The 57,671-nt window shown below is 41.1% G+C and carries 47 protein-coding genes, 1 tRNA gene and 1 pseudogene (2 of these 49 cut by a window edge); 27 read left to right on the top strand and 22 right to left on the bottom strand.

Going from position 1 to position 57,671, the window contains the following annotated elements; genetic code table 11:
- From FXW07_RS14790 to FXW07_RS14755, 8 genes are all read left to right on the top strand, one after another.
- Window positions 1-1,110, top strand: the 3' portion of a protein-coding gene (locus FXW07_RS14790) for a toll/interleukin-1 receptor domain-containing protein (protein ID WP_229396082.1). It extends 114 nt beyond the left edge of the window; the window shows 1,110 of its 1,224 coding nt (coding positions 115-1,224); the start codon falls outside the window, past its left edge; it ends in the stop codon at window positions 1,108-1,110.
- A 330-nt stretch (window positions 1,111-1,440) separates the two neighbouring features.
- Window positions 1,441-2,013, top strand: a complete 573-nt coding sequence (gene hpt / locus FXW07_RS14785) for a hypoxanthine/guanine phosphoribosyltransferase (protein ID WP_229396081.1) — start codon at window positions 1,441-1,443, stop codon at window positions 2,011-2,013.
- Window positions 1,994-3,001 (top strand): diphthamide biosynthesis enzyme Dph2, encoded by a 1,008-nt coding sequence (gene dph2 / locus FXW07_RS14780; RefSeq protein ID WP_229396080.1) that lies wholly within the window; start codon window positions 1,994-1,996, stop codon window positions 2,999-3,001. The genes hpt and dph2 overlap by 20 nt, the downstream gene beginning before the upstream one ends.
- A gap of 184 nt (window positions 3,002-3,185) precedes the next feature.
- A complete protein-coding gene (locus tag FXW07_RS14775; protein ID WP_229396079.1) occupies window positions 3,186-3,779 on the top strand; it encodes an METTL5 family protein in 594 nt (197 codons plus the stop codon).
- Window positions 3,780-4,085: 306 nt separating this feature from the next.
- Window positions 4,086-5,045: an exosome complex RNA-binding protein Csl4 gene (locus FXW07_RS14770; protein WP_229396078.1), complete on the top strand. Its 960-nt coding sequence runs from the start codon at window positions 4,086-4,088 to the stop codon at window positions 5,043-5,045.
- A gap of 110 nt (window positions 5,046-5,155) precedes the next feature.
- Complete coding sequence (locus FXW07_RS14765; protein WP_048121813.1) at window positions 5,156-5,434, top strand: DNA-directed RNA polymerase subunit L; 279 nt, start codon at window positions 5,156-5,158, stop codon at window positions 5,432-5,434.
- Window positions 5,435-5,967: 533 nt separating this feature from the next.
- Window positions 5,968-7,128, top strand: a complete 1,161-nt coding sequence (gene pscS, locus FXW07_RS14760; protein WP_229396077.1) for an O-phospho-L-seryl-tRNA:Cys-tRNA synthase — start codon at window positions 5,968-5,970, stop codon at window positions 7,126-7,128.
- Window positions 7,129-7,543: 415 nt separating this feature from the next.
- A complete protein-coding gene (locus tag FXW07_RS14755; protein WP_048121821.1) occupies window positions 7,544-7,909 on the top strand; it encodes a hypothetical protein in 366 nt (121 codons plus the stop codon).
- Between the two features lie 231 nt (window positions 7,910-8,140).
- On the opposite strand, the gene lysA is transcribed toward FXW07_RS14755, so the two are convergent.
- The 4 genes from lysA to FXW07_RS14740 all read right to left on the bottom strand — a co-directional run bounded on the left by lysA (window position 8,141) and on the right by FXW07_RS14740 (window position 12,086).
- The gene (lysA, locus tag FXW07_RS14750) at window positions 8,141-9,403 is read right to left on the bottom strand and encodes a diaminopimelate decarboxylase (RefSeq protein ID WP_229396076.1); all 1,263 of its coding nucleotides are present in this window, start codon (window positions 9,401-9,403) and stop codon (window positions 8,141-8,143) included.
- Between the two features lie 533 nt (window positions 9,404-9,936).
- Window positions 9,937-11,691 (bottom strand): DNA polymerase/3'-5' exonuclease PolX, encoded by a 1,755-nt coding sequence (gene polX, locus FXW07_RS14745; protein WP_229396075.1) that lies wholly within the window; start codon window positions 11,689-11,691, stop codon window positions 9,937-9,939.
- Entirely contained in the window at window positions 11,669-11,797 is a 129-nt protein-coding gene (locus FXW07_RS19380; RefSeq protein ID WP_255679091.1) for a hypothetical protein, read from the bottom strand. The genes polX and FXW07_RS19380 overlap by 23 nt, the downstream gene beginning before the upstream one ends.
- Before the next feature lie 7 nt (window positions 11,798-11,804).
- Entirely contained in the window at window positions 11,805-12,086 is a 282-nt protein-coding gene (locus FXW07_RS14740; RefSeq protein WP_255679098.1) for a hypothetical protein, read from the bottom strand.
- Between the two features lie 312 nt (window positions 12,087-12,398).
- On the opposite strand from FXW07_RS14740, the gene FXW07_RS14735 reads away from it, so the two are divergent.
- Window positions 12,399-12,470 (top strand) — tRNA-Gly (locus FXW07_RS14735).
- 97 nt (window positions 12,471-12,567) lie between these two features.
- Here the strand turns inward: FXW07_RS14735 and FXW07_RS14730 are convergent.
- Together FXW07_RS14730 and FXW07_RS14725 are read right to left on the bottom strand one after the other, a co-directional pair.
- Window positions 12,568-12,736: pseudogene (locus FXW07_RS14730) on the bottom strand (IS4 family transposase); the annotation flags it as partial.
- Between the two features lie 446 nt (window positions 12,737-13,182).
- Window positions 13,183-14,664 carry an NAD(P)/FAD-dependent oxidoreductase gene (locus FXW07_RS14725; protein ID WP_229396074.1) on the bottom strand — a complete coding sequence of 494 codons (1,482 nt, stop codon included), beginning with the start codon at window positions 14,662-14,664 and terminating at the stop codon, window positions 13,183-13,185.
- Between the two features lie 895 nt (window positions 14,665-15,559).
- Here FXW07_RS14725 and FXW07_RS14720 point away from each other — a divergent pair.
- Window positions 15,560-18,313: a NosD domain-containing protein gene (locus FXW07_RS14720; RefSeq protein WP_229396073.1), complete on the top strand. Its 2,754-nt coding sequence runs from the start codon at window positions 15,560-15,562 to the stop codon at window positions 18,311-18,313.
- A 250-nt stretch (window positions 18,314-18,563) separates the two neighbouring features.
- Here the strand turns inward: FXW07_RS14720 and FXW07_RS14715 are convergent, their stop codons facing one another.
- The 4 genes from FXW07_RS14715 to FXW07_RS14700 form a co-directional block, all read right to left on the bottom strand.
- A complete protein-coding gene (locus FXW07_RS14715; RefSeq protein WP_229396072.1) occupies window positions 18,564-21,302 on the bottom strand; it encodes a DEAD/DEAH box helicase in 2,739 nt (912 codons plus the stop codon).
- Between the two features lie 81 nt (window positions 21,303-21,383).
- Window positions 21,384-21,665, bottom strand: a complete 282-nt coding sequence (locus tag FXW07_RS14710) for a hypothetical protein (RefSeq protein WP_229396071.1) — start codon at window positions 21,663-21,665, stop codon at window positions 21,384-21,386.
- Window positions 21,666-21,738: 73 nt separating this feature from the next.
- A complete protein-coding gene (locus FXW07_RS14705; RefSeq protein ID WP_229396070.1) occupies window positions 21,739-23,586 on the bottom strand; it encodes a DUF2207 domain-containing protein in 1,848 nt (615 codons plus the stop codon).
- 502 nt (window positions 23,587-24,088) lie between these two features.
- Window positions 24,089-25,306, bottom strand: a complete 1,218-nt coding sequence (locus tag FXW07_RS14700; protein ID WP_255679089.1) for a serine/threonine-protein kinase RIO2 — start codon at window positions 25,304-25,306, stop codon at window positions 24,089-24,091.
- A 412-nt stretch (window positions 25,307-25,718) separates the two neighbouring features.
- Between FXW07_RS14700 and FXW07_RS14695 the strand changes: the two genes are divergently transcribed.
- A complete protein-coding gene (locus tag FXW07_RS14695; RefSeq protein ID WP_048121850.1) occupies window positions 25,719-25,931 on the top strand; it encodes a hypothetical protein in 213 nt (70 codons plus the stop codon).
- A 318-nt stretch (window positions 25,932-26,249) separates the two neighbouring features.
- On the opposite strand, the gene FXW07_RS14690 is transcribed toward FXW07_RS14695, so the two are convergent.
- Complete coding sequence (locus FXW07_RS14690) at window positions 26,250-26,648, bottom strand: transcriptional regulator protein (RefSeq protein ID WP_048121852.1); 399 nt, start codon at window positions 26,646-26,648, stop codon at window positions 26,250-26,252.
- An 800-nt stretch (window positions 26,649-27,448) separates the two neighbouring features.
- Here FXW07_RS14690 and FXW07_RS14685 point away from each other — a divergent pair.
- Entirely contained in the window at window positions 27,449-27,742 is a 294-nt protein-coding gene (locus FXW07_RS14685; RefSeq protein WP_048121854.1) for a hypothetical protein, read from the top strand.
- 824 nt (window positions 27,743-28,566) lie between these two features.
- Here FXW07_RS14685 and FXW07_RS14680 read toward each other — a convergent pair.
- From FXW07_RS14680 to hypC, 9 genes are all read right to left on the bottom strand, one after another.
- Window positions 28,567-29,601: a hypothetical protein gene (locus FXW07_RS14680; RefSeq protein WP_229396069.1), complete on the bottom strand. Its 1,035-nt coding sequence runs from the start codon at window positions 29,599-29,601 to the stop codon at window positions 28,567-28,569.
- 617 nt (window positions 29,602-30,218) lie between these two features.
- A complete protein-coding gene (locus FXW07_RS14675) occupies window positions 30,219-30,644 on the bottom strand; it encodes a hypothetical protein (protein WP_229396068.1) in 426 nt (141 codons plus the stop codon).
- A gap of 231 nt (window positions 30,645-30,875) precedes the next feature.
- On the bottom strand, window positions 30,876-31,403 hold the full coding sequence (locus FXW07_RS14670) for a gamma carbonic anhydrase family protein (RefSeq protein WP_229396067.1): 528 nt from the start codon (window positions 31,401-31,403) through the stop codon (window positions 30,876-30,878).
- Window positions 31,404-31,720: 317 nt separating this feature from the next.
- Window positions 31,721-32,068: a hypothetical protein gene (locus FXW07_RS14665; protein WP_229396066.1), complete on the bottom strand. Its 348-nt coding sequence runs from the start codon at window positions 32,066-32,068 to the stop codon at window positions 31,721-31,723.
- A 547-nt stretch (window positions 32,069-32,615) separates the two neighbouring features.
- Window positions 32,616-33,659: a hydrogenase expression/formation protein HypE gene (gene hypE / locus FXW07_RS14660; protein WP_048121869.1), complete on the bottom strand. Its 1,044-nt coding sequence runs from the start codon at window positions 33,657-33,659 to the stop codon at window positions 32,616-32,618.
- A gap of 180 nt (window positions 33,660-33,839) precedes the next feature.
- Complete coding sequence (gene hypB, locus FXW07_RS14655) at window positions 33,840-34,502, bottom strand: hydrogenase nickel incorporation protein HypB (RefSeq protein ID WP_048124072.1); 663 nt, start codon at window positions 34,500-34,502, stop codon at window positions 33,840-33,842.
- Window positions 34,503-34,554: 52 nt separating this feature from the next.
- Window positions 34,555-34,956: a hydrogenase maturation nickel metallochaperone HypA gene (gene hypA / locus FXW07_RS14650; protein ID WP_048121873.1), complete on the bottom strand. Its 402-nt coding sequence runs from the start codon at window positions 34,954-34,956 to the stop codon at window positions 34,555-34,557.
- Window positions 34,949-36,067: a hydrogenase formation protein HypD gene (gene hypD / locus FXW07_RS14645; RefSeq protein WP_229396065.1), complete on the bottom strand. Its 1,119-nt coding sequence runs from the start codon at window positions 36,065-36,067 to the stop codon at window positions 34,949-34,951. The genes hypA and hypD overlap by 8 nt, the downstream gene beginning before the upstream one ends.
- A 19-nt stretch (window positions 36,068-36,086) precedes the next feature.
- The gene (gene hypC, locus FXW07_RS14640; RefSeq protein ID WP_048121877.1) at window positions 36,087-36,347 is read right to left on the bottom strand and encodes a HypC/HybG/HupF family hydrogenase formation chaperone; all 261 of its coding nucleotides are present in this window, start codon (window positions 36,345-36,347) and stop codon (window positions 36,087-36,089) included.
- 1,260 nt (window positions 36,348-37,607) lie between these two features.
- Here hypC and FXW07_RS14635 point away from each other — a divergent pair.
- The 4 genes from FXW07_RS14635 to FXW07_RS14620 all read left to right on the top strand — a co-directional run bounded on the left by FXW07_RS14635 (window position 37,608) and on the right by FXW07_RS14620 (window position 41,909).
- A complete protein-coding gene (locus tag FXW07_RS14635) occupies window positions 37,608-38,759 on the top strand; it encodes a hydrogenase small subunit (protein WP_229396064.1) in 1,152 nt (383 codons plus the stop codon).
- Window positions 38,760-38,766: 7 nt separating this feature from the next.
- A complete protein-coding gene (locus FXW07_RS14630) occupies window positions 38,767-40,542 on the top strand; it encodes a nickel-dependent hydrogenase large subunit (RefSeq protein WP_229396063.1) in 1,776 nt (591 codons plus the stop codon).
- 25 nt (window positions 40,543-40,567) lie between these two features.
- Complete coding sequence (locus FXW07_RS14625; protein ID WP_048121880.1) at window positions 40,568-41,332, top strand: cytochrome b; 765 nt, start codon at window positions 40,568-40,570, stop codon at window positions 41,330-41,332.
- Between the two features lie 91 nt (window positions 41,333-41,423).
- Window positions 41,424-41,909, top strand: coding sequence for a hydrogenase maturation protease (locus FXW07_RS14620; protein ID WP_229396062.1), 486 nt, complete (start codon window positions 41,424-41,426; stop codon window positions 41,907-41,909).
- A gap of 363 nt (window positions 41,910-42,272) precedes the next feature.
- Here the strand turns inward: FXW07_RS14620 and FXW07_RS14615 are convergent, their stop codons facing one another.
- Window positions 42,273-43,193 (bottom strand): peptidoglycan-binding protein, encoded by a 921-nt coding sequence (locus FXW07_RS14615; RefSeq protein ID WP_229396061.1) that lies wholly within the window; start codon window positions 43,191-43,193, stop codon window positions 42,273-42,275.
- 298 nt (window positions 43,194-43,491) lie between these two features.
- Here FXW07_RS14615 and FXW07_RS14610 point away from each other — a divergent pair, with 298 nt between their 5' ends.
- The 4 genes from FXW07_RS14610 to cgi121 all read left to right on the top strand — a co-directional run bounded on the left by FXW07_RS14610 (window position 43,492) and on the right by cgi121 (window position 48,375).
- A complete protein-coding gene (locus tag FXW07_RS14610) occupies window positions 43,492-44,751 on the top strand; it encodes a hydrogenase small subunit (protein WP_229396060.1) in 1,260 nt (419 codons plus the stop codon).
- Entirely contained in the window at window positions 44,751-46,556 is a 1,806-nt protein-coding gene (locus FXW07_RS14605) for a nickel-dependent hydrogenase large subunit (RefSeq protein WP_229396059.1), read from the top strand. The genes FXW07_RS14610 and FXW07_RS14605 overlap by 1 nt, the downstream gene beginning before the upstream one ends.
- 14 nt (window positions 46,557-46,570) lie before the next feature.
- Window positions 46,571-47,362, top strand: a complete 792-nt coding sequence (locus tag FXW07_RS14600) for a cytochrome B (protein ID WP_229396058.1) — start codon at window positions 46,571-46,573, stop codon at window positions 47,360-47,362.
- Window positions 47,363-47,844: 482 nt separating this feature from the next.
- The gene (gene cgi121, locus FXW07_RS14595) at window positions 47,845-48,375 is read left to right on the top strand and encodes a KEOPS complex subunit Cgi121 (protein WP_346655666.1); all 531 of its coding nucleotides are present in this window, start codon (window positions 47,845-47,847) and stop codon (window positions 48,373-48,375) included.
- A gap of 276 nt (window positions 48,376-48,651) precedes the next feature.
- Here cgi121 and FXW07_RS14590 read toward each other — a convergent pair whose 3' ends face one another.
- The gene (locus FXW07_RS14590; protein ID WP_229396057.1) at window positions 48,652-49,383 is read right to left on the bottom strand and encodes a type 1 glutamine amidotransferase; all 732 of its coding nucleotides are present in this window, start codon (window positions 49,381-49,383) and stop codon (window positions 48,652-48,654) included.
- Between the two features lie 567 nt (window positions 49,384-49,950).
- On the opposite strand from FXW07_RS14590, the gene glpX reads away from it, so the two are divergent.
- The 7 genes from glpX to FXW07_RS14555 form a co-directional block, all read left to right on the top strand.
- Entirely contained in the window at window positions 49,951-51,039 is a 1,089-nt protein-coding gene (gene glpX / locus FXW07_RS14585; RefSeq protein WP_229396084.1) for a class II fructose-bisphosphatase, read from the top strand.
- Window positions 51,040-51,329: 290 nt separating this feature from the next.
- Window positions 51,330-52,658 carry a tRNA (N(6)-L-threonylcarbamoyladenosine(37)-C(2))-methylthiotransferase gene (locus FXW07_RS14580; RefSeq protein ID WP_229396056.1) on the top strand — a complete coding sequence of 443 codons (1,329 nt, stop codon included), beginning with the start codon at window positions 51,330-51,332 and terminating at the stop codon, window positions 52,656-52,658.
- Between the two features lie 538 nt (window positions 52,659-53,196).
- Entirely contained in the window at window positions 53,197-53,661 is a 465-nt protein-coding gene (locus tag FXW07_RS14575; RefSeq protein ID WP_229396055.1) for a NifB/NifX family molybdenum-iron cluster-binding protein, read from the top strand.
- 389 nt (window positions 53,662-54,050) lie between these two features.
- Window positions 54,051-54,428, top strand: a complete 378-nt coding sequence (locus FXW07_RS14570) for a NifB/NifX family molybdenum-iron cluster-binding protein (RefSeq protein ID WP_229396054.1) — start codon at window positions 54,051-54,053, stop codon at window positions 54,426-54,428.
- 144 nt (window positions 54,429-54,572) lie between these two features.
- Window positions 54,573-55,805 (top strand): cation diffusion facilitator family transporter, encoded by a 1,233-nt coding sequence (locus FXW07_RS14565; RefSeq protein WP_229396053.1) that lies wholly within the window; start codon window positions 54,573-54,575, stop codon window positions 55,803-55,805.
- A gap of 102 nt (window positions 55,806-55,907) precedes the next feature.
- A complete protein-coding gene (locus tag FXW07_RS14560; RefSeq protein ID WP_229396052.1) occupies window positions 55,908-56,777 on the top strand; it encodes an ATP-binding protein in 870 nt (289 codons plus the stop codon).
- A protein-coding gene (locus FXW07_RS14555; RefSeq protein ID WP_229396051.1) for an ATP-binding protein crosses the window boundary here: on the top strand, window positions 56,774-57,671 show its 5' portion. Its footprint extends 35 nt past the window's final position; 898 of the gene's 933 nt are visible here — the first part of the coding sequence; the start codon lies at window positions 56,774-56,776; its stop codon lies beyond the right edge, outside the window. The genes FXW07_RS14560 and FXW07_RS14555 overlap by 4 nt, the downstream gene beginning before the upstream one ends.

Genomic DNA, 57,671 nt, shown 5'->3' with positions numbered 1-57,671 from the left:
GACTTAGCACTGCGAGAACGGATTAAAGGGAAGGACTATTTAGTTTTCCCTTCACAATGCACTACTGGTTTATCCTTTCCTGGCGGTGGTTCCTTTGCCGTAACATTTAATATAGCTGGTCCAGTTCGAAGCATTTACGCAACCTTAATAGCGCAACTTGCTCACTACGAGGGCTTTAAAAGACGACAGTTTTACCAAGATGCTGCAACTTATCAGACAGAGGGCGGGCAGCATTGTTATGTGCAACTCTTCGCTCCAGCGACAGAAGCAACTGAACTTCAGCTATCTTTCGACGACGACACTCCTATAGACGTGCGACAGGGTTTCATCGAGTTTGTCTCCAATCATTTGGAATCGAAAATGGAACCTAACCCGGTTATACGTCGATATGCTTATTTTTGCGCGAACAAGGAATGTCGAAATCCTTTTGAGGATCGAGTGGTTAAAAAAAGACTAGAAGCCCATCAAAAGGATCTCGTTTGTCCTATATGTGAGGTAAGGACCCCACTAGTGGACCTGCTTGCTCCACCTACAGCTGCGGCAGAAATTGTGGCGGAACAGATTAACAACAACGCCACAGATGGCCGCCAGCGGCTAACGGCTGCATGGGTGATCAAGGCAAAAAAGCAGATGGGGAAATATGATGTATTTCTTAGTCACAATTCCAAAGATAAGGCAGAAGTTGAGAAAATTGCCAAACGATTACTCGCTGTTGGACTACGCCCGTGGCTGGACAAATGGGACCTTGCTCCAGGAGATACAATTTCAGATGCATTGGAACAAGCCGTTAAGACTATCCCTTGCGCTGTATTATGCTTTGGTCCAGCGGACGTAGGTAATTGGCATAAAATGGAAATCTTAGCCTTCGTGGAAGCATGGGCCAAAAAAGAAGCTCGTATGATTCCATTGGTTTTGCCTGGTGTTGACAATCCTCCAGAATTGCCTCTTTTTGTTCGCCAGACGCTCTGGGTGGATATGCGTGACTGGCAAAGCAAAGATGACGACGGCTTTTATCGGTTAGTCTGTGGAATTATAGGGCGTCCGCCAGGTGACTCGCCATTGAAAAGCTTTGGCGCTCGCCAAGTCTTTGAGTGGCAGGGGAGCTGTTGATCTGTGTTACCACATTTGTGGAAGGATCTCAATGTAATAATATCCATCCCAAGCAGCTATCAGGTTCGGCCATATCTTGCTAGGTGCTGCCGAAGCTTGTAGCCTTATCCTCTTATAAAATGAGTTGGAGCAAAATCTAGAAACCTCGTGCTATATCATCCCAAAACTATATCAACCGCCCTTGCTCTTCCCTAAAGTAAATCTATCTAACTCCCCATTTCCGCGTTTTTAAAATGCCACAGGAACAGTTCACTTAAAGCACGATAGAATAATATTCTCTGGAATACTACTTACAGGAAATATCGCAACAGCCAAAAAAGAGTTAATACCATGCTTGAAAAATTGAAAACCTCACTAATTAATTCTCCTGTGATCAAGCGAGGAGAATACAATTACTTTATCCATCCAATCTCTGATGGTGTACCGTCCATAGACCCCCATATGGTTGAAGAGATCGCCGAATATATTCTTCAGATTACCGACATCAAAAAAGTTGATACTATTCTTACCATAGAGGCCATGGGTATTCCTGTAGCAAATGCCCTTTCTCTGAAAACGGGAATTCCTTTGACCATTGTTCGAAAGCGGCCTTATTTCCTTGAAGGAGAAGTGGAACTTTCTCAGAGTACAGGGTATTCGAAAGGAGCTCTCTACATAAACGGGCTCAAGAAAGGGGACAGAGTAATTATCGTGGACGACGTCATCAGTACTGGCGGAACGCTGATAGCACTCGTAAAAGCCCTGAAAACTATGGGTGTAGAGATTCTGGACGTGATTTCCGTTATCGGTCGAGGAAACGGCTATTTGCAATTAAGGGAGCTCGGGGTTGAACCCAAGATTCTCGTTACGATCGACGTGAGCGAGAAAGGTGTGGAGATCAAGAATGTCTTTGGGAACGAGTAATGCGTTTGACCTAAGGCCTGACTATATTATCAATGTAATAAATAAACTGGGCGCAAAAATCGTAGGTTTCCAGTTTCCTGAGGGGCTCAAAAGAAAAGGTCCAGAACTAGCAAAAAAAGTTGAAGAAGCCACCGGAGCTGAGATTATCATCTCTGGAGACCCATGTTTCGGGGCATGCGACCTTGATAAGACTTTGCTTGAGCAGGTTGATATCCTTTTTCACTTCGGGCATGCCGAGCTTGAGGATACAAAATTTTCCGAAAAGATCTATTTCATAGAAACACGTTCCGCAGTTGACATCCGGCCGGTTGTTGAAAAGGCTGTTCCTGAACTTAAGGGGCAGGTTATAGGGCTGATTACTACCGTCCAGCATGTCCATAAGCTCCCTGAAGCTTGCGCGGTCCTGAAGGCAAATGGAAAGACCTGCGTAATCGGGAAAGGAGACTCCAGGCTAGCATATCCGGGCCAGGTACTTGGCTGCAATTTTTCGACAGCAAGGAACGAGGTATGTGATGAATATCTATATATTGGAAGTGGAGATTTCCATCCTTTAGGTGTAGCTCTTTCTACAAAGAAGCGAGTCCTTGCAGCCGACCCCTTTTCCGGGGAAGTTCGCGAGGTGGACTCTTCAAGAATCCTCCGCCAGCGAAGCGCGGTAATTGCAAAATCACTGGATGCAAAGGTTTTTGGGATAATCGTATCGAGCAAAAACGGGCAGGAAAGAATGGAGCTGGCTTTCTCTTTGAAAGCGCTTGCGAAAAAGCACGGAAAAGAGGCACACCTGATCCTGATTGATCTCGTCACTCCGGATCAGCTTCTTCAATTCAAAGTAGATGCTTTCGTGAATACTGCCTGCCCAAGGCTTGCAATCGATGAAGTTGGGCGTTTTCCCTCCCCAATGCTTACGCCTCAGGAATTTGAGATAGTGCTTGGAGAGCGGGAATGGGAAAAACTTGTGCTTGATGAAATTACCGAGGAGCCGGTATAACTTTTTAAATGCTGGTTATGTCCAGGTAATAAGTTAAGGTCCAGGTAATAGTTAAGGTCAAGATAATAGTTAAAGTCCAGGCAATAAGTTAAGGTCAAGATAATAAGTTAAGGTCGAATTATTAAACTAAAATATAGAAATGAAGAATTAAAATTAAAATGAATAGAAAATTTAAGTAGATGAAATGAAACAGAGAAAACTTGAGATACTCCTGGAAGAGTTGGAAGACTTTTCCAGTCCTGAACTTGAACTGGAGCAGTACCAGACCCCTCCTCTTTTAGCTGCGGAAATTCTTCACTTTGCTTATATGCAAGGAGATCTTGACGATTCGGTGCAGGATTTGGGCTGCGGTACTGGTATCCTTGCAATCGGGGCAAAGCTTCTGGGAGCCAGAAAAGTTGTAGGTTACGATACGGATTCAAAAGCACTTGAGACCGCAAGAAAAAATGCCCGAAAACTTGGAGTAGAAGTCGAGTTCGTATTATCAGACATTTCCGACATTAAAGAACGCGTAAAAACAACGGTTATGAACCCTCCTTTCGGGGCAAGAGTGAAAGGCAGAGACCGGCCTTTTCTTTCGTCAGCATTAAGAACAAGTGAAGTGATATATTCAATTCACAACCGCGGAAGCCTTGCTTTTATCCAAAAGTTCATTAAGCCTGCAGTCATTACACACTCCTACGTTGCGAAATTCCCTATAAAACGAACCTTCGATTTCCATAAAAAAGAACGAGAGGTTATTGAGGTTGAGATCTACAGGATTAAGATCTCCGGATAATCCAGACGCAAGTAACATTTAAAGGCATCAAACTTTATAGCTTTAGTGCAGGACTTTACCTCAAAAGGGGAGCTATTACACTGCTTATAATAAGTATGCCTGTGTATTACCAAACTATATAGTGCGTCAATAGGGCAAAAGTGACAGATAATAGGAACATGATAATTTATACCCTCTATTGAGGTTGATTATCTGTCAATTGAATGTGCCAGTATCCAATTGAATGGCTACCAGCATTCCATATTATTGATAGCTGCTGTGATTACGATTTATATCGACTACTAACGATAGTCCAAATGAGGGATCATGATTAGAATTAGAAAAAGTAAAACTACGAGAAAAAAATTGACTGGCCCGAGCGAAGGAAAGCCGGTTGCCGAAAATGTAACTCAAATTACTTCCGAAAGCAGAGACCAATTCAAAGGCCAGTCGAGAGATCAGTTTAAGGCCCAGCCCAGGGAACAGGTTAAAACTCACCCAAGGGAGCAGTCCAGAGATCAATATAAGAGCCAATCAAGAGATCACTTCAGGGGGCATCCCAGAGAACAATTTAAAGGTCAGTCCAGGACTCAGTCAAAGGACCAGTTCAGGGGAGACCAGGGCAAGAAAAGAAGGTTCCCTTACCAGAAAAAAGGCTCAAGGGAAAGATCGGATATGCCTGAACCCAGAGTTCCTTACGAAACCAAGACTCCGGAAGAAGAGCTTGAAAAAGGAGGTTTTGTGCTTCCTGGAGAGCTTGTGGGAACGACTGAAGAGTTCAAGCCCGGGGAAGGAACAACTGTGTCTGCCGGAGATATTTACTCTACAGCTACCGGAAATGTACTTATTGACAGGAAAGCCAGAGTAGTTTCGGTCAGGCCACGCACACTCACTCCGAATATTCTTAAAGTAGGAGATATTGTCTATGGAAAGATAACTGACGTGCGCGAATCCGGAGCAATGGTGGAAGTTGCAGGAATTGAAGGCAAAGAAGAAAGGGAAATTGTCAATGTGCGTTCGGGAGATATCCATGTGTCGAATGTGCGAGACTCTTATGTTAAAAGGCTTGCAGATGAGTTCAGACCTTATGATATCGTCAGGGCCAGGGTTCTCGACACTGAAAGAATACGCCTTACAACAGCTGAAGATTCCCTGGGAGTTGTAAAAGCCTACTGTTCAAACTGCAAAGGAGAACTTGTGCTTGAAGGGAAAAAGCTTAAATGCCCCGTCTGCAATATGACCGAAACTCGCAAAATCTCAACCGAGTACGGAAAAGGAATAAAATAATTTTATTCTCCTGCAGGTATGGGTTTCTGCACAGTAAATAATCAGTAAATTATCAGTAAAATCGTAAATTATCAGTAAATTATATTACTCACACTTACAGGTGGTCACCAATGGAACTGAACATTCTCTCCAAAACAGACAATGAGCTTGAAGTCGAGCTCAAAGGCGAGACACATACCCTTCTAAATATACTTAAGGATCTTCTGATTAAAGACCAGAGGGTTGAGATCGCCTTCTATGATATGAAGTACGTAAGTATCAGTGACCCGATCCTTTACATCAAAACCGATGGTACAAACCCTATTGAGGTCTTAAAGGACGCTGCTTCGAAAATAATAACTCAGTGCGACGAATTTACTGATGTCTTTAGCAAGGCAGTAAACGCCTGAAGTATCTGAAAAATGGTGCAAAACGTCTTTTTAAAGACGTTTTGCTTTCTTTTTCCGGCAAATCCGGGATCTTTCCAGCAGGGGGCTCTTGATAGTTATTAATGAGCCTTTGCTATCTTAAAATCTAAGGAGTTTTGGAATACTTTTTTATGAATCAATGCGTATCCAGAGTAAACAAGAATCTTAAACGCGAAGTAGGGTAAAAGCATTTAATTGGACGGAGTAATTTCGATTCTTTTTAGTTCAAAATAATGTCCTGAATCTGCAACTTAAAAATCATAAACTAACCTGTAACTATATTGAGGTTGATCTGTAATATATTGAGGTTAATCTGTAATATATTGAGGTTAATCTGTAATATATTGGAGGTTAATCTGTAATATATTGAGGTTAATCTGTAATATATTGAGGTTAATCTGTAACTAATATTGAGGTTAACCCGTAACTAATATTGAGATTAATCTGTAACTGATATTGAGATTAATCTGCAACTAATACTGAAGTATGAAAGATAAATTGAGGTATAAAAGAAAATGAAACTTGATGACTCATCCCTTCAGAAGTTCGGTTTTATAAAAAGAGAGACCCTTGGTAGTATAAATATCGACCCTCTTCAGACAGGCGGGCGGTTGACCGAGGCTGCAAAACAGGCTCTTGTAGAGTGGGGAGACGGATATTCTGTATGTGATTTCTGCGGAGGGGTTCTGGATCAGATAAAAAAGCCTCCAATTTATGATTTCGTACATAAGGCCCTTCCCGAGTTTCTGGGCTGTGATGAAGCAAGAGTCACAAATGGGGCACGGGAATCCAAGTTTGCTGTCATGCATTCTATTGGAAAGCCGGGAGACTGGATTGTACTCGATGGACTTGCCCATTACTCTTCATATGTTGCAGCCGAAAGAGCAGGCCTTAATATCAAAACCGTACCGCATTCAGGCAGTCCCGATTATTACCTTGACCCTGAAGGGTATGCCACAGCAATAGAAGAGGTTACAAAGGACAGTGGAAAACCGCCGGCTCTTGCACTTGTAACTTACCCGGACGGAAGTTATGGAAACCTACCTGATGCAAGAAAAATAGCATCGGTCTGCCATGAATACGACGTCCCTCTCCTTCTAAATGGTGCGTATGCCGTCGGAAGAATGCCGGTATCTGCAAAAGAATTCGGTGCAGACTTTATTGCAGGAAGCGGGCATAAATCGATGGCCGCATCCGGACCTGTCGGAGTTCTCGGGGTAAGTGAAGAGTATGCTCCTATCGTGTTCAGGAAATCCAAACATAACAAAGTAAAAGAAGTTGAGCTTCTGGGATGTACTGCAAGGGGCGCTACGGTTATGACCCTTATTGCATCTTTCCCGGATGTGGTAAAGCGTGTTAGGAACTGGGACCAGGAGGTCGAAAATGCTCGCTGGTTCTCGGCAAGGCTTGAAGAAATGGGCTTTATCCAGCGCGGGCAGAAACCCCATTCTCATGACCTTATGTTCTTCGAAGCCCCTCGCTTCTATGAAATCTCCGAGAAAGTAAAGAACGGAAGATACTTCCTCTACAAGGATCTCAAAGCACGCAATATTCACGGTATCAAGTCCGGGCTCACTAAATATTTCAAACTCAGTACTTTCGGGCTTGGAAAGGAAAAACTTGAAGCTGTAGCGGACTCCTTTGAGGATATCCTGAAAAAATATGAAGATATTTAAGGATGTTTAAGCCGGTCAACGGTCAATATATAATACTTCCGGGAAAACTCAATCAGGGTGCACGATTCTGGTTCTGAATTTCCCCTTCTCTTTTGAAGCAAATAAATTCAAAGATCCAGGATCCCGGAGAAAAGTATGCAAAAAGTGCACAAAAAATGTATATTTTTGAAATATCTGCCAAATTTATCTGCAGAGTCCAGGTACTTTTACTGAGTCCAATACCTTTTACTGAGTCCAGTACCTTTTACTGAATCCAGTACCTTTTACTGAACCCAATACCTTTACTTTTTTTACTCCACATTTTCCCTATACCTTCTTGTGCGAATTTAATACCCAGACAGTTAATCTCTCTGATGATTAAATAGCATGAGCCCTCTAATTATTATGAGAATTTAATCATTATGGGGGAGTATGCTTGGAAGATGATAGTGGAGATACGTTTAAGTACAAGCTTGGGAAGTGGGTTCTAAGCATAGATGAATGTGCTTTTATGGATCTTATGGATATTGGAAAGAAAAAGTCTATGCCTCAATATCTGATCGAGTCAATTGATAATTGGGTAAACAAAGAAGAACCACTTATAACAGATGAATTTATTTCGGAAATGTGCGACTTTATTAAAAACGAAAATGAAGTCCTTTACGACCGTTTGGTGAAGAAATGCGCACTGAAAGGAATAAGTGTAGGCGAAGGCATATTTGAATCACTGAGTCTTTTGAACTGTGGAATGATAAGTACGCAGGAGTGCAGACAGTATGGAGATGACTTTTCTGATGTGTGATATTTCTGTCTTGTATTTTCACTCTCTTGAGTAAGTTTAATTTTGTACTTCAATTTTGTACTTCAAACGTATAAGTCCTGAATACATTTCGTGTAAAAGAAAGGTAATTCAGGTGCAGCAGTAAGATTTCGCAATGAAATTTCTCTGCTATTCACCTGTCTTTAGTTTTTCAGTAAATCTTTTTTGAATCTTTTTTGGGACATTTTTTCCAATTTTTGCTGAAGAGTTTTCTTACTTGAAACCCTTCAAGGCTTCGAAATCCAGAGTTGCAAAGTAATCCTCAATAGTTTCGGCTCTCCTGATCTGCACAACACTTCCATCCGTTCTGAGAAGGAGTTCGGCAGAACGGAGCTTTCCGTTGTAATTGAAACCCATAGCATGTCCATGAGCCCCTGTGTCGTGGATTGCGAGGATATCTCCGATTTCAATATCAGGAAGCGACCTATCAATTGCGAATTTGTCATTATTCTCGCAGAGGGAGCCGGTTACATCATACTTATGGACAGGAGCCTCGTTTTCCTTTCCGAGCACTGTTATATGGTGATAGGCTCCGTAAATGCCCGGCCGCATCAGGTTGGCCATGCAGGAGTCCATCCCGACATAGTCCTTATAGGTGTGTTTGAGGTGCCGAACCTGGGTAATCAGGTAGCCATAGGGACCTGTAATTACGCGGCCGCATTCCAGGAAGACTTTAAGCGGATAAAGCCCGTTAGCTGTGATTGTGGCTTCGTAAGCTTTTTTGACACCTTTTGCCACAGCTTCGAAGGAAACAGGTTCTTGTTCAGGCCTGTAGGGGATGCCTATGCCTCCGCCGAGGTTCACAAATTCGAACTTTATGTTAAGTTCCTTTGAGATTTCAACTATAAGTTCAAAGAGGATTCTTGCGGTTTCCACAAAGTAATCAGCATTTAGTTCATTCGAAGCCACCATTGTGTGCATTCCGAACCGCTTTACTCCTCTGTCCTTGAGTATGCGGTAGCCTTCAAAAAGCTGGTCTCTCGTAAAGCCGTACTTTGCTTCTTCAGGCTTTCCTATAATGGCATTTCCTTCCTTAAGGGGGCCAGGATTATACCTGAAACAGACAATTTCAGGAAGTCCGGCATACTTTTCAAGGTAGTCAATATGGCTTATATCATCAAGGTTTATGTATGCTCCAAGCTCTTTTGCCTTCAGGAACTCTTCAGCAGGAGTATCGTTTGAGCTAAACATTATGTTTTCCCCGGCAATTCCTGCTTTTTCAGCAAGAATTAACTCCGGTAAAGAACTGCAATCCGCACCAAAGCCTTTTTCTCTCAGGATTTTAAGAATAAAGGGGTTTGGAAGGGCTTTTACAGCAAAAAATTCTTTAAAACCCGGAACCTCCCTGAAAGCTGCTTTCATTTTCTCCGCATTTTCCAGAATGGCTTTCTCATCGTATATATGAAACGGGGTGGGATACTTTTTAATTATTTCCTGAATTTTTTCTTTGGTGAAGGGAAGGTCCTTTGAAACCATATTATTACCTTTTATCAATTTTTGTTTAATGGGGTTTTGTATTCATTTGAATTTTTACTCCTTTATTAGTCTTTCTGCCCCGAGTCCCGTCACCCGAGTTACGTCACCCGAGTTACGTCACCCGAGTCCCGTCACCCGAGTCCCGTCTCGGGAGGACGGTGCCCTTTTCGCTCACTTCGTTCGCTCAAGAGGGCTGAACTAGGGCAAGAAAGGCTGTTTTCTAAATATTCTCAGGAAGGATGACTTATTCAAATTTTGTTTTGATTACGCGGCGGTGTGGTTATGACCTTTTTAATAAAAAGCTTAGCTGCAACCCTTTTGAAAAAAGGCTTGACCGAAAACCCTGACAACATTTGGGTTTGAGAACCTTATCCCCGAACCCTATCGGCGTGATCAACCGGCGCAACGGTTGTGGCACAACCCTTTTGAAAAAAGGCTTGACCGAAAAACCTGGCACCATTTTGGTTTGAGAACCTTATCCCCAAACCCTATCCGGCGTGATCGACCAACGAAACGGTTGTGGGACAAACCGGTCACTGGTTGGGTTTTTTGAAAAATTGTTTAAGCCTGGAGTAGGGGTAGGTGTTTATAACGTCTTCTTTTTCAAGCCAGCCCCGCCGCGCCTGTCCGAGGCCGTACCGCATGGAGGTTAGGTCGGAAACGGCATGGCTGTCTGTAGATATACAGAACTTTAGGCCAAAGGTCTTTGCACGCAGGATCAGCTCGTCATTAAGGTCAAGCCTTGAAGGCTGGCTGTTGATCTCCATTGCTTTTCCATTTGCAGCGGCAACTTCAAAGACCTTTTCAAAATTAACGGCATAAGCCTCTCTTTTTCCTAGCAGCCTTCCGGAGGGATGTGCAAGGATATCGAGATATTTGTTCTCCAGAGCCGTGGCAATCCTTTCAGTCATTCTCCTTTCAGGGAATGCAAAACCGGAATGTACAGCTCCTACCACAATATCGAGTTCTTTGAGAATTTCATCAGGATAGTCAAGGCTTCCATCTTTCAGGATATCGACCTCAGATCCTTTGAGGATTTTTATCCGGAATTGTTTTGAGAGTTTGTCGATTTCTTTCCATTGGGCTTTTAATTTCTCGACTTCCAGGCCGTTTGCAACCTTCTGGGAACGGGAATGATCGGTTACTGCAATATACTCATAACCAAGAGCTTCTGCTTTTTTAATCATTGTTTTTAGGCTGTCTTTTCCTTCACTGTATTCGGTGTGCATATGGAGGTCTCCCTTGAGATCACCTGCTTCTACCAGCCTGGGAAGGGAATTTCTTGCAGCGGCTTTAATTTCTCCCCGGTTTTCCCGAAGTTCGGGTGGGATATAGGCAAGACCAAGTCTTTCATAAATATCTGCTTCGCTGCTGCCTGCAATCTGTTTACCGGATTCTTTTAAATACAACCCGTATTCCGAAAGTTTATAACCTTTTTTGATGGCAACGTTTCTAAGTTCTATATTGTGCTCCTTTGAGCCCGTAAAATACTGAAGAGCTGCTCCGTAACTCTCAGGCGGGACAACTCTAAGGTCAATAGCTGTCCCTTCTCTCAAAATTACGCTGCTTTTTGTGCTGCCTTTTAAGATCACCTGTTCAACGTCCGGAAGGGAGACAAAACAATCCATTACCTTCAAAGCCTCTTCTTTTTCAGCTTCTGCCAGGATATCGATATCCCCGATTGTCTCTTTCAACCTGCGTAGTGAACCTGTGTATATTATTTTCGAGAGGTCGACTTTAGAGGTTCTGCTTTCGCACTGGGCTTTTAAAGCGGATATAACTTCATCTGCTAGTGGAAGTGCTTTTCCGAGGGCTAGCCGGGCATGGCTTTTCTCATACTGTTCAATTGCCCTTGCCAGGTTCTTTTCACTTTTTTCTCCAAATCCTTCGAGCCTCTTTAGCCTGTGGGCAATGATTGCGTTTTTAAGATCTGAAAGTGTCCTCACACCAAGGGTATCGGAAAGTTTTTTGATTTTCTTTGCCCCAAGCCCTCGAATTTCCATCAGTTCTGCGGTGCCTGAAGGGGCTTTTTCTTTAAGCTTTTCAAATTTTTCCACTTCTCCTGTTTCCAGATACTCAGCAATGTGGTTGGCAATGGACTCCCCGATGCCCGGAATTTTAGTCAGCCCGGATTTTCCTTCTCTGGCATAGATTTTTTCTATGTCTTCCCCAAGGTTTTCGATCATCTGAGCAGCTTTCCGATAAGCCCGTGGTTTCCATTCAACCTGCTGGTATTCAAGAATGTCAGCAGCTTCATAAAATAACTCAGCAATCTCTCGATTTCTCAATTGTTGCCCCCTGCCCCTTGTATTTTCGCATCCAGTTTCTTCTTTTACTACCGTCTCCTTTCTTTCCTTTTTTCACTAAATCTTCAAATGCCTTTCCTTTTTTCAATAAATCTTCAAATGCCTTTTCCTGAAGCTTCTTTTATCTCTTTTAGCTTTCCAAACACTTTATCGATTGCCAGAGATTTCCCTTCTCCCCGGTTTAACTCAAAAGCCACATTTCTAAGGTCCCCTGTCCTTGAATATCTATTTTTAACCTCTTCTTCAGAAACTCCGTATGCTCTGGAAATAGCTTTTAAAGCGAGCTTATCTCCTATTCCCAGTGCCGTATTCTCAAAGGCCGGCCCTATACTCCCGAGAAAAAAGTATGCACTGTCCTTTACTTCCTTTCCTTCCAGTCCCTATAAAAAATTAGCAATTTTCCTGACGATTTCCTTATGGGATGTTATGTTTTCAAGTTCCTCAAAAAGATCCGCAAGCTCTATGAATCGAGCCATTACCCTATCCCCGAAAAAACACTTTGAAATTTTTCTCTATACTATAATTCAATTCGCAGGTCTTTATCGCTTTGCACCCTCAAATTTCAGAAATAGAGTTTTTCCTCTTTTCCCCATGAAACAACTATCCCTGCCGTTCTTTCTTCGTTACCGAAACCTTTAATATCTAAAAGATGCATGAGGAGAATACACATCACTTCTATACATCTTCATGCGACTGTGGTTTAGTGGCTATGACCTGAGCTTCCCAAGCTTAGAACCCGGGTTCGAATCCCGGCAGTCGCATTGGAAACCATTAAAAATAAGTCTTTTTTCATTGTTCATCGGTTAAGGATTCATTTCCGTTCCCTGTTACTCTTTTTGAACCCAATTCTGTCATTTTTTATTCAAACCATTCATCTCTAAACCTTTCTCTGTTTACATGAGGACCTGATGCTTGACTTTCATGTACACTCATTATCGTTTCAAAAGTTCTTTGAATTCCACAGATATGCAGAATTACTGTCAATAAATCCTGATACATTCTCTGCAAATATTGTACTCCAACGTAACAGCTAAAAATAGGAAATGACTCATAAAATAATTTCAAAAAAATTTTAGATTATACTTTTATATGTTAAAAGTTCCAGCTTACATAACTCCATTATACTGGTAATATAATCATTAAACTAATGGAACTAAAGTTTACTATATTCCACTAACAATTATACCAGTAAAGTAACATTATACGTTAAAAATATTATATAAGATAAGCTCATGGTATAAATTGCGTCTCCATCTATCTAAACAAAACTCCACTAGCAACATCTACTCCACAAAGATCTGCGGCATACAATCAAAGGGATTAAAATTTAGATTGAGTCCTGAATTTTATTCCAAACCTCTTTTCAGACTAAGAAGCGAATTTTTTAATGTATTTCAGTAAATCCGGGCTTTCAGATGGGGACGTAATCTATCTTGAAACAAATTTTCTCTCTGTTTTTTCCTTCGCCTGAGTTCATTCTATTACTCCTTCCTTTTCTCTTTCCTTTTCTCTTTCCTTTTCTCCTTCCTCCTCTTTGACCATATTCATTATCCCCTCAGCCGCCAAAATTCCGGTAGCAGCGGCGTTGACTATGTCCCTTGAAAGCCCTGCCCCATCTCCGGCTGCAAAAAGGTTTTTGATGCTGGTTTCCATTTGCCTGTCGACTTTCAGGTGCATTGCATAGAACTTGACTTCAGGGGCGTACAGCAGGGTTGAATCGGAGGTAACACCTGGAATAATCTCATTTAAGGTTTCAAGGCCTTCGATTATATCCATGACTACCCTGTGGGGCAGCGCCATTGAAATATCGCCTGGGGTTACATCTTTGAGTGTATTTACAACAAGGTTTTTTGCAAGGCGTTCTTTTGTAGAGCGTCGGCCCCTTCTTAAATCGCCCATGCGCTGCAGAACTGGCTTTCCTCCCCCAATCGTGGTTGCAAGTTTTGCGATTGAACGGGCGTATTTTGTGGTATTTTCAATGGGTTCGGTCAGCTCGACTCGGACAAGAAAAGCAAAATTGGTATTTTCGGACTCCTCGTTTGCCAGGGAATGACCATTCGTCGCGATAAATCCTTCATATTCTTCTTTTACGACATATCCGCGCATATTTGTACAAAATGTCCTAACAAAATCATCGTAACGGCGGGTCTGAATATGGAACTTGGGGTCGCGGTTGATTTTTGTTACCGGGTCCATAACGATTGCAGGGACTTCTACCCTTACCCCAATGTCAATCCCTCCGTACCGGGCTTCAATTCCATGCTTCTCAATCATCTCCGAAACCCAGTTGCAGCCACGCCTCCCGGGAGATAAGAGCACGTAACTGGCCCGGAGTTCTCGCCCATCAGAAAGTATAATCCCTTTACATGTCTCGTCTTCAATCAGCAGATCTTCTACCTCGGTTTCAAGCAGGAAATTCACTCCTTTGTTAACAAGATCCTGTTTGAAGCGCCCTATAACTGCAGGGGCGTTATCTGAACCTATATGCCGCTGCTTTATCTCAATAAAACGAGCTCCGACCGAAGCAGCCCTGCGTTTAAGCTCTTCAATTTCCGGGCCTTCAGTCAGCAAAGCTCCCTGCGGTGCCCCAAACTTCAAAAAGACCTTATCCACTCTTTCTACTAGTCGCCAGGCTTCGGTCTGGTCGCCTGTAAGGGCTGCCAGATCTCCTCCAACATCAGGCCGCAGGTTTAAAGTTCCGTCCGAAAAAGTCCCACAGCCCCCAACCCCGCACATAATATCGCATGGTGTGCAGTGCATGCAGTATGTATGGGTTTTCATAGGACAGAAGCGTTCATCTATATCCCTGCCCATATCCACAATAAGGATTTTCAACGGCTTTACCTCCGCAAGCTCGTAAGCCGCAAACATTCCGGCAGGCCCTGCCCCTATGATTATTACATCGTAGTCTGAATTTTTCTCCTCTCTTCCAGACAGTTTATTTTCATTATCCATGGTCATCCCCCTTTTAATTTTGTAAGTATTGGAACAATCCTGAGTTTCCAGTTTCAGAAATTTCCAGTTTCAAAATTCCAATCATAAAATCCCAATCATAAAATCCCAATCATAAAATCCCAATCATAAAATCCCAATCATAAAATCCCAATCATAAAATTTCAATCTCAAATCCCAATTCAAAATTATAATCTCAAAATTTAAATTTTAAAGTTTAGAATTTTAGATAGTATATAATTTCAGACGTTTCCAACTTCAAAATTCCAATCTTGAAGTTTCCAGTTTGGACATTTCCATATGAGAAATTGAAATTCCTGAAAGTTATGACTAAATTTGAACAAAATCTGTTAAGAACCCCTTCTGTAAATCCCCAAATCTCAAACAAAGTATTTAACTAGCTCTTAAATTGCCTTTTGTGCTTTTCTTGCTCATAAAAAAATCAATTTTTATACTTGACCTGAATTAAAATTATTTCTATATACGTATAAATGTGCCGAATAAAAGGAGGCCTGAAAAATACAAACTATTACAAAGGAGGCCTGAAAAATACAAACTATTACACATGATTAAGTATTAATCAGCTATGAAACTGTCTGTATAAAAAACTTCCATTTCGTTAGAAATATAGCTTAAAACGTAATTTGAAATATCTGTATATCAGGATCAAGGTCCAGATTATAGAATTTAAGGATTAAAATAGAACAGAAATTAAATCTCGAAATTAAAAACTGTTAAAATTACATATAACTTTGCAACATACCTTATTTTTGCTGAGGAAGTAATCAAGGATATATAATAAAGAAAATAAATTCGATTAGTCCTTAAATCATATATCTTTTTTGAGGATTTGGGATCTTATTAGTATGATATTTCTGGTTTAAAGGGGGAAGTAAAGGTGTGGGTAAATAAATTCATAATCCTTTTAGTAGTTACTATCTTTTTCATGATTCTAATTCATAGCCCTGCATCTGCAAGGGAGATTCTGGTAGGTAATAGTAGTTCAGGTGCAGCTTTTCCATCTATTCAGGAAGCGGTAAACGATTCATCTCCAGGGGATATTATTCTTGTTTATCCGGGTATCTATAATGAGAGTGTGAATATAGGAATAGATAATCTGAACATTCATTCTGCTTCCGAAAAACCTGAAGATACTGTTATTCAGACTTTCAATTTGGCGGCTAACAACATAGTTGTCAGTGGATTTAGCATACACGAGAATGTTAGTTTGAGGCCTTTTTATTCATCTGGTCAGGGATTTATCGAGAACTGTATTGTCAAAAATAACCTTTTTTTAGAAAACAGTTCAGGTATCCTTCTCGATAATTGTTACAATTCTACTTTTGAAAAAAATATAATTATAGGGACCGAAGCAGGCATCAGGGGTAGTGAATGCTATAATTGTATTTTTTCTAACAATAGATTTTCCAATTCGAGTATTCACTTAGGTTCAGGAGGCAGCGAGATTAACATTACGATAATTAACAATACGTTTCTGAATGGTCAGATCGGCATCAACTACTGCAGTAGAAATAAGATTCTAAATAATACTATACAAGGCTCTGGGGATTCTCTATGTGGAATTGGTATTGTCGATTCACATGATAATATAATAGACAATAATTCAATCTCCAACTGCCTTAGCGGTATTTCTGCAGCTTTCATCTCCAGTGGTAACCAGATTACAAATAATACCCTGACCTCAAACACTGAAGGGATCATTATTGCTCATTACTCTTCAGGGGATACAATAAAAAATAACACAATTTCAAACAACGATATTGGCATATCTCTGGGGGACATTGCTCTTGTAATTGACAATAAAATTGAGAGAAATAGAAAATGTGGAATCTCTCTGGATTTATCTCCCAATGATCCTACTTCTACTGGTACCATTTTGATTTACAACAATTTTTTCAATAACACAGTTAACCTCTTCAATAATACTGAAATCGACTATCTCGAACGTGGCTTAGATGATGCTGTCTGGAACACTACAAAAACCCCGGGAAAAAATATTGTAGGAGGCCCGTACCTGGGCGGCAATTACTGGGCAAAGCCTGATGGGACTGGTTTTTCCCAAAACTGCAATGACTGGAACGAGGATGGGATTGGTGATTTACCTTATAATATCAATGGAACTGAGTATGATTATTTTCCTCTTGTATTTATATCCAAAGATAAACAGCCAGTCTTTCCTGTTGCCGACTTCAGTGTCAACGTAACTGGAGGTTATGTACCTCTTTCCGTCCTGTTTACAGATCTCTCGCAAAATGCAACATCAAGGATATGGGACTTCGATAATGACGGAATCGTGGACTCTAAAGATAAAACACCGGTTTATGTGTATCCTATGTCCGGTACATATACTGTCAATCTAACAGTAAGCAATGCAAACGGTACTTTCTCGAAACTATATCCAATAACCGCATACGATAGGCCTCGATACATTCTCAAAGAGGCTCAGATCACCACAAACAAATATAATCAGACGATGCCTGCCATTTACGGAGATAGGATTGTATATTTAGATGACCGCAATGGACCGAGATACCACGACATCTACATGTACAATCTATCTACTTCCAGAGAAACTAGAATTACAACAAATAGTTCATATCACTATAATACGGGGCCTGAAATATACGGGGACAGGATAGTCTGGCAGGAGTTTCGCAGTACCGGTAGTCCCGATGTACTGGACAGAACCGATATACATATGTATAATCTTTCCGCTTCCAAAGAAACTCAGATTACTAACAGCGGAAAAGCATTTTATCCTGACATTTACGGAGACAGAATAGTCTGGACGGATACTCGCAACGGAAATGGAGATATTTATATGTATGACCTTTCTACATCAAAAGAGACCCGAATAACCACAAACGAGTCGCATCAGGATAATCCCGCTATCTATGGGGACAAAATTGTGTGGGAGGATTCTCGCAATGGATCGAATATTTATATGTACGACCTCTCCACTTCCACGGAAACTCAAATTACTGCTGACGATTCGGATCAATACTCTCCTGATATCTGTGGAGACAAAATAGTGTGGAAGGATTCTCGCAATGGATCGAATATTTATATGTACGACCTTTCAACTTCTAAGGAGAGCAGAATCACTACCATCCAAGGCTATCCGGGATATCACGCTATCTATGGTGACAGGATAATATGGGTAGATGATCGCAGTAGAAATGGTGATATCTATATGTATAATCTCTCTACCAATGCGGAAACTCAAATTACTTCAAATAAATCATTGCAGTCAAGCCCTGCAATCTATGGTGACAGAATAGTCTGGACAGATTGGCGTAATGATTATACAGTCAATGGTTTTCCCCACACAAATTCGGATATTTATATGTGTACGGTTTCGGGAATAGAACCGTCACTAAAAATACCTGTTGCTGACTTCTTTGCGAATGTAACATCAGGAGATGTTCCCTTAAAAATATTATTTACTGATAACAGTACAGATGCACCGATGTTCTGGAACTGGAATTTTGGAGATGGAATTAAGTCAAAACATGCGTTAAACGCAACGCACACATTTACTAAACCAGGAAAGTATGATGTGAGCCTTACAGTAACGAATGAAAACGGTAGCAACACCAGGATCATACCTCAGTATATTACAGTAACCTGAAGAATGGATATCTTAGATTGAAAAATCAATCAGTAAAAGGTCAAGGCTAAGGGAAAAAATAGGAAGTAATCGATCAACTCTGAAAAAAGCTCTGAAAAATAAACTCCCACAATAATTAAAGAAATCCCTAAAGAATCCCCTAAAGAACTCCCAAAAGAACCCCAAAAAGAACTTCCATAGTAATTTTCAATGAAACGGATCCTTAGCCTTGCTGGCCAGATTTGAAAACTATCACAGAACCTTTAATTTTTTAGTTCACTTTCCTGATAATTAGCCTCTTTACAACCTTCTTCTCATCTTCTCCTCTAACAGCTTCCTTTCCTTCATTCTCTGAAACTTCAATCCAGAGCCGGAAGTTAAAATCATTGCCAGCTCCAAGGTCTCGGATGCAGATTTCAAGAGGCTTTTCCCTTTTAGGTTCTTTTTTTCCTCGGAGTTTCTGGTGAAAAGTTTTTGCGGCAGCTTTTTCGGGGGAAGGGGCAGAGATTACTCCAATCATTCCTCCATTTTCGTCCGTAGCAATGAAAGTCTTTTCTTTTTTCTCCTGCGCTTCTGGAGTTTCCTGTTTTATGGTTTCCCGCCTGAGCTGACGCCTGACCCTGCTCAGAGCATCTTCTGTACTTCTTTTTTCAGGAGCTGGTCTTGAGGCTCTAACTTCGGATAGGTGTTTTTCTTTTCTCTCAGGCGGAATATAAGGGGCTTTCCCAAGGAGTTCGTGCAGGAGCATGATTGCAGCATGTTTATCAAGGGGTTCGTTATTGTTTCCACACTTTGGGGACTGAATACAGCTTGGGCAGCCGCCTTCACAGGGACAGCTCTCGATTGCTTTTAAAGTGCCGTCAAGCACCTCTTCAATAAGGTCGTAACCCTTTTCGGCGTACCCTACACCACCCCGGTGACCGTCGTAAATGAATATCCCGCTTTTGCCTCCAAGGTCAGGATGAGACGGTGTGGAAACTCCACCTACGTCACTCCTGTCTACAAGCAGGTGAAGAGGATACATTGAAATCATCGCATGCTCTATAGCATGGATCCCGCCTGCAAAATCCAGTTTATGTTCTCCTACCAGTTCCTGCAGCCTGTCCGGAAGCTTAAGCCAGAGAGCCATTGTCTGGAGGCTAACAGGAGGCATCTCAAGAGAATGGGCGCTCATTACATCATTGCTCTGGGTCTGGATTTTCCTGTACCCTATAACCCTGTCCGTTACCTCAACTTCCCCAAGCCCGACTTCGACCTCCGATGCGTGCAAAAGCGGTTTTACAGCATAAGTCTCCTGTACAAGCACGGACGAGTCAATCATGGGTTTCGTATAATAGGTGTCATGCGTTTTTATGGCATGGATTTCCTTCTTTTCGTGGTCGATCCTGTTTATATAGTAGGATTCTCCCCTGTGCATATAAACAGCCCCAGGATGGCATTCCCTGAAGGCGAGAGTTTCCTCAATGTCTTTTTCAATAGGGAAGCGCTTTTCTCCCTCAAAAGCAAGGAGAGAGTAAGTATTATTATCAATTCCCCGAAGCGAAACGTGTTTGTAAGGAAACGGGTCCGTTGAATACTTCAGGTCATCACCTGCAAGCAGGCCTTCGGCTTCCAGAAGTTCCACCACTCTTGGATACCCTTTACCGAAGAATTTCTCATCCGATGCCCTCAGAGGAAGTTCTTTTGCGGCACAGAGCAGGTGACCTGCAAGGATATACGGATTTTTGGGGTTAAGCACAGCATTTTCACTGCTTCGTGTAAAAAAGTCGGCTGGGTTTCTCATATAATACTGGTCAAGGGCGTTTGTACCTGCTATAAGGATAACAAGGCTCTCATTTCCGCTCCTGCCTGCCCTGCCTGCCTGTTGCCTGGCACTCATTACTGTTCCCGGATAGCCGTCAAGAATACAGGCATCAAGCCCTCCTATATCTATCCCCAGTTCAAGTGCATTTGTGGAAATGACCCCTCGAATTTCCCCTGAATTCATTTTCTTTTCAATTTCTTCCCTTTCCTGGTCAAAATAGCCACTTCTGTACGAGCAGATTGCAGGAGAGAGATTTCTGCTCCTCAATAACTCCCTACAACTTCTGTACATCCTCTCAACTCCCTGCCTGGACCGGGTAAAAGCCAGAGTCTGAAGGCCTGCCTGTACAGCCTTTGAAAAAAGCGAGGAAGCTTCGGAAAAACTGCTTCTCCTCAGTGTACAACCCTTATTATTCAGATAAAGTGGCGGGTTCCAGAAAATGAATTGCTGGCTGCCCTGAAAAGAGCCGTTATTATCAACCACAACGGCTTTTCGCCCTAGAAGAGTTTCAGTATGGTCTTCCGGGTTTCCGATGGTTGCAGAACAGCAGATAAACTGCGGAGATGCTCCATAGTACTCAGCCACACGCAAAAGCCTCCTGAGCAGGTTTGCCATGTTGCTACCAATAACTCCGCGATAGTAGTGGCTTTCGTCAACAACTATGAACCTGAGATTCGAGAAAAAGCGCCTCCAGAGATGATGCCATGCAAGAAAGCTCATGTGAATCATTTCAGGATTTGTTAAGACCACGTTGGTTTGCCCTTCTCTCACCTTCCTTTTCTCGGCCTCTGAAAGGGCACCTGTATAACGGGCTATGCCTGCGCCTGATTTCAGCGCCTCTTCAAACTCCAGAAAAGACTTTAACTGGTCATTTACAAGAGCATTTAAAGGGGAGATATAAAGAGCAGTTGCTTCCGGTTCATTGAGAATAGTTTCAAAAATAGGAACCATATAAGTAAGGGACTTTCCGCTTGCAGTGGTCGTGCAGAGTACGATATCATTTCCTTCCCGGATTTTTTCTATAGCCTCAGCCTGGTGCACATACAGATCTTCGATTCCGATGCCTGAAAAGGCTGCTTTTACCTGCGGTTTAAGGGAAAGAGGAGCATACAGAGCTTCCCTTGCAGGAATTTTCTCATTATGGACGATCTGGTTTTCATAGCGGCTGGAAGCTTTTATCTGATTTAAAAAGTGAGAAATATCCATTTTTTCGGCACCGTTTTATTTTATCCGGGAAATGTTATTTTTATACTATTTTGCTTTTTTCTTTCCTACTTTCTTACTCGTTCAATGATCTGAAGTCCCCAGAAACAGAAAAAGTACAAGAAATTTTCGAGACAGATCTCTCACGCCTCTCACAGTTTTTTCTTTCACAGTTTTTTCTTTCACAGTTTTTTCTTTCACATCTTTTTCTTTCACATCTTTTTCTTTCACATCTTTTTCTTTCACATCTTTTTCTTTCACATCTTTTTCTTTCACAKCTTTTTCTTTCACAKCTTTTTCTTTCACAGCTTTTTCTTTCACAGCTTTTTCTTTCACAGCTTTTTCTTTCACAGCTTTTTCTTTCACAGCTTTTTCTGTGCATTTCCCTATGATCGGACAGTCTACTGTCCTTTTATTTAAAGTTCTTACCTGGCACCGTCTACTCCAGAGAGCCACCATCGATATTGTCTTCTTCGAGATTGTCTTCTCTATTTATATCTCTGGAACATGATGAAGAGAAGGCATTTCCACAACTGCATTCTGATCTGCTATAATTGGAACTTATGGGATAGAAGCGGCTCTCTCTTAACTGTTTAGACGGGACGATCAGAGACATATTTTGAAGCATTTCCTTTGCGATTCCGAGAGAGATAGCGTACACCAGATAAGAATCCCAGGTCTCTATTGATTCAGGAGAATGCCCTTTAAGAGCAGAAAGGTCTGTAAGATATTTTTTGAAATTATCACATCGTTTATAGTAAAGGCTTCCTTCGGGGGTCCAGCGTCCAAATATCTTTATGAACATGCCTGAGCACCTTATCATAACGAACCCAAAAATCCCAATTAAACTGGTCAGTACATTTATCTTTGAAGCCAGAGGGAACACCTTTGAAGGGAAAAATCCCGAAATCAAAATATAATAAACAATTGAAGCTATTAGAATGGTTCGGGCAAACCAATACATATATATGTTTCCTGTGAATTGAAAATATTCAGCAAATGAAGTGTGTGCTTGAACTTTTTTGTTCCAGGAAGTTAAAAATTGATAGAAACTATTTCCGCTTTGCAGTTCTTTTTCAAGTTTTTTCCAGGAGACTTTTCTTTCGGAAGCATGAGTTTTTAACAGATAAAGCACATCTTTTTCAAAATCTTCCAGCTCAGATAAGCTTCCTTCAGCCTTCGAATATATTTCATTGTTAAGAAGTTCAACTATAAAGTCTCTTGACCCGGATTCTGGTGTATGAGACAAGTTTGATTCTAGTGTATGAGATGAGTCTAATTCTGGTGTATGAGACAAGTTTGATTCTAGTGTATGAGATGAGCCTAATTCTGGTGTATGAGATAAGTTTGATTTTGGTGTATGAGATGAGTCTAATTCTGGAGTGTAGGATGAGTCTATCTCTTCAGGTTTTAAATTTCGTAAAGAGAGATATCCACGGTTAACGAGATCCATAACCGTAGCAGTAAATCCGTCTATTGTGGGAATACCCATACGCCCCATTACAATGGCATTTAACACTGCAGGTTTGGAATTATCAGGCACTTCCGCTTCAGAAATTTTTTCATAATCGATTTTTTGTTCTCTTCCATATATATAGTATATAAGTAAAGGAAAAGCCAGAACAAACAATGCAAATAAAAAAGTCTTCCTATAAAGGCTATTTAAGATCATATTTTTCTGTTGATATGCATTTTCAATCTCTACTATTTTTCCAAGTCCTCTAGCCTCATCTACCTTGACAAAACCGAAACCTGAGGATGTAATTCCTGGGAAGACTGCTCGGACCTCATGCCATTGAGTAGGAGGGATTTCGCCTGCCCTTAAATTAATGGCATTATTTTCGATATTTACTTCCTGAGTATAAGCAACCTGATGAGTCCAGTATCGAATTTCACTTTCTTTTTTCACCGGAAGCGTAATATTTCCTTTAAAACTCTTCAGAGGTTTCTCCCACTCTTCTCCCCACAGCTTATAACCCAATTCGGAGACACTCCAGATAGATTCAGCAGGTAACGCTTTGAGTTCTCTATGTATATCAATGTAGTCTCCATCAAATATGTATGAAATCGATTCCTTAACATTGGTTATCCCGCTGGCATTAACAATTATATTTGTCTCAGCTCTTTCAAGTGAATATTTTGCACTTGCTGAGGATACCAGGCAGAAAGCAAGCAGCAAAAGAAGAATCGTTTTCAGTAGAGTTGCTTTCGATAAAATTGTTGTCAATAGTGCAGAATTAAGATTCGCTTCTATGGCAGCTTCAAAAGAAGCATCTGAAAGCTCCAATTAAGTCCCCCCAACCCTGTATTATATTCTGATAATTATATAATCCAGAATATTCTTAATACTTGGGTTTGAACTTGGGTTTGAACTGGCTCGCAGATATGTATATTTTGAAAAGTATAGCTCAGGACAGAGATAAGTCCGGATAAGATACAAATCCGGATAAGATATAAACCTGGATTAGATATAAACCTGGATTAGATATAAACCTGGATTAGATATAAACCTGGATTAGATATAAACCTGGATTAGATATAAACCTGGATTAGATATAAGTCAAAAGATAAGTGCTCTATTTAAGATATAAATCCAGATAAGCGCTCTATTACAAAATATTCGTGCTTTTAACAGGTTGTATCTACTGTAATCTGTTAATTAATCCAGAAAAAACAAAGAATCAATTTCATTTTCGCCTTCTATTCCCATCTAACATGAACTTCCCTGCTTCTCACCGAGTTTAATAATGAGTCTTCATCTGATGTAATTTGATCGCGTATGAAGTAATTTATTCTTTATCTGAAGTCTCTTTTTCCGAGGCAGCTTTTTTGAAATCCTGTACTTTTCGATCTTCGGCTTCGATTTTGCCGGCTTCGATTTCTTCAGTCCCAAATTTTTCAGCCTCAAATTCTTCAGTCCCAAATTCTTCGACCTCAAATTCTTCAGCTTCGAAATTTTCGGCCTCAAATTTCTCAGCCTCAAAGTCTTCTTCCTGAAAAATATCCTCTTCAATATCCTCTTCAAAGCCTTCTTCCAGAGCTTCCTCAAGCTCCCCTTCCTCTATACCTCTGCTAGTCCCGCTTTCTGTGCCTTCTTTTATATCCTCTGTGTTTTTACCTGCCTGACGCTTAATTTCGCGGATTGTTTCATCAAGCTCCCTTTTAATTCCGTATTTTCTGAAAAAATGAGTCAGGACATTTGAAACATCCCTTTCGAGAATTTCGTCGGCGTGAGGATGTTCAGGAGTGACATACTGGGGCCAATCAATTAGCTGGACGCCATCTTCGGAAACAAAGATATTATACTCACTTAAGTCGGCGTGGATGACTCCCAGTGAATAGGTAATTTTTACCTGTTTAAGGATCTCATCGAGATACCATTCGGGGTCAATAAGTTTTGTTTTTGAAAGAAGGCTGCCTTTTGCAAGCTCCATAACTATTGCATGCCTGTTGTGGTCAAAGGGCTTCGGGATTGAGACCTCTGGATACAGAGTGGTCATGATGTCGTACTCCCGCTGGGCTGCAAGCCTGGCTGCATAGATCCAGGAAAAGTGTTCTCTTTCCCCAAGGTGCTCACGTACACGCTTTATTTGCTTGAAACTGGTCCTTCCTTCCCTGTGAAACTTGATTACAACAGGAACAGGTTCCCCAATTGCGAGCTCAGGCGGGAGGATTGCTTCATAGATAACCGATTCTTTTCCTACCCCGACTTCGTCCCCTATTGCACTGATACTCTTTCGCTTGACAAAGGCATTAAGGGCAAGGACATCGTATCCTTCAAAATAAATCTGAAAACCCTCGTAAGGCTGGGTGTTCCTGACTACAAGCTTATTTTTCACAAGTTTTTTTAGCTTGTATTCAAGCTTCTCAAAGGGCAGCCTGGTGTATTTATTCAGTTCTTCCATTGGCACCCATTCAAAATGCTTCATTCCGGTCTCAATGCCAGTCAGGATTCTGAAATCCTTTGAGTCAAGATCTTTAAAAACCCTCAGCGCTTCGTCGATCATCTTGATACTAGATATAGTCCTCGATATTTAAATAATAGGTATCATGAACCCAGTTTCGATGCTAGAGGTGTGCCAGCCGAGTATTCATCCTCTAACTTATCCTCATCCTCTAACTTATCCTCATCCTCTAATTTTTCCTCATCCTCTAATTTTTCCTCCAACTTTCATATCTGGAAGGTAAGCACACGCTCTTATCAGGCTTTAAAAAACAGGGCGAGAAAAAGGCTTTCTACCAATTATTTTGCCCAGGGATTGAAATAAAACAAAATAGCAATTTTAGAAGAGTATATAAGGGAGTTAATAAGAGATATTAGATAAATGTGGGGGACTCAAGAGAGAACCCTGACATTGAAAAACGTTTATCTTTTATCTAGGAGCTTGAAATACTATAAAAATTATTTTTGAAGGAACCATGGATAAAAAAACTGTCTTAGATAAAATAGATGAGTTATCGTTAATTTATGAAAATGGGGTTTTATCGCATCCCTACTGGTATATCCCGCCGAATAAAAGGTATTTAATTGCGATCCATGACGAACTATTTAAAGGAAAGTCAGAACTTAAACTGACATTAAATGAGGTCGCAGCCTTATTATTGACCCATAACTTAATTGAATTAGATTAAGTACAGGAAAATTTAGTTAGTAAGAGCCACTAAAACCAGGAATCGAAGGCGTATACTCCACACATCTGACCAGAAACATATACCTGAACCCATTTACAATTGCAAAGACTATTACTTGGGATAAGGACAGGCTTAAGATATCCGGTATGAAGGTCTTGATTATCAGAAGACCAGATGCACAATAAAAATGAGAAATTGAAAAGCTAAACAAAGTTACACACAAGCAAGTTGTCAATATTAAATGTTTTTCTACTCCATAATAGTGAATTCCAAAAAAGAATTGTCAACCATTATGGAGCTAACCCTGTTTGAAATCATTCACTTTGAAGAAGCAAGAGGCACTTGTTTGCTCATCACTTTCAGCTTTTTGATTGCTGATATGGTTGCTTGAGATTCTTTGTAAATCCTGTCTTCGTAAAAACTTATGATCTCTTCAACCGGGACAGCAAGAGAATAAATTTTCATCGGCCGCCCTTTTCCAGGCTTTTTTTCCGAGCGCATATTAACCCAGGAATGGTTGCACATTAACCTCATTGCAAGACTTACTTCGGGTTGCCTTAATCCGGTGCTTATTTCAATTTCCCGGGATGAAGCTTCGTCTACATTCATAAGATATGCCATGGTTGTAGCGGCATTTCGTGACATTCCAAGATTATTTAATGCTTTAATAAAAACATAGTCATTTTCGTCCAAAACTTTTACTTCAGAGTCTTTCATGATACCCTCCTGATATTTCGAGTTTATGAATAGTTTGTCAGCTATATCTTTTACAATTACTTTAAAAATTAGATAATAACTTATAAACAGTTTTAAAATATATACATTTGCACGAAAATAGTATCTTCATTGGTCATCGGTTAAGGTTTAAAATGTCATTCTTGCCACTGATTTTATAGTACTTAAATATATTCAATTTATTCAATGATGTTCCAATCTCCCCTACTCTTGAAAACACGACCGGAATATTTTCCCTTAAATTCGGCATGTCGATATCCCTCTTTTGATAATTTTTAATTATGTAGGTTTTGGAATGATGATCCCTTATTGTGTGCAGTTTTAAGGTTTACATATGATCCAAACATAATCTCTCATACTAGAACTTTAATGGAAAAATGATTCAGTGTACATATACCAGTAGAGAGTAGTAGAAAGTAGTAGAGAATAGTAGTAGAAAATAGTAGAAAGAAAATAGAAAGAAAATAGTAGAAAGTAATGGAGAGTAATAGAAAGTAGTAGAAAAGACATTTTATACGACCTTTTAATATTTCGGCTGGTACCCAAGTGTATATAACTTCTCTCAAATACGATTATTTAGAAAGCTTTAAGCTTCGAAAATACATATTTTTAATTGCTGTTTGAGGTACTGTCCCTGGAAAATCAGGATTGAAGTATCCTGGGCTGAGTTCAGGAAGATATGTCTGCATTTTTATTAATGTCATAATTGTTGCGATCATCAAATCTAAAGCCCAGTGTGACGGAGTGAATTGCCCCACTTATCGTACAAAGGAGTTACAATCATGCGTGACAAGAAACTGATCCGAGTACTTGCAGAGTATCTTGCAAAATGCACAGAAATCCACGCAAGGAACGAATCGATACCACCAGAGATCCTGGAGAAGTTTATGATCGATATCGTAAGCTGCCTGGAAGTAGGGGGAGTTGGCGATGTCGGAAAAGAGCTGGTTCCACTCAAAAAAGCACGTGCAACTATCAGGCTTGCAAGGCGCGAGTTTGAGTGGCAGTGCGACAATATAGACAACCCTGAAGACTGGGAAACCTGCCTGCGGAATGCAGTCTCAGGAAATGTATAATTTTTAAAGTTCTCCCCGAACTCCGTGGACTTTCGGGAATATTTCAGGCTTTAGCCCCTGCAAAACGAGGATTTAAAGGATCTTCACATCTTTCCGGGAACTGGCTCAGCTTAAACTCTGCAGGTTGTTTAGCAGGCATTCATGCGTTTAAAATTGTACCTGTTAACAACACGGGTCAAATATAGGTCAAAAACAGAGTCGAAAACAGGGATCAAAGACAATCCTTGAGATCCGCTAATTATGAAAAGCTGGGATAATCTAAATAAAAAGAGGTTGAAACCGGATAATTATAAAAAAGCTACAAAAATAATGTAGTGGAAGTCGTTTCCTGTGATGTCGTAATCAAGAGGAAGGTTCTCAAATCCTATCAAACAAGTAAGCGTTCGCATTTTTCAGATTTGGCTAAAGACCCCCACTAATTTTTAGCCTTGAACTTTTCATTAGTACTGGTTTCTTACTTTAAGTTACTTATTTGCCTCAGAAACTATCAGACTTATGCAATTGAACTGGGAAACAGTATTATGAAACTTCAATCAGTTTCAATCATAATCAGTTTCAATCATAATCAGTTTCAATCATAATCAGTTTCAATCATAATCAGTTTCAATCATAATCAGTTTCAATCATAATCAGTTTCAATCATAATCAGTTTCAATCATAATCAGTTTCAATCATAATTAGTTTCAATCATAATTAGTTTCAATCATAATCAGTTTCAATCATAATCAGTTTCAATCATAATCAGTTTCAATTATAATCAGTTTAATTATTATGTATATTATAGGCCTGCCAGTGTTTTATTATTCTGTTCAGGTGCTAACCCCTCAGAGTCCCGTTTTCTCTTTCCAGGATCCGGGTACATAGCGAGGCTTGTAGCTAAACTTCTCACTTCTCTTAGGAGCTTCTTTTGTTCCTTTCCAGAAGCCAGGCTCATAACGAGGTCTGTAGCTATCCTTTTTTGCATGTCCTTTCCATAACCCGGGAATGTAACGCTGTTTGTATCTCATCTTCCCTATTTTCGGATTCTGTGTTGTTCCTTTCCATGAGCCAGGAATATAACGCGGTTTGTGGTCAAATTTCTTCATTTCTGGAGTTTCTATGGTTCCTTTCCAGAATCCGGGAATGTAACGCTGTTTGTATTTCGTCTTCCCTATTTTCGGATTCTTTGTTGTCCCTTTCCATGAGCCAGGAATATAACGCGGCTTGTGGTCAAATTTCTTCATTTCTGGAGTTTTTATGTTTCCTTTCCAGAATCCGGGAATATAACGCTGTTTGTATCTGATCGTACTTATTTTAGGGTTCTCTTTTGTTCCTTTCCAGAATCCAGGTACGTATTTTGGCTTGTGAATGAATTTATCTGCTTTTTGGGCATCTGAATTTCCTCTCCAGAACCCGGGAATGTAGCGCTGTCTGTACCTGAGACTCCCTATTTTCGGATTCATTTTTGTTCCTTTCCAGTAACCGGGAATATAACGCGGCTTATGATCACCTTTTTTTGTTATTGGAGTCTCTTCAGTCCCTTTCCAGAGACCTGGAATGTAACGCTGTTTATACTTAATTTTCTCCATCTTTGGATTCTCTTTTGCCGCTTTCCATAATCCAGGTATGTATTTCGGCTTATACCCGAGCTTCTTTACCCTTGAAGTCTCTACGGATTCCTTCCATAATCCGGGTACATAACGCTGCCTGTACTTGATCTTACTTATTTGCGGATTTATTTTTGTCCCTTTCCAGGAGCCTGGGACATAATGGGATCTGGAGCTAGACTTCTCATTCATTCCTTGATTCTTCTTTACTTCGGTTTTCACTTTATTAATTTTTATTCCAGCTTCTTTGTTTAGTTCATGTTCCTTATGCATGTCACTAGCCTCTTTATTTAGTTAATATAGTTTAACTGCGAAATTAGCACATTAGCGCATAAAACATTAAACTCGTTAGATAATACACTGCTAACATATAAATAAATATTTAATAGTTTGCCAATGTGTGTTTAAATTCCTTTGTATAGTAGGCCGGTGTTTTTACATGGTTCTGCTCTATTTCAACCGTAACTCTGAACGTCTCCACTAATTGTTCTATGATGTGGAGCCATGTTTTTAAAAAAATTAAAACGTATTGATAAGTACCGACGATTTGTATTTTATCTCTAAAAAACAAATATGTTTATTGAAAAAATATAAAAAAGTAGTGTCTCGAGTAGTGTCTTGTAGTCCTCTTATATATTGAAATTCGGAGTTGAAATTCTGAGAGGGATTTCACTCCGTTATTATAAACAGCTTTGATCTTGTTTTTCAGGCAGATGGTAAGCTACTGATATCACAGGTCAAGCAATTCTACCTATAAATATGATTGCTTCGTTTTCAGATTTTTGTTTATGATATTTCCTGCAATAAGGAAGATCAGGAGAAAACACGTTTTTCTAAGCTCATTTTTTCTCTGAGCTCATTTTTTCCTCTAAGCTCGTTTTTTTCTAAGCTCATTTTTCCTCTAAGCTCATTTTTCCTCTAAGCTCATTTGCTCTCTTTTCTGCTTCTTCTTTTGTCTGGAAAATCTCATTAACGCAGTTACATTTTCTAATGTTGTGGTCGCAGTGATAAATAATATACAGAATGTCAGACAGGCTGTCAGTGGGTACATAACTTAACTCGGATATTCCTCTGCCGACACGGGTATAACTTTGCCCGTCAATCTCGAGTTCTCCTGCATCTTTCATAGGATCATATTCAAAATATATCTCGCTGTCCAGTGCTGCCTGCCACTCTTCTACAAAATAGTCAGGCTGGCCCTCAATGTAATCTTTCTCGCAGTCCGAAGTACCGGAACTTTTTACGTACTCAAGCATGCTTTCATATACATCTACCGATTTTACTTTCCCATAGTACAGGATATTTATGTTCCTCATTTCCGTTTGTCTCCATGACGAGTTCGTATATTCTTATAAATATTAAACTATTAAAAGAGAAACAGTTTTTCTTTTAGTTTAATAGGATATCTGCATTAATCATATCGAAATTTTACTTTTCTGCTCCTCTATTTCACAACTTGTTTTTACCAGCCTTTATTCATCTATCACTGCAAAGATCTGGGTAAAAATGCAAATCGTCAAATAATATATATTTTTATTCCAACGTTTTTATTTCTTTTGTATATATTTTACTTCTTCCCTGTACTCTCTGACAAACTCCACATATTCTGCAGCGTTTTCTGCTATAGTTTCAATCTCTGATTTATCAATTTCCCTCTTTACCTTCCCCGGGAATCCAATTATCAAACTGTTTTCAGGAAATTTCTTCCCTTCAGGAATCAGCGCATTTGCACCTACGATAGAATTTCTTCCTATTTCAGCCCCGTTCAATACTGTAGAGTTCATCCCTATAAGCACATTGTTTTCGATTCTGCACCCGTGAAGCACAGCTCCGTGTCCCACACTTACATCATTTCCTATCTGAACTCCATTCTCGGGGTTTGCATGAATAACCACATTATTCTGGGTACTCGTCCGGCTCCCGATTTTTATCTTATTCCTGTCCCCGCGAAGTACGGCATTAAACCATACACTTGAAAAATCCCCTATTTCGATATCCCCTATCACGTCTGCGGAATCCGCAATAAAAGCCGTCTCTGAAATTTTCGGGCTTTTGCCTTTAAAATTCATTATCATGAATGTCCCTCCGCCTTTCCAAATTCAGTTTTTCTTAGTAGAATAAATTATATCTTTTCCAATTTCAATTCATGTCATACAGGAAACTTTGCTCTTCATAAACCTCAAAAGTTTCATTCAGGCATTTTAGAAACAAAATTGCCGTAGATAACAATCATATCTTCGCCTTATATTTTATAAAAATCAGAAAACAGAAAGATTAAGTGGAAATTACTTTGTTTCAGAATAAGACTCTCTTCTTTTTCTCAATAATTACACTTCTTCAAGACCTCTTACTTTTGGGATTGTCTCAAAAGCGAATTTTACTAAATTCTTACTTAAATTGCATAACGATAAATAAGGTATGCAATCACCAGGATTGCCAAAACAGAAAGGAAATTATGCCCGGATTCCGGGTTTATACTGTGTCTACTTTCAGGATTTTTGGGCTGAAGTAAATGATCTATTATCGAAGATATTGAAGGATCTGTCAACTGCTCTTTTCTCCTGTATCTGACCATGAGTGCGAAATGAATTAATGTTATAATAAAGGCCAGGATAAAAGTTGCAATACCTTCTACTGATATGTATCCTGCAATATTCAGGGCTCCCACGACCAAAAATGATGCAAAATATACTGCAACTGAGCGCCATAGTTCCTGTTCCACAATTGGGTCTCGGTTCATATTTCGGCTTCCGTTCTATTTTCAGTAACTTTCCTGCTCGATAGATTTACCTGAGATACTTCTATAAATTGTTGTTTTTTCTCTGACTGCCTTATTCTTGAAACCTTTTCAACTTATTTTATCATTATACTACAAATTTCTATAAGGTAATTTACTTTTAAACATTATTTGATACTAGTGGCTGAGAGATATATAAAAATGTAAACCGAAAATATAGACTGAAAAGATACTGAGAACGAGAAAACGAAAAATAGAAATTGAGAAAGAGAGTATGAAAAATAGATACTCAGAACAAGAAAATGAAAAATAGAGATTGAGAAAGAGAGTATGAAAAACAGATACTCAGAACGAGAGTATGAAAAATAGATACTCAGAAAAAGAGAATGAAAAGATAAAGTGAAGTAAAAAATGAGACAAAAATGTAACACAAAAGGAAAAGGAAAAATAAAAAATGAGTCCAATTAAACGAGAGGAAACGATTGTACGTCAAAACTCAATTCCAATAGTATCTTATCATAAATCAATCTCGGCTAGGGCCTGATGATTTTTAGCATACTCTGGGAATCGGGTCTCCGGCAGGTACATCTACAAAACGCATACCACCGAAACGGTTTCTCAGGACTACTTCTTTCTTATCTGGAGTAACTTCTCCTATAACAGCTGCATCCCTGCCGTAAGGGTGCTGCCTCAGGATTGAAAGCACTTCTTCTTCAAAACCGGGTTTGACTCCGATAACTGCTTTTCCTTCATTTGCAACCTCAAGGGGATCAAGGCCCAGCATCTCACAGGCTGCGGAAACGGCTGGTTTGAAAGGAATCCAGTCTTCTTCAATCAGAATGCCTGCTCCGGATTTTGCTGCCATCTCGTTCAGGGCATTTGCAAGCCCTCCGCGGGTCGGGTCTTTCATTGCCGTGATCACGGGTTCACCCTCCGGAGTTCTGAGTTTCAGGAGGGGTTCTATGAGCTTCCAGAGTGGGGCTGAATCCGAGGCAAGGTCAGTATCAAAGTCAAAACCTTCCCTGTGAGCCATAAGCGAAATTCCGTGGTCGCCAATAGTGCCTGTGACCAGAATTTTGTCTCCCGGCCGAAGCCCTGAGTCTCTTACAGGGCTATCCGTAATCCCCAGGCCTGCAGTGTTCAGGATAATAGAATCAAGCGCAGTTTTCTCTACGGTTTTAGTGTCGCCTGTTATTATGGGTACACCAACCTCTGCGGCTGTTTTATCCATTGTTTTAATTATTTCCTCAAACTCCTTGAGTGGAAAACCTTCAGGGACTATGACTGCACAGGTAAGGGCAAGGGGCTTTGCTCCCATGACCGTAAGGTCATTGACAGTGCCTGCAACTGCAAGCCTTCCTATATTGGTATTCGGGAAAAAGGCAGGTGTAATCACGTGACTATCAGTAGTCAGTACAAGTTCGCATCCGTTGTTGAAGCTATCAAGCCTGACTGTGGACCCATCATCAAGACATTCGAGTCCAATTGAGCCTGCACTTTTATTGTGAAAGTTTTTAAGAATTATTTCTCCTATAAGTGCCTGCATAACTTCTCCGCCTGCACCGTGCTCAAGAGAAATGGTATTTGATTTCATATAAGTCTCCTTTTTTCCGCCTTTTAAACCCTTCTGGATCTTCTCAATCTAGTTTAAATCTTTTTAGTCCGAGCTTCGAGTTAATCTCTATAATCTGATTTCTAATTTTATCCTCATTAACCCTGGCTCGAATTAATTCTTTTTAACCTGGGTTCTACCTTAGTTGTTTTTAACTTTGCCTTATCTATTCTGAGCTTTTTTAACTCCCAGCTCGATAAAGCTAATCCAGGTTTCCAGGCTTTCCCAGTCATGCTTTGAAGTAAGGATAACTGGCACACTCGGATTTAAGGAAAGAATATCGTTTCGCATTTTTTCGGCATCGACATCAACAGCGTGTGCAATGTCAACTTTATTTATTACTGCAAGATTTGCAGTCTTGAATATCATGGGGTGCTTGAGGATAATATCGTCTCCCTCGGTCACGCTCACGATTACAACCCTCAGTTGTTCCCCCAGTTTGAAGTCCACAGGGCAGATAAGGTTGCCTACGTTCTCAATTAGAAGGAGATCCGTGTTACTAAGATCGATTTCATCCAGGGCTTTTTCCACCAGTTTTGCATCAAGGTGGCACTCTTTTCCGGTATTTACGGGAATGGTAGGTACATCGAGTTTTCTGAAACGGGAAGAATCCATTTCTGCGATTACGTCCCCTGCAATCACAGCTATCCTATACTTATCCTTAAGTTGCCTGATAGCTTCTTCAATCAGAGTGGTCTTTCCTGATCCGATTGCACCCATAACATTTACCGAGAAAACCTGATACTTGTCAAGTTTCTTTCTGTTTTTTTCAGCAACTTTATCATTTGCCTTGTAGACATCATGTCCCATATCAATTACATGCATTAACATAAACATCACTTGGGGAGTTATTTTTTATTTTTTACCTTTTTGAGGTTCAATCCTGGTTTTCAGTTTCGATCTCGATACTTTTAATTATCAGCTCTCTTCCACCTATAAGCTGAGCAGGCTTTCCGCAGACTGGACATTCCATAACTGCCGCATAAGCCAGAAGTTCACTTTCGAATTCACATTTTGTTCTTATCTTTTTTTCATCTATTGCTCCCGTGTATCCACATTCACATTCAAGGGAAGGCGGTATCATTTCTACAATAAAATCCGCATCTTTGGCAATACTTTCCTCTGCAAGGACTTTAAAACAGAAGTTAAGTTGTTCCGGATTAGTATGAGATAATCTTCCCATCTGAAGAGTTACGTGCTTAACTTCCGTGGCTCCGTGCTCTTTGGCAGTAGCCATTACCTGCTCGAAAATTTCACATGCAATGGATAATTCATGCAACCCTGTTGCCTCCTTCTCTTGAGTACCTGAACCAGTTATAACACATACCTTCCTGGCTTACCATACATGGGCCTGCAGGACTTTTCGGGGTACATTCTTTCCCGAAATTCGGGCATTGAGAAGGCTTTGCTTTTCCGGTAAGGATAGCTGCGCAGATACAGCGTTTTTTGTCTTTTCCTCCTGTTTTCTTTCGGACATCTTCAAGAGCAGAAGCATACAGATCTTCATACTTTTTTGCAGCGTCCTTTTCCTCAAACTCCTTTCTGAGCACAAGTCCTGAATTCTCGATTTTCCCTATGCCTCGCCACTCAGAGTCCGAGGTTTCAAACACTTCATTCATGATTTTAAGGGCAATCTGGTTTCCTTCAGGTTTTACAGCTCTCGGGTAGCCGTTATCTATTCTTGAGATTCCTTCTTCTGCCTGCAGTTGTAACAGGTTTATTCCAAGGAGAATATCTCCGGGTTCAAACCCACTTACGACAACAGGAAAGCCTTTTTCTGCAAGAGACTCAAAAGGTTTTGTGCCTATTATAGTTGCCACATGCCCGGGAGCTATAAAGGCATCAACATCTGCATCACTGGCAAGGAATTCGACTGCAGGAGGAGTTTGCTTCTGCGAGGCAAGGAGGCTGAAGTTTTCGGGGGTCTTTCTTAAAAGAGCAGCCGCATTTGCAGGAACCGTAGTTTCAAAGCCTATTCCAAAAAAGACTACCTCAAGTTCTGGCTTTTTTTCTGCAAGGGCAATTGCATCATCAATACTATAGACCATCTTTACATTTGCCCCTTCAGACTTCGCGTCCAGCAAACTTTCGGCCGAACCCGGAACACGCATCATGTCTCCAAAAGTGACAACGGTTGCCCCACTTTTTGCAAGGGCTATTGCAATATTAATATCTTCTTCAGGAGTCACACAAACAGGGCATCCGGGGCCGCTTATTACCTCAATATTATTAGGAAGGACACTCCTTAACCCATATTTTGCTATAGTCCGCTCATGAGTCCCGCAGACATGCATTATGCGAAGTGGCTTATCCAAGCTTCTGATTCTTTCCAGGAGCTTTCTTTCAAGTTCAGGAGCCGCTGGCTTTGAAGGTGAATTCCCGTTTTCCATTTTTAATCAGCGTCCGCTTTCAGGTAGATTCGCTTTCGGGTGTCTCTATCTCTTCAAGTCCCGCAATCTGTCTGAGAAGGTGCATTGTTTCTTCACTTTCTTCTTCCGAGATTTCGGCTATTGCATATCCAACATGGACAAGAAAGTGTTTCCCTATCTGGGACTCGTTAGCGCCTCCCATAAGGTCCATATTCACATCTCTGCAGATTCCGCCCATGTCAATCGTTGCAGTATTCTCGTTTACAATGGATTTTACTTTTCCAGGAATAGCTATACACATGTTTCCTCGAACCCTTTTTTTTTAAAATCCTTTAGTTTATACAAATTATTTATTAATGAGATAAATTCTTGTATTAAGGCTTTTACAAGACTTATTTTACAAGAGATATATATTTGTAATGTATTTACAAGAGATGTATATTTGTAAGGTATATATATTTACAGGTACCAAATGAGCAAAAACCCCTCCAGTTTTACTTCCTTAACTGGCTAAACAGCTTTTATCCCCTTACTTGTTTTTATTTCTCTACTGCTGCTTTTTAATGATCGCGTTTTCATTCTCCACTTGCCGCAGATAGAAAAATGGAGTTATCGTGAACAAGAACCTAATTTTAAGTTTTAAACAAATCCATTGTCAAAAATTATTTTTTGAAACTCTATGGTCCTATATTATATTCTTTTTGTTTTTTCTTTTCACTTACATAATTTAAAAATGTTTTTTGCCCTGATCTTTTACTTGCTTCAAAAACGTTTTTGAAAAGGCTCTAAAACCGCTCTATTTAAGTCGGGATGCTCAAGACATAAAAGCCATAGGTAACTGAGGCTTGAGTAGTATTATATATGTTCTAGCTTCACATAATAAGATCAGCTTCTTTAGCACTTCTTTTCCGTTTTAAGTTTCTATTGAGTGTACTTTTAAGAACACTGAAGATCAGAGTTAATAGAGATAACTCGGGATTAAAAGCTTTTCAGCTTTATAGTAAAGCAGGATTCTTTTGGCTACTTGAGAGTTAAACAGGATCAGTTGCTATATTTATTTTCTTCTTATGAAATCTCAGTTCTGGTTGAGAAAGCTCAATCTACTAAAATATCCCTTAAAAATAAGTGATTCTTTCTTTGCATTTCAAAACTTTTCTGCATTTTATCTTCTTTTTATGTGTTTTGTCATAATACAGGTAAGTTTTTAAATATGAATTGCGACTTCAGTAGTAACTTTTAACTTTTGAAATTAAATTAATTGTTTTGATCCTCTTTTCTCTTTCAAGAGGCGTTAATTCCCCATATTTATACAATAATGCCCAACGATATACATTGAGTTGTGTCATTTATATCTGAAGCTTATTATATAAGATATTGAATCATATCCCTCCAATGCAGCCAATTAATATATTTATTGGAGCGTGTAAAAAACCTTAAATACTATTCCTACATTGAAAACATTAGTGGTAAATTTATGTATGTATTTATATAATTACTGTGGACAATTATTCAAAATTTTCTTTCGGATGTATAATTTGGGTAAAATCAAGATGTGGTAGAGATGAGTACTGGAATAAAAAATCTTGTCCGTACACTGGACAGTGTGGACTTCTTAAAAATGGATCGACGCACTTTCATGAAAGCGTTAGGTGCAATGGGTGCAGCTACATTCCTTGGCACATATAAATCTGAGATTGTAAGTGCGCTTGAACTCGCAGAGACCAAGCTTCTTTGGATCCACGGTTCCGAATGTACCGGCTGTTCTGAATCGGTCTTAAATGCAGGCAATCCTGACCTTGTACAAGCACTAGAAAAGCTTAATGTCAATCTTGCTTACCATGAGACTCTTTGTGCACAGCAGGGAATTTGGAATGATGGCAAGCTTGTAAACACCTCTGAGCTTAACTCCGAAATTCTCCAGGAAGAAATTTATAAAGAAGGCAAATATATTCTGGTCGTTGAAGGCGGAATTCCAAACGGCCCGGATGGTTCAGGCCGCTACCTGGTTATTGGAAACAAGCCTTTCAAGCAGACCCTTGGAGAGGCTGCAAAGAATGCTGCAGCTGTCGTTGCAGTTGGAGCCTGTGCCTGTTGGGGAGGAATTACCAATGCAGAAAGCGATGTTGCTAAGGATACAGACTATAGAGGAGTCGCATTTTCAAAAGCTGATGCATCAAAAGGAATGCTTAAAGAACTTGGCATTGATAAGCCCGTAATCAATATTCCTGGTTGTCCTGCTCACCCTGATTGGGTACTCCTTACCCTGGGCGCAGTTATTCTTGGTAAGATTAAGATCCCAGATGACCTTTCTGCCGTTCTGGACGAGTATAACAGGCCAAAAGTCTTCTTCCCTCCAGACCATGTTGTGCATGACAACTGTCCCCGCCGTGGATACTATGACCGCGGAGAGCTTGATGAAGAGATTGGTGGGCCAGGGTGCCTGTGGAAACTTGGATGCAAAGCTCCTTACGCCCATGCAGACTGTGGAATCCGCAGGTGGAACGGTTCAGTAAGCATGTGTACTCAGGCAGGCGGCCCCTGTATTGCCTGTGTTGAGCCAGGCTTCCCAGACTCCTCAAGACCCCTGTACGTTGAACGTGAAGATGTAGGAGTTGCCGGAACAAACATTGATACAGTAGCCAAAGTTGCAGTTGGAGCAGCTGCAGTTGCAGCAGGCGTACATGCTGTTAGGAGAATGGGAAAAGGAGAGTGAGTGAAAAATGGTAAACGTTACAGTTGATCCCTTAACTAGAATTGAAGGTCACCAGCGCATATCCACTGAAGTAGGTGCTGACGGTGTTATTACCGACGCCCAGTCATCTTCTCTTATATTCAGGGGTTTTGAACGCATTCTTCAGAACCAGGATCCAAGAGATGCAGCTTTTCTTACTCAGAGAATTTGTGGTGTCTGTCCTCTTGCTCATGGATTAGCATCCACAAATGCTCTTGACGACCTTTACGGCGTAGCTGAGAGCGTTCCAAAAGATGCTCTTATGATGAGAAACATTTTCCAGGGCCTGAATATGGTTGCAAGCCATGCAACTCATATATATGTTCTCTTTGGTCCTGATCTTGCAAACCCGGCATACAAAAAGGTCCTTACAACACTTGGAGACACCGGAAACGCAGTCTGGAATGAAATGGTTGGAAGGTTTGCCCCAATCAGCTACAAGATGGATGGCGCGGCTGTACCTGTAGGGAGTTCCTATCTTGCAGCAATTCCTGAGAAGAAACGCCTTCAAGAGGCTATTGCACTCATTGCCGGTAGAATGCCCGGTCCTTCATCCCTTTATCCAGGTGGATATACCTACCCGGCTACTGTCGGAGATATAACCAAACTTTCCACTTACTATCTGCAGGTCATGGATTTCGTATCCAAACATACTCTGAAAGTTGATTTCAATACCTGGATTAAAAATACCTATCAGGCAAGCTCTCCTCAAAAAGCAGTAAGCTTTGTTACTGAACACCTGACTGACCTTTATAATAAAACATCGACTTCAAATGACTTCTCCAAAGATGCAGGTTGGGGAGATGTGGAATTCTATGCAGCTTTTGGTTCAGAACTTGTAGGAGAAAAGATTCTCGGTCTTCCAGCAAGCCTTAAACATGATACAATCGGTGGGTACAAGGACCCAGCAAAGATCTGCTTCGTTTCATATGGTGGATACTACAAGTACAAAGACGGATACGACCCGAAGAGCCCAGCAGGAGACCGTATTTTCACCTCAGGTGTGGTAACAGGAAAGCTCGAATACCAGAAATTTGATCCGGAAAAGATTACTGAGAGTACTGCTCACTCCTTCTACCAGAACAGTTCCAATGACCTCGCACCAGCAAAAGGTGAAACCGTTCCATTGACGGATCCAAATAAAATCGTTTACACAGGCGGTTCAAACAGCCAGTACAGCTGGGACAAGGCTCCGAGATATGACGGAATGGCCGGTGAAGTCGGGCCTCTTGCACGCATGCTAAATATAAAAGAGCCTCTAGTAACCGGTCTGGCTCAGGCTTTCGCTGAGAATGGTTACTCTGCAGCTAACGTTTACACCAGGATGCTGGCTCGTATGCAGGAAACTGCAATTCTCGCATATGAACTTCTCAACTGGGTAACAGTTGATTACAACCCCAACGGCAAGATTTCCGTGCCTATAGACCTTAATACAGCTAAAAACAATTCAGGAATGGGCCTGTGGGAAGCACCTCGTGGAGCTCTTGGTCACTGGGTCTCTGCTGGCAGCGATGGAAAAGTTACCAACTATCAGTGTATAGTTCCGGGTAGCTGGTTGATGTCCCCAAGAGACAGCAAAGGAATTCCTGGTCCACTTGAACAGTCTCTCATTGGTTCAAAAATCAACACAGTTGGAGATGTCGATTATACCAATCCAGTTGGCATTTTCCATATGGGAAGGTCCTACGATCCTTGCATTTCATGTGCAGTCCACACCATTGACCTGACTGGGAAAAACGCTCCAAATACACTAAGAATCCTCTAAGTATAGTACAGGGAGATGACCCACAATGAAATCTAAAGGCGACAAGCCGATGATTGTTGAGCGCTATACAGTAACTGACAGGATAGCTCATACTGTCCACGCTGTTGCAATGTTAGTGCTCATCATTACCGGGTTAAAGATCTATATGGGATGGGAATTTATGAGTTTCCATACCGCCCGCGGTCTTCACATGATAGCGGTCCCATTCCTGCTTGCAGTGAACTGGATCCTTATTCCTTACAACATCTTCTCTGAAGGTCATGGGTTTATGGGAAAGATCTCGCACTTTACGGACCATTATATTTTCGGCCCTAAGGATGCAGCTCGCTTTGGCGGTATAATTGGTAACTTCTTCAGGAAAGGCAGATATCCGGCATTCAGTATATATGATGAAACTACTGGCCACTACAAGACCAAACTTCACCCCTTAATGAAGATCCTGATCGTGCTTGAAGGTACAGCTATCTTCTTAATCGCGGTTTCAGGTGTTGTGCTTTACAAGCTCGACTGGTCACTTTTCGGCCTCCCAATAGCCTCATGGATACTGACTATAACAGGCTTTATTTCGCCGTTATTCAACCTGTCTCCTCTGGAATTCCTCAGGGTACTTCACCTGCTGATGACCTACTGGTTTGTTTTTGAACTTGTAGTTCACGTAGGTATTCTGGAATTCGATCCTCATGTCTGGAAGTACTATAAAGCTATCTTCCTGACAGGAAAAGAGGATCTGAGAGATACTCATTATTCTGAGGTTCTCCCAGCTTACTACCCTACAAAGGAAAAGCCGTGAAAATATCATAAAGAAAAATATCAAATTTAAGGTAGTACAGGCATTTTTGAAAAGCCTGTATACCTTTTTAACTGCTTTTTTGAGTGAAAATATGTCTATACTAAATGCTCCTATACGCATCCTTGGCTGCGGAAGCCCGTTAATGGGAAACGATGGTGTTGGCCTCAAAGTCATTGAGGTTCTTCAAGAATCAGAACTTAAAGACCTCAAGGATATCGATATCATGGATGCAGGGGTCTGCGGGCTTGACCTTCTAAATCTTCTCGATGACGCCAAGAAAGTCATCATAGTTGATGCAATTCTGGCTAACAGCCCTCCAGGTTCAGTACACCATATAGAAGGGAAGGAATTACTTGAAGGCGTAGAGTTTCACCCCCTGGTTTCAGTACATGACCTGACAATTACAGATGTATTGAAAATAGGAGAACAGGTCCAAGAACTTCCAGAAATTGTGGTCATTGGGATTGAAATCGGATCAATTGTCACGGAAGCTACGCTTGAAATCAGTCCAGATGTCCTTAAAGGTGTAGATAAAGCCATAAAGCTCATCAAGGAAGAGGTCTTTTCTTCACTTTAATTTTTCAACTTTTATTATTTTTGTTAGTTATTTGATTCCATTTTATTGATATTCGTTTTCTTTAATTTCTCAAATTTTATTATTGTTGTTAATTCTTTGATTTGGTTCCATTTTATTTTTATTCGTTTTTCTTACCCTGTATTCTAATTAGACTGGAAAAACAAGTTATGTTTCAAAGCCCTGGATAGAAAACTGATTTCAAAACTTTGCCGGAAAAAACTCTAAAAACGGACTGGATGTACCTCTGAAGAGAGAAGAAGTAGGTTTCCATCTCTCAGGGCAGATCCTATTTTGATATATTTTAAGGTTTATTTAAACCTTCATTTGAAGCCTTTTTACTATTAACGGCATTTTTCTCAATAGTTACTCGGATTTTCCAGGCACCCAGTTGCTATAGAGTTTCCATTCAATCAAAGAGTCTTCACTGTCGGTTTCGATGTAAAATCTCCATATAAAAGGCTCTGTTATTGCAGAGAATTCAAAATTTACAAGAGTATCAGGCAAAAGTATAGATTCTTTTGCTTCCCCTGTATTTGTTTTTATCATAATACTTGATTCCTTAACATTCAGGTTACTTACTTCGAGACGTACCGATTTTCCAGCTTCAGCTTCAAAAGAAGAACTACTCCCACTCCAGGTTCCTGCAGTATGGAATTTACGTCCCTTACTATCAACCGTAGGGGGTAGTCTGGTCATAGGTGGAGTTATGGGTCTGGTTACATGCACAGGCTTCTGGTCAAGCGGAACTGCCTGGGTTTTCAGGATTGGAGGTCCCGCTACCGGTGCTTCAGGAGGTTGTGGTATTTTAACCGCAGGAGCTCCTACTCTTGGAGCACGTGGCATCTCTACTGGCGGGACTTCAGGTGCTCTTACCGGTCCAACCGGAGATGCTCTTGGTGATCGAACCGGAGATTCCGGGAATAATGGAGCAGGAATTTCTGATACCTGCGGTTCGGTTACTGGTGAAACCGAAGGCTTCCGGGAGCCCGCGAAAAATTCCTCATCAAGACTTCCTATAGTCTCTGACCCTATTATACCATCAACTTTCAGGCCTCGTGACTCCTGGTAACTTCTAACCGCAAGTTCGGTTTCCCCGCCAAAAATACCATTGGCTCCAACTTCAGGCACTGGAAAATCCAAAAATATTAAAGCCTGTTGAACTTTCCTTACCGCAGAGCCGCTATCTCCTCTCTGGAGAACTCTTTCTTTGTCATAGCAGCCCTCCAGAACTTCATCACCTGCAAATCTCGACGACCTTAAGTCGTGACCATCCCCAATAGTCATATTCTATCCCCCATATTTGCCGCACAACTTTTCCCTGAAACATGCAGCGTTATCACTAAACATTACTAGCCTTAAAATTTCAATAAATAAAGTAGTGATATTAAAATATATAAGTTTTTAGAAAAATTATATTTATTAAATGACTTAAATTTAATTTAAACGAGCTCCTGCTATTGCAAAGTAAAGGAGTTACCTGTAACGCGAGTTATTGAAGATTTGTTAGTCTTTTATAGATATGATAGTCTTTAATATATTGGACTCTATTTTTTATATATATTTAGATATAATTATTTGTAACATGGGGGGAAGTGGAACGGATAATGACGACTTACTTGAAAAGTTTAAAAATCTCGATTTCATGAAAATGGATCGGCGGACATTTATAAAAGCTGTGGGGGTATTAGGGGCTTCACTGTTTTTGCAAACGTATAAAAACGATATAGCAAAAGCTCTTGAGTTTTCTGAAACTAAAGTTGTATGGCTTCACGGAGTAATGGATAGTGGCTGTACCATATCAATGCTGGACGGAGGATCTCCTGATATCATCGAATTCCTTCAGGAGTACAATCTCAAACTTATCTATCATGAAGTTTTAATGATGCAGCAGGGAATTTTCGTAGATGGGAAACTCGCAAATACCAGTGATCTTAATTCAGAGATTGTACTGGATGAGATCCTGGGAAGGGAAAAAGGTTATGTTCTGGTCTCCGAAGGAGCAATTTCGAACGGACCTCAAGGTTCCGGGAAATATCTCATGCTGGGAGGAAGGACCTATAAAGAGATTTACGCGAAAGCTGCTAAAAACGCTTTAGCAATTATTGCAATTGGGAATTGTGCGACTAACGGCGGGGTGAACTCTGCTAAGAGTGATATAGTTGAACTTATGGACCCCCGGGGGATTGTTTTTACTATGGAAGATGCTTCTAAGGGGATTTTAGATCTTCTTGGCATCGAAAAGCCTGTAATTAATCTTACTGGTTGCCCTACTCATCCAGACTGGGTTTTTTTGACAATAGGTGCAGTTGTTTTGGGAAAGATAAAGATACCTGATGATTTGCCTAATGTGCTGGACCACTGGAAACGTCCAAAGGTTTTCTTCCCGCCTGACCACGTTATTCATGATAATTGTTCTCGTCGCGGGTACTATGACCGTGGAGAGTTTGAGCTTACAGTAGGTGGGCCGAAGTGCCTCTGGAAACTAGGGTGCAAGGGACCCTATACCCATGCAGACTGTGCTACTCGCAACTGGAACGGCCATCTCAATTACTGTCCCCAGGCAGGCTCTCCCTGTATTGGCTGCGTCCAGCCGGGCTTCCCGGATAGTACCAGGCCTTTTTTTGTGGAAATTGAGAAGACAGGAATTGTAGGTACGAATATCACTACTATAGCGGGCGTGGCAATCGGAGGCGCGCTACTTGCTGCAGGGGCTCATGCTGTAAGGAGAACTGCCATGAAAAGACCTGAGGACGAGGAAGGCTTTGCCGAAGAAAGCACTCCAGAAGAAACCGGAGAGAAAACCAGAGAGAAAAACATAGAGGAGAACGGAGGTGAAAAATAATGGTACAGGTCACTGTTGATCCTGTTTCGAGAATTGAAGGGCACTACAGGATCAATACCGAAGTCAATGGGGAAGGCGTGATTACTGATGCACAGAGTAACGGTTTGCAGTTAAGGGGTTTTGAACGTCTCCTGCAGCGCCAGGACCCCAGGGATGCAGCACTTCTGTCCCAGAGGATCTGCGGGGTCTGTCCGGTTAGCCACGGCATAGCTGCAGCAAATGCCCTCGATGAACTTTTTGGAGTTGCAGGTGAGGTTCCCAAGAACGGTCTTTTAATGCGAAACATCCAGCAGGCTCTGAATTACATAGCCAGCCATGCAGCGCACGTCTACGTGCTCTGGGCCCCTGACCTTGCAAACCCGGCTTACCGTGACATCCTGGCAAAATACGGTGATGTTGGAAATGCAGTCTGGAAAGAACTTCAGGGGCGTTTTGCACCTTTGATTTATCAGATTGACGGTGCCAGTTATCCGGCAGGCTCATCCTATCTGGGCGCTATAGTGGAATTTCGCCGCTTGCACGAAGCCATTTCTTTAATAGCTAGCAAGATGCCCCATCCGGTTCTTCAGCATGTTGGAGGTGTAGTTTATTCTCCGACGGTTGCTGATATCGGGCAAATTTTAAGCTATGTCACGAAAACGATGGAGTTTGTTGAAGCATTTACTCTTGGGGTCTCTCCCGATACCTGGATTGAAAATACCTACAGGGCTTCTTCTCCTCAAAAGGCTGCTAATTTCGTTCTTAATCACCTGCAAGAACTTCTGAATAAATCCCTTGACAGCAAGGACTTCTCACACTCGTCTGGCTGGGGAGACGTCCCTTTCTTTGCAGCTTTCGGCTCGGAACTGGTAGGAGAAAAACTTCTCGGCCTGCCTATCAGTATGAAAATGGACCTTGCAGGGACTTACAAAGATCCCGATAAGATTGGTTTTCTTTCCTACGGAGTTTTCTTTAAGCCCGAGAAAGGAGATGGATATGACCCTACAAGTCCTGCTGATAGCAGAGTTATTCCCTCCGGCTATATGAATGGATATTTCAAGCTTGAAAAATTTGACTACAGGAAGATCTCAGAAAGTATTAGCCACTCCTTTTATATTGACGATGTAAACGATCGTCCTCCCTGGGATGGGGTTACGGTTCCGGAAGGGAATCCCGAAAATATTGATTATACAAAAGGATCGAAGAGCCGTTACTCGTGGGCAAAAGCCCCTCATTATGACGGCATTCCGTGTGAAGTCGGCCCTCTTGCCCGTATGGTGGTTATGGGAGAACCTCTTGTTACGGGATTGGTAAAAACTTTTCAGGATAACGGCTACTATCCTGTCAACAACTACACTCGCATGATTGCAAGGATGCAGGAAATTCTTGTAGTGGTCCCGGAACTTATAAAATGGCTCACGCAGGACCTTCAGGCAGGTGGAAAGGTTGCTGTGCATACCGATCTTTCCATGGCAAAAAGTTCCACAGGAATGGGTTTATGGGAAGCTCCGCGAGGAGCACTGGGGCACTGGATTGCTACAGATTCGGATTCTATGGTAACCCTTTACCAGGCTGTGGTTCCGAGCACCTGGAACCTTGCTCCAAGGAATTCGCAGGGAATCCCAAGCCCTGTTGAGCAGGCTCTAATAGGCACCAAAATCTCGGCTGCCGAAAATGCACTTGGAGTGGATTATTCAAATCCTCTCGGAATCCTGCATACAGCCCGGTCTTACGATCCCTGCCTGGCATGTGCAGTTCATACAATTGATAAAACTACGATTGATAAAACCGGAAAGCACCCGGATTATACAATTAAGGTACTTTGAAGGAGGTTGAAAGTATGGTACGATCTGCTCAAAGACCTGCTTCCAGAAGTGTAATTGTTGAACGTTATACGTGGCTTGAGCGGGTTACTCATCTGGTTCATCTTATTGCCATGTTTACTCTTCTGATTACAGGATTCAAGATCTACTTTGGTTGGGGTTTCATGGCTTTTCAAACAGCCCGAACCTGGCATATGATTGCTGTGCCTTTTTTCCTGGTTGCAAACTGGATTCTGGTCCCGTACAACCTTTTTTCCTGCAAAGAAGAAAGGTGCAGTGTCAGAGACAGGATAATGCATTTTAAGGACTCTTACATTTTCGGAAAAGATGATGCAGAAAGGCTCATTGACGTTATAAAGAACTTTTTTGGAAAAGGCAGGTATCCGGCTTTTACTATCTATGATGAAAGTAAAGGGCACTATGTAACCAAGCTTCATCCTGTACTTAAAATTCTGATCGTCCTTGAGAGCATAGCAATTGTCATTATAGCAATTACAGGAGTAGTGCTCTACAACCTGGAATGGTCTCCTTTCGGAATTCCTATTGCAGCATGGATACTTTCCGTAACCTGGTATTTTGCGTCCTTTTTCGATGTCAATGCCTTAGGGTTGCTTCGCTTATTACATCTGCTTGCAGCTTACTGGTTTGTCTTTGAACTTGTGGTCCATGTAGGAATTATTGAATTTGATCCATACGTATGGAAATATCATAAGGCAATCTTCTGGTCCGGAAAAGAAGATCTCTCAGATAGGCATTTTGTCAAAGTAATTGATGAGGACGAGCAAAAAAGAGTGACAGGTGAACACTGATAACAAAAGCAGATAGTGTAGAATGCTGATAGTATAGAATGCTGATAGTGGATAATGCACATAGTGAATAATGCTGATAGTGTAGAATGCTGATAGTGTAGAGAATGCTGATAGTGGATAATGCACATAGTGTAGAATGCAGACAGGATAGAGCAGTTAGTATGTATTTGTTAAGCATATAAATGTGTAAATGATTATATACTAATCTATCATTATTATATATGGTAATTGAGATGTATGGATTTGGGGAAGTTCGAAGAAGAATTAACCCGATCATTCTCAACCTTTTAATCCTTTTCTTTTTGGTAATGCTTGGGCTGATGGTGGTAGAGTTAGTTCTTAAAAGTTTAATCATTTATAGCCCTTTTTGAGAGTTCTCGGCTTTTCTTTTATTTCCATCTTTTATCTTTTTTTCATTCTCTCCATTTTTGTTTCTTCTACAACCGAAATCCTTATTGTAAAGCCCGCGATATGGCAGGACTATGACAATGCAAAGGGAAATCCAGGTAATCTGCGGGAACGTAAATATCCCTAATCTTTCCGGCTTTCTAAAATCAATAAATTCGATAGCTTCCGAAAATGATGTCATTATTCAGGGTTTGAACGCAGACCTGATCGCAGGGGAAAGACACCTTCATTTTGCAGTGGGAAAAGCTCTTCGGGCAATTGCTGCAGGCAGGAACATAGCAAACGATCCCGGTATCGAGATTATGCGATATGCGTCCGGAGAGAGGCAGATTGAAAGGAGTTTTTCGATTGGGCTATGTAAAGGGGAAAACAATGCCGTATTCGTGCTGCTTGGAAAAATGGACAATCTGGTGCTGGCTCTCTCTGCATTAAAAGAACTCATTACTGAAAAGCCCTGTTCCGAGCTGCTTGCTTATTCCGATTACAAAAAGCAGGGAATTCTTTCTGTGTTCGGGATCACGGATGCTGAAATTGAAGCTTCAGGGGAAGAACACATTCCCGAACTTGTGATTGAGAGGGTAGCGCTGGCAGATTTTGCAAAGTAAAAAAGGGCAATCTGAACCTGCGTCTATAATTTCTCTTCAGCTTCTCTTTTTCATCTATTTTTTTCTTTCATCTTCTTTTTCTTTCATCTTCTGTTTCTCTTCAATCTTCTGTTTCTCTTCAATCTCTCTTTTTCTTCAATCTCTCTTTTTCTTCAATATCTCTTTTTCTTCAATATCTCTTTTTCTTCAATATCTCTTTTTCTTCAATATCTCTTTTTCTTCAATCTCTCTTTCTCTTCAATCTTCTGTTTCTTGTTTCTACGTAATTTTTACCACTTAGTTTTCTTGCCCACATTTCTCTTCAAACCAGTTCATGAGGGAAAAGGCCAGGTTCCTGGAACTATCAAAAAAGCTTTCCTGCCCAAGTATTTCCTTTTCAGACTGGATATATTTTCCTGACACAAGATCGTGCCCTGAATCCCTGATCAGATTTCTTACCCACTGCCTGTTGGCTTCAGGGTGAAACTGTAGCCCGAGAACATTTCCATTGTAAATAAATCCCTGATTCGGGCAGGCCTCACTTTCAAAAAGCTTCACTGCTCCGGCTGGAATTTCAAAGGTGTCTCCATGCCACATAAAACCGGTAAACTCAGGAAACATGCAGGACGGAAGCTTTGAATCCGTTAGCTCGCTCGGGCTTTGTTCGATATTTTCTCCTATAGACCGTACCGTATGCCAGCCGATTTCCTTATACGGATTTTTCGTAACTTTTCCTCCAAGCACTTCGGAAATCATCTGAGCTCCAAAACAACTTCCAAGCACGGATTTGCCGTCTTCTATTACTTTACTCACAAATTCTTTTTCAGGTTTTAACCAGGAATATTCCTCTTCCTGATAAATGCTCATGGTGCCGCCCATTATAAGGAGCAAATCGAATTCTTCAGGGGCAGGAAAAAAAGAGTTTTCGTAAAGCAGGGTTTTCGTAAGTTTATATTCTTTATCATCTATCCAGGTCCCTATACTTCCCAGGGTATCGTTTTTCAGGTGTTGTAAACAGTGAATTCTCATGGGTGTTTCCCCTTAAAGTATATTGAGCAGAAACTGCTCTTTTTGAATTAAACTTTAAATGCACTTCAGGTAAGGTTTAAATCAAATTGTCTAGTATCTTGAAAATTTAGTTATTGGTCACATGTTAACTCTGAATCGCTATCTGTTGATGGAAAGCTATCAAAGGTTTGCTCAATAATTACATTTTCATGACACTAGCAACTGTTTGTTTTATGAAGCATTCTTAATTGAGTTTCAGGCAAGCTTTAGAGCCTGAATTTCTGGCAGTTTTAAGCCAGACTTTTTTAGCCATCAGTTTTAAGCCAGGCTTTTTTAACCATTATTTTATACTTCTTATCTGTATGCTTTATTTTGGAGTCTTCTTGAAGGCCCTCTATTTACAGGACTTTCTGTGATGAACGCTTCATAAATAAATATATGACTCCATATATGCCTCCATTCGGCCAATAGATTCATTAATATACTATTGTGTTATGAGATCAATTAAATATAAAGAGTAAATTGCCGAAAAAAGATTTCATATCAGGAAGCAGATTATTCGCAAGTAGAAAATGGGAGTTGATTCTTATATCTCATCCAAAAACCGTAGAGGAAATGATTGATTGTTCAGGGCCTATAGAATGTGATTTATTGCCCAGACTTATTCATGTGACCGAAGCTGCTGCCATTGCCGCAGCGTACCAGATGGGGCGTGGGAACAAAAGTTTTGCCGACCAGGTAGCAGTTGCCGCCATGCGAAGGATGCTGAATAAACTTGACATGAAAGGCATAATCCAGATAGGGGAAGGAGAAAGGGATGAGGCTCCCATGCTTTATATCGGGGAGCACGTAGGAACAGGAAAAGGAGACCTTGAAGTCGATATTGCAGTCGACCCTCTTGAAGGGACAAACCTTACTGCAGATGGCGGGCCTGGCTCAGTCGCAGTTATGGCAATGGCTGAAAGGGGAGGAATTTTCCACGGCCCTGATATCTATATGGACAAGATTGTTGTCGGGCCAGATGTAGTGCGCTACGAAGAGGAACACCCTGATGAAAAGATCGACCTGGATGCCCCAGTCAGGTACAACCTTGAGATAGTCGCAAAGGCCCTCGATAGAAGTATTGAAGAGCTTGTAGTCGTTGTGCTTGACCGGCCAAGACATGCCCAGAAAATAACCGAAATTCGGGAAGCAGGTGCCCGCGTAAAGCTGATCAGTGACGGAGACCTTATGCCCGGAGTTTCAACTGCAATCCGTGGGTCAGGCGTTCATATGGTAATGGGCGCAGGCGGTTCGGGTGAAGCAGTACTCACAGCGGCTGCAATCAAAATCCTGGGCGGAAAAATCCTTGCAAGGCTTGTGCTTCCCACGGTTGCAAACGGAAAGAGCCAGGATAAGGTCGACAAAGAAATTGAAGAAAAAATGCCAAGGCTCGAAAAAATGGGAATCACCCTTCAAAACATCAATGATGTCCTTGATACCAACAAGCTTGTTCCAGGGAACGACGTGATCTTTTCAGCATCAGCTGTAACTCCCGGCCACTTTCTGCGAGAAGTTAATCTGTTCGGTAGCGGGGATGCCAGGGTACACACAATCTCAATGGGTGCATCCGGATCTGTCAGGTTTACGGACAGTATTTATATAAAGGATAAGCGTGAGACTCCTCTCTACCTGTAAATCCTTTTATTCTCTTTTTTCATCTTTTTTAAAACACGGACTTTGCGAATATACAGAATTTGATTACAGAACTTGGCTACAAAATATGATCACATAACTTGATTACAGAATTATCAAATACAGAACTTGATTACAGAATTATCAAATACAGAACTAAGGAATAATTCTAAATTTACAGTTTCAAAGTTCAAAGTTTCAAAATTCAAAGTTTCAAAATTCAAAGTTTCAAAATTCAAAGTTTCAAAATTCAAAATTACGAAATTAAAAAACATAGAATTTAGAGTTAAATCATGAAAGTCTATCTTGAAAGTTTTGGCTGTTCGGCGAGCCAGGCCTCAGCCGAGATAATGAAGGCAAGCGTCGAAAGACTGGGGTATGAACTGCTGGGCCCTGAGGCTGCTGATCAGGCAGAGGTGTATATCTGCAACTCCTGTACGGTAAAATACACTACGGAACAGAAGATCCTGTATAAAATTCGCAGCATGGGCGAAAAGAACGTGGAAGTTATCGTTTCAGGCTGTATGCCTGAAGTCCAGCTTGAGGACATCCTGCATGCAAATCCCGAAGCTCATATCCTGGGGGTAAATGCTATTTTTCGGCTTGGAGAGCTTCTTTCCTCAATCGAGCAGAGAAAAACGGAATGTCTGCCCGGAGGGGAACATCTGGAGTTCCGGGCTTCCGAACCTGTGGGATTTCTCAATGTTCCGCATGAACGTTCCAACCCTAATATTCACATCTGCCAGATCTCGCAGGGCTGCAATTTTGCCTGTTCCTACTGCATTGTAAAATATGCAAGAGGCAAACTGCACTCTTTTTCACCGGATGAGATCGTCAAAGATATCAGTTCAGCTGTTGCTGAGGGTTGCAGGGAAATCTGGCTTACTTCCCAGGACGACAGCCAGTATGGAATGGACACGGGTGTCAGACTTCCGGAACTCCTGCGCATGATCTCGGAAATTCCAGGCGACTTTAAAGTAAGGGTTGGAATGATGAACCCATTTTCTGTCCTCCCCATCCTCGATGACCTTGTAGATGCTTTTGATTCCGACAAGGTCTTCAAACTTCTTCACCTCCCAATCCAGTCTGCTTCTCATTCGGTCCTGAAGAGAATGAACCGCCTGCACAAAATGGACGTAGTGGACACGATAATTACTAAATTCCGCGCTCGTTTCGAGGATTTATCCCTCTTCACCGACATAATTGTAGGCTTCTGCGATGAAACCGATGACGAGTTCAAGGAAACTATCGAATGGGTACAGAAATACCGCCCCGAAAAAGTTAATATTTCAAGATATTCCCCTCGCCCGCATACGAAAGCCTTTTCCTTTCGGAACCTTGACTCCAGGATTTTAGTTCAGCGTTCTCATGAATTACATAAAGTATGTGAACAAATCAAGATTGGGTCCAAGCAGGCGATGATCGGCTGGAAAGGTCGGGCCTTTGTCTCGAAATATACGGAAATCGGGGATATTCTCACCCGCACGGATGCTTACCGTCCGGTTGTTATACGCGGCTCGAATCTAAAGCCCGGCCAGTATGCAAATGTTGAAATTGTTGCTGCAAAACCTGGATATTTCCTTGGAAAATTGATTGAAGACCGACCGGTTTCTGAGACATGAGAAATTCAATAGGGAATGCCAGGTAAGGTGTATATTTAATTCTCATCATAGCTGTTTTCAATTCCTTCAAATAACATTTTTTAGAATCTCTACTCAAGGAATTATCTTTCCAAAGCCAAAGTTCGAAGCATGCGAGCTTGAAAGCTTCTAGTTTTCTATAACGAGCATAAATTCAAGATCTAATTGAGTTCAAGCCCTAATTGAGTTCAAGATCTATGAGTTCAAGATCTATGAATTCAAGATCTATGAATTCAAGATCTATGAATTCAAGATCTAATTGAGTTAAAGCTCCAATTGAGTTAAAGCTCCAATTGAGTTCAAGCTCTAATAAAGAAACTCATGATGGTTTTATTGTGGTTTGATTTTTGAGATCCGGACTTTTATTAAAACTTGAATATTCTGGACTTTCTCTGAAGCTATTTTCTACAGATATTCTGCTCAGTACAGGATAAATACAACAAGTTCCCGGGCACATAGGAAAGTATAAATACTTTTACTCATATGAGTGAAAATGGGATTCCAGGACTTTTGAGTATAGATGATCACAAAGGAAACAGGTGGAGTAAAAAGAATGAACATTTGCGTAACAGCCAGTGGTGAGGGGCTCGACTCCGAAGTGGACCCAAGGTTTGGGAGATGCAGCTACTTTGTAATTTATAACCCTGAGACCAGACATGTGGAATCTATATCAAATGCCGCTGCGTTCACTTCTGGCGGTACCGGCATAAAAGCAGCAGAAATTATTGCAAACGCAGAAGTCGATGTCCTCTTAACAGGCACAGTGGGGCCCAATGCTTTTTCTATTTTCTCAGAGCTTGGTATTGATGTTCAAGTCGGAATAAAAGGTACAGTGCAGGAGGCTATAAGGCAGTATAAAGCTGGAGAACTTCAGTCAATCCGCAGTCCCAATACCACTCCTGGTTCTGGAATGAAAAAAGAAAATGGCATGGGAAGGGGAATGAAAGGAGGTGGTATGGGAAGAGGGACAGGTAGAGGCAAGTAATCCTTAGTCTTGATAAAGTTAGTAAAATAAAATTTTTGAGAAAGACACATTCCTCCATGTGTGAAAAACGGTATTAATCTCCTTTGTTTGCAAAAAACGGTATTATTCCCCATAATTTGTAAAAAACGGCATGATTCACCAGAATTTATGAAAAACATCGTTATCCCCCATAATTTGCAAAAAACGGCACGATTCACCTTAATTTGTAAAAAACGGCATGATTCACCAGAATTTGCGAAAAACGGCATTATTCCCCATAATTTGTGAAAAACGGTATTATTCACCAGAATTTGTTAAAAACTTGCATAGTTGTGTAATCCCAAAATATGTGTCAATGCAATCAAAAAACACCACTAATTAATAAAACGATAGGCAATGCAGGTGATTATATGAAAGTAAGTATTCCTACAAGAGATGAGAATGGTCTGGACGGAATTGTTGAACAGCATTTTGGAAAAGCTCCGACCTACACCATAATAGACACAGAGACCGACCAGGTAACTGTAATTCCTAACACCAGTGAGCACATGGGAGGACTCGGACTGCCTCCAGAGTACCTTCATGAAAATGGAGTAGATATAATGCTCTGTGGCGGACTCGGATTCAAGGCTGTCAATATGTTCGAATCTTATGGAATCAAGGTTTTTGTGGGGGCTGGCGGTACTGTAAGGGATACGTTTGAGGCCTGGAAAGCAGGAAAACTCCATAACGCGACTGCTGAGAATTCCTGCTCCGAACATGGGCATGACGACCATCACCATCAATGAAATCACGAAAAGTACTGCCAGGGAGAGTAGTACTATCAGAGAGAGTAGTACTGTCAGAGAGTGCCAGAAAGGTTTCAATTTTCTAAAAATTCGATTGTCTAAGCTGTGATATGAATTAATAACTCACTTAAAACGGATCTTCAAATGAATGCGCAAGACAACCTGGAACTGGGGGTTAAAACATCAAGGAACGCAACCCTGGCGCTTGCATTCCTTGCTTTCCTTAAAGGAGCTGTGGGTATTTATTCCGGAAGCACAGTCTTGTTTGCTGATGCTGTCCACACTGGCCTGGATATTTTTGCCTCTCTAGCAGTCTGGATTGGGCTCAAGATAAGCCTTAAAAGCAGTAAGCATTTTCCTTATGGGTACTACAAGGCAGAAAATATCATAGCTCTCTTTGTTTCTCTATTAATCCTGCTTTCTGGCGTTGAACTGTTAAGGGAAGGCTTTACAGGCGCAAATACCACTTCCCAGATTGAATTTCAGGGACTTGCCCTTGCAACGGCTGTTTTTTCAGTACTTACAATCTATGGCCTTTCCATATACAAACGAAATGTAGGGACAAAGATCAATTCTCAGTCCTTAATAGCTGACGCAGTGCATTCTTATACGGACGCCTTTTCTTCGATGATAGTGGTTGTTGCAGTCCTTGGCTCTATGCTGGGGGTCTCGAAACTTGACAGTTTAGGTACTATTGTAATTTCTCTTTTGATCTTCAAAATGGGAATCGAAAGTGCCAGGGATGCAGTGCTCACCCTGATGGATGCCTGGCTCGATGAAGATGAAAGCGAGAGAATTAAAAAAGACATACGCAATATCCCGGGCTTGATAGAACTTGAAGACCTGAAACTCCGAAAATCAGGACTTGTGGTTTTCGGGGAAGCTACGGTTGAAGTTGAGGGTGAAACCGACCTGAAAAGGGTGGAACTGCTTTCTGAGGAAATCAAAACGGCTGTTAAAAAAGAAGTGGAAAACCTGGAGCATATTGTTGTTAATGTAAAGCCTGTACAACGGAAAAATTTTAGGCTAGCTCTTCCCGTTTTTGATAAGAATGGGTTTCAAGCAAAGCTTTCGGAGCACCTTGGAAAAGCTCCTTATTTTCTCTTTGTAGAGATAGAAGAGGGCAAGGCTGGAGAGTATCAAATTATCGAAAACCGATTTTTTAATTCTGAGAAAAAAGGAGGCATGAAAGCCGTGGACCTGATTATTCAGGAAAAAGCAAACGTCCTTGCGGTAAGAAATGTCGGTGAAGGCCCATACTATATGCTCCGAGATAATTTTATCAAAATTCTGCAAATTCCCGACGGGGCAGATACTGCCAGAGAAGTCCTCGACAGGTTCCAGAACCTTGAAGAAATCACAGTGCCTGCGAAATAACATGGAAAATTACAGTTCCTGAAAAATAATATGGAAAATCACAGTGCCTGCGAAATAAACATGGAAAATTACAGTACCTGCGAAATAACATGGAGATCGGATATGAAAATTGCAATTGCAAGTGGAAAAGGAGGAACCGGGAAGACCACGGTTTCTTTAAACCTTGCCCTTTCTCTTTCAGATGTACAGCTAGATGTACAGCTTTTTGACTGCGATGTAGAAGAACCTAACTGTAATCTTTTCCTTGGTTTTGACCTTGGAAAAGTAGAAGATGTAGTGTGTCCGGTACCTGTAATCGATCAGGAAAAATGCAATGTCTGCAGGCAATGTTCGGACTTTTGCCGTTATAACGCCCTGGCAGCCCTTCCTACCAGAGTTTTGTTTTTCCCTTCTCTTTGCCACGGATGCGGAGGATGTGCTGTTCTCTGCCCGGAAAAAGCAATCCAGGAATCTTATAGGTCCCTTGGAGTAATCGAAAAAGCAAAAGGAAAAAGTTCACCTGAGTTTTACAGAGGGCTTTTAAATATCGGGGAAACGATGACATCGGCTGTTATCAAAGCGCTCAAGAAACATATCGATGGCCGGAAAACTGCAATTCTAGATGTCCCGCCTGGAACTTCCTGCCCTGTTATTGCTTCTATTGGTGACGTGGATTACTGTGTGCTTGTGACTGAATCAACCCTTTTTGGTTTCCACGACCTCAAGCTTGCCGTAGGCGTTGTAAGGGCGCTTAAAATTCCCTTTGGGGTTATCATTAACCGCTGGGGGTTAGGAGACTCAAGGGTTGAAGAATACTGCAAAGCCGAAGGAATCCCGGTCCTTCTCAAGATCCCAAACGATCTCAGAATTGCAGAACTCTATTCTCGCGGCATTCCCTTTGTTCGAGAAATGCCGGAATGGAAAGAGAAGTTTCTCGGTATGTTTGAAGCAATAAAACTCCAGCTTGCAGATGTAGAGGAAGCTAGAACATGAAGCAGCTTACTGTAATCAGCGGAAAAGGTGGGACTGGAAAAACAACCCTTACGGCAGCTTTTGCCTCGCTTGCGAAAAATGCTGTCATTGCCGATTGCGATGTGGATGCAGCTGACATGCATCTTATCCTGAAACCCGAAATTATGGAAAAAGAAGACTACTACGGCTTTGAGGTTGCCAGGATTGACCCGGAACTCTGTATCGAATGCGGAAAATGCAGAGAATTTTGCAGGTATGGAGCGGTAAATGAAAATTATGAAGTTGACCCTTACGGATGCGAGGGATGTGCTGTCTGCACAATTGTTTGTCCCAACGGAGCAGTTTCCATGGAAAAAAGGGTTTCAGGCCAGTCTTTTTCTTCCGAAACCCGTTTTGGGCCGATGGCTCATGCAAGGCTCGGCATCGGAGAAGAAACAAGCGGAAAACTTGTAAGCACTGTTCGAACCAATGCGAAAAAGCTTGCAGAACAATATCATAAAGATTTAATCATAATTGATGGGCCTCCTGGAACAGGTTGTTCCGCAATTGCAGCTATTACAGGTACGGACCTGGTTCTGGTGGTAAGCGAGCCAACCGTTTCCGGAATTCATGACCTGAAAAGAGTTCTTGAGCTTACTGCACATTTCATGATCCCGACTATCGTCTGCATAAACAAGTCTGACATAAATGAAGAGAATACTAAGCTGATTGAAAATTTCTGTGCCGAAATAGAAATTCCGGTAATAGGCAGGCTTCCTTATAATGACGTTGTAACGAAGGCAATGCTTCAGGAACAGACCTTGATAGAGTATACTAAAGGCAGCGAGTGTTTAAACGAAAGTGAGTTTGCGGATCAGGTCTGCCAAATCTGGGCCAGGGTGGAAAAGATACTGATGGGTATTCAGGATAAACAAG

Origin of the sequence: Methanosarcina sp. DH1, from assembly GCF_020804205.1 — an archaeon.
GTDB classification, from domain to species: domain Archaea; phylum Halobacteriota; class Methanosarcinia; order Methanosarcinales; family Methanosarcinaceae; genus Methanosarcina; species Methanosarcina vacuolata.
Note: the sequence above shows the minus strand (reverse complement) of the source record. Positions and strands in the feature narration are given on the sequence as shown.

Coding starts and splice junctions, on each gene's coding strand:
- hpt (WP_229396081.1), top strand. CDS start 1,441: ATGCTTGAAAAATTGAAAACCTCACTAATTAATTCTCCTGTGATCAAG.
- dph2 (WP_229396080.1), top strand. CDS start 1,994: ATGTCTTTGGGAACGAGTAATGCGTTTGACCTAAGGCCTGACTATATT.
- FXW07_RS14775 (WP_229396079.1), top strand. CDS start 3,186: ATGAAACAGAGAAAACTTGAGATACTCCTGGAAGAGTTGGAAGACTTT.
- FXW07_RS14770 (WP_229396078.1), top strand. CDS start 4,086: ATGATTAGAATTAGAAAAAGTAAAACTACGAGAAAAAAATTGACTGGC.
- FXW07_RS14765 (WP_048121813.1), top strand. CDS start 5,156: ATGGAACTGAACATTCTCTCCAAAACAGACAATGAGCTTGAAGTCGAG.
- pscS (WP_229396077.1), top strand. CDS start 5,968: ATGAAACTTGATGACTCATCCCTTCAGAAGTTCGGTTTTATAAAAAGA.
- lysA (WP_229396076.1), bottom strand. CDS start 9,403: ATGGTTTCAAAGGACCTTCCCTTCACCAAAGAAAAAATTCAGGAAATA.
- FXW07_RS14725 (WP_229396074.1), bottom strand. CDS start 14,664: ATGGATAATGAAAATAAACTGTCTGGAAGAGAGGAGAAAAATTCAGAC.
- FXW07_RS14715 (WP_229396072.1), bottom strand. CDS start 21,302: ATGGATATTTCTCACTTTTTAAATCAGATAAAAGCTTCCAGCCGCTAT.
- FXW07_RS14700 (WP_255679089.1), bottom strand. CDS start 25,306: ATGATCGACGAAGCGCTGAGGGTTTTTAAAGATCTTGACTCAAAGGAT.
- FXW07_RS14695 (WP_048121850.1), top strand. CDS start 25,719: ATGGATAAAAAAACTGTCTTAGATAAAATAGATGAGTTATCGTTAATT.
- FXW07_RS14690 (WP_048121852.1), bottom strand. CDS start 26,648: ATGAAAGACTCTGAAGTAAAAGTTTTGGACGAAAATGACTATGTTTTT.
- FXW07_RS14685 (WP_048121854.1), top strand. CDS start 27,449: ATGCGTGACAAGAAACTGATCCGAGTACTTGCAGAGTATCTTGCAAAA.
- FXW07_RS14680 (WP_229396069.1), bottom strand. CDS start 29,601: ATGCATAAGGAACATGAACTAAACAAAGAAGCTGGAATAAAAATTAAT.
- FXW07_RS14675 (WP_229396068.1), bottom strand. CDS start 30,644: ATGAGGAACATAAATATCCTGTACTATGGGAAAGTAAAATCGGTAGAT.
- FXW07_RS14670 (WP_229396067.1), bottom strand. CDS start 31,403: ATGATAATGAATTTTAAAGGCAAAAGCCCGAAAATTTCAGAGACGGCT.
- FXW07_RS14665 (WP_229396066.1), bottom strand. CDS start 32,068: ATGAACCGAGACCCAATTGTGGAACAGGAACTATGGCGCTCAGTTGCA.
- hypE (WP_048121869.1), bottom strand. CDS start 33,659: ATGAAATCAAATACCATTTCTCTTGAGCACGGTGCAGGCGGAGAAGTT.
- hypB (WP_048124072.1), bottom strand. CDS start 34,502: ATGCATGTAATTGATATGGGACATGATGTCTACAAGGCAAATGATAAA.
- hypD (WP_229396065.1), bottom strand. CDS start 36,067: ATGGAAAACGGGAATTCACCTTCAAAGCCAGCGGCTCCTGAACTTGAA.
- hypC (WP_048121877.1), bottom strand. CDS start 36,347: ATGTGTATAGCTATTCCTGGAAAAGTAAAATCCATTGTAAACGAGAAT.
- FXW07_RS14635 (WP_229396064.1), top strand. CDS start 37,608: ATGAGTACTGGAATAAAAAATCTTGTCCGTACACTGGACAGTGTGGAC.
- FXW07_RS14630 (WP_229396063.1), top strand. CDS start 38,767: ATGGTAAACGTTACAGTTGATCCCTTAACTAGAATTGAAGGTCACCAG.
- FXW07_RS14625 (WP_048121880.1), top strand. CDS start 40,568: ATGAAATCTAAAGGCGACAAGCCGATGATTGTTGAGCGCTATACAGTA.
- FXW07_RS14620 (WP_229396062.1), top strand. CDS start 41,424: ATGTCTATACTAAATGCTCCTATACGCATCCTTGGCTGCGGAAGCCCG.
- FXW07_RS14615 (WP_229396061.1), bottom strand. CDS start 43,193: ATGACTATTGGGGATGGTCACGACTTAAGGTCGTCGAGATTTGCAGGT.
- FXW07_RS14610 (WP_229396060.1), top strand. CDS start 43,492: ATGGGGGGAAGTGGAACGGATAATGACGACTTACTTGAAAAGTTTAAA.
- FXW07_RS14605 (WP_229396059.1), top strand. CDS start 44,751: ATGGTACAGGTCACTGTTGATCCTGTTTCGAGAATTGAAGGGCACTAC.
- FXW07_RS14600 (WP_229396058.1), top strand. CDS start 46,571: ATGGTACGATCTGCTCAAAGACCTGCTTCCAGAAGTGTAATTGTTGAA.
- cgi121 (WP_346655666.1), top strand. CDS start 47,845: ATGACAATGCAAAGGGAAATCCAGGTAATCTGCGGGAACGTAAATATC.
- FXW07_RS14590 (WP_229396057.1), bottom strand. CDS start 49,383: ATGAGAATTCACTGTTTACAACACCTGAAAAACGATACCCTGGGAAGT.
- FXW07_RS14580 (WP_229396056.1), top strand. CDS start 51,330: ATGAAAGTCTATCTTGAAAGTTTTGGCTGTTCGGCGAGCCAGGCCTCA.
- FXW07_RS14575 (WP_229396055.1), top strand. CDS start 53,197: ATGATCACAAAGGAAACAGGTGGAGTAAAAAGAATGAACATTTGCGTA.
- FXW07_RS14570 (WP_229396054.1), top strand. CDS start 54,051: ATGAAAGTAAGTATTCCTACAAGAGATGAGAATGGTCTGGACGGAATT.
- FXW07_RS14565 (WP_229396053.1), top strand. CDS start 54,573: ATGAATGCGCAAGACAACCTGGAACTGGGGGTTAAAACATCAAGGAAC.
- FXW07_RS14560 (WP_229396052.1), top strand. CDS start 55,908: ATGAAAATTGCAATTGCAAGTGGAAAAGGAGGAACCGGGAAGACCACG.